At 73.1% G+C, this 57,671-nt stretch carries 44 protein-coding genes (2 of these 44 cut by a window edge); 15 read left to right on the top strand and 29 right to left on the bottom strand.

The features are described 5' to 3' along the window. Window positions 1–833: the 5' portion of a glucokinase gene (locus WMF27_RS21845; RefSeq protein ID WP_437766954.1), read on the bottom strand. 211 nt of this gene lie to the left of the window's left edge; only the first 833 of its 1,044 coding nucleotides appear in the window; its start codon is at window positions 831–833; its stop codon lies off the left edge, out of view. A gap of 775 nt (window positions 834–1,608) precedes the next feature. On the opposite strand from WMF27_RS21845, the gene WMF27_RS21840 reads away from it, so the two are divergent. Genes WMF27_RS21840 through WMF27_RS21830 form a run of 3 tightly spaced genes read left to right on the top strand, consistent with a single transcriptional unit; the run spans window position 1,609 to window position 5,934 of the window. Beyond that, window positions 1,609–3,096 carry a mechanosensitive ion channel domain-containing protein gene (locus WMF27_RS21840; protein WP_437766955.1) on the top strand — a complete coding sequence of 496 codons (1,488 nt, stop codon included), beginning with the start codon at window positions 1,609–1,611 and terminating at the stop codon, window positions 3,094–3,096. After that, entirely contained in the window at window positions 3,093–4,406 is a 1,314-nt protein-coding gene (locus WMF27_RS21835; protein WP_437766956.1) for a cation:proton antiporter, read from the top strand. Before WMF27_RS21840 ends, WMF27_RS21835 begins: the two co-directional genes overlap by 4 nt. Before the next feature lie 19 nt (window positions 4,407–4,425). After that, entirely contained in the window at window positions 4,426–5,934 is a 1,509-nt protein-coding gene (locus tag WMF27_RS21830) for a cation:proton antiporter domain-containing protein (RefSeq protein ID WP_437766957.1), read from the top strand. 12 nt (window positions 5,935–5,946) lie between these two features. Here the strand turns inward: WMF27_RS21830 and WMF27_RS21825 are convergent, their stop codons facing one another. From WMF27_RS21825 to WMF27_RS21795, 7 genes are all read right to left on the bottom strand, one after another. Next, a complete protein-coding gene (locus WMF27_RS21825) occupies window positions 5,947–6,531 on the bottom strand; it encodes a hypothetical protein (protein ID WP_437766958.1) in 585 nt (194 codons plus the stop codon). 350 nt (window positions 6,532–6,881) lie between these two features. Next, on the bottom strand, window positions 6,882–8,174 hold the full coding sequence (mltG, locus tag WMF27_RS21820; protein ID WP_437766959.1) for an endolytic transglycosylase MltG: 1,293 nt from the start codon (window positions 8,172–8,174) through the stop codon (window positions 6,882–6,884). A 97-nt stretch (window positions 8,175–8,271) separates the two neighbouring features. Further along, a complete protein-coding gene (locus tag WMF27_RS21815; protein WP_437766960.1) occupies window positions 8,272–9,840 on the bottom strand; it encodes a vWA domain-containing protein in 1,569 nt (522 codons plus the stop codon). Window positions 9,841–9,874: 34 nt separating this feature from the next. Further along, on the bottom strand, window positions 9,875–12,361 hold the full coding sequence (locus WMF27_RS21810; RefSeq protein WP_437766961.1) for an NAD(P)-binding domain-containing protein: 2,487 nt from the start codon (window positions 12,359–12,361) through the stop codon (window positions 9,875–9,877). After that, complete coding sequence (locus WMF27_RS21805; protein WP_437766962.1) at window positions 12,345–14,075, bottom strand: DUF4215 domain-containing protein; 1,731 nt, start codon at window positions 14,073–14,075, stop codon at window positions 12,345–12,347. The genes WMF27_RS21810 and WMF27_RS21805 overlap by 17 nt, the downstream gene beginning before the upstream one ends. Next, the gene (locus WMF27_RS21800; protein ID WP_437766963.1) at window positions 14,057–17,149 is read right to left on the bottom strand and encodes a vWA domain-containing protein; all 3,093 of its coding nucleotides are present in this window, start codon (window positions 17,147–17,149) and stop codon (window positions 14,057–14,059) included. Before WMF27_RS21800 ends, WMF27_RS21805 begins: the two co-directional genes overlap by 19 nt. Before the next feature lie 247 nt (window positions 17,150–17,396). Next, window positions 17,397–19,754, bottom strand: a complete 2,358-nt coding sequence (locus WMF27_RS21795) for a cyclic nucleotide-binding domain-containing protein (protein WP_437766964.1) — start codon at window positions 19,752–19,754, stop codon at window positions 17,397–17,399. 512 nt (window positions 19,755–20,266) lie between these two features. Between WMF27_RS21795 and WMF27_RS21790 the strand changes: the two genes are divergently transcribed. Beyond that, entirely contained in the window at window positions 20,267–21,067 is an 801-nt protein-coding gene (locus WMF27_RS21790; RefSeq protein WP_437766965.1) for a hypothetical protein, read from the top strand. Between the two features lie 195 nt (window positions 21,068–21,262). Here the strand turns inward: WMF27_RS21790 and WMF27_RS21785 are convergent, their stop codons facing one another. Both WMF27_RS21785 and WMF27_RS21780 read right to left on the bottom strand, forming a co-directional pair. Further along, complete coding sequence (locus WMF27_RS21785; protein WP_437944492.1) at window positions 21,263–24,487, bottom strand: serine/threonine protein kinase; 3,225 nt, start codon at window positions 24,485–24,487, stop codon at window positions 21,263–21,265. Continuing rightward, complete coding sequence (locus WMF27_RS21780) at window positions 24,484–25,746, bottom strand: serine/threonine-protein kinase (protein ID WP_437944491.1); 1,263 nt, start codon at window positions 25,744–25,746, stop codon at window positions 24,484–24,486. Before WMF27_RS21780 ends, WMF27_RS21785 begins: the two co-directional genes overlap by 4 nt. A 230-nt stretch (window positions 25,747–25,976) precedes the next feature. Between WMF27_RS21780 and WMF27_RS21775 the strand changes: the two genes are divergently transcribed. The 4 genes from WMF27_RS21775 to WMF27_RS21760 all read left to right on the top strand — a co-directional run bounded on the left by WMF27_RS21775 (window position 25,977) and on the right by WMF27_RS21760 (window position 29,193). Beyond that, a complete protein-coding gene (locus WMF27_RS21775) occupies window positions 25,977–26,570 on the top strand; it encodes a hypothetical protein (RefSeq protein ID WP_437944490.1) in 594 nt (197 codons plus the stop codon). Window positions 26,571–26,642: 72 nt separating this feature from the next. Beyond that, window positions 26,643–26,876, top strand: a complete 234-nt coding sequence (locus tag WMF27_RS21770; RefSeq protein WP_437555038.1) for a hypothetical protein — start codon at window positions 26,643–26,645, stop codon at window positions 26,874–26,876. 796 nt (window positions 26,877–27,672) lie between these two features. Beyond that, window positions 27,673–28,386: a DUF2914 domain-containing protein gene (locus tag WMF27_RS21765; protein ID WP_437944489.1), complete on the top strand. Its 714-nt coding sequence runs from the start codon at window positions 27,673–27,675 to the stop codon at window positions 28,384–28,386. Between the two features lie 18 nt (window positions 28,387–28,404). Continuing rightward, window positions 28,405–29,193 (top strand): hypothetical protein, encoded by a 789-nt coding sequence (locus tag WMF27_RS21760; protein WP_437944538.1) that lies wholly within the window; start codon window positions 28,405–28,407, stop codon window positions 29,191–29,193. Window positions 29,194–29,248: 55 nt separating this feature from the next. Here the strand turns inward: WMF27_RS21760 and WMF27_RS21755 are convergent, their stop codons facing one another. The 6 genes from WMF27_RS21755 to WMF27_RS21730 all read right to left on the bottom strand — a co-directional run bounded on the left by WMF27_RS21755 (window position 29,249) and on the right by WMF27_RS21730 (window position 36,733). Beyond that, the gene (locus tag WMF27_RS21755; RefSeq protein ID WP_437944488.1) at window positions 29,249–30,286 is read right to left on the bottom strand and encodes a hypothetical protein; all 1,038 of its coding nucleotides are present in this window, start codon (window positions 30,284–30,286) and stop codon (window positions 29,249–29,251) included. Then, entirely contained in the window at window positions 30,286–31,326 is a 1,041-nt protein-coding gene (locus WMF27_RS21750) for a hypothetical protein (RefSeq protein ID WP_437766971.1), read from the bottom strand. The genes WMF27_RS21755 and WMF27_RS21750 overlap by 1 nt, the downstream gene beginning before the upstream one ends. Further along, the gene (locus WMF27_RS21745) at window positions 31,323–32,750 is read right to left on the bottom strand and encodes a serine/threonine-protein kinase (protein WP_437766972.1); all 1,428 of its coding nucleotides are present in this window, start codon (window positions 32,748–32,750) and stop codon (window positions 31,323–31,325) included. The genes WMF27_RS21750 and WMF27_RS21745 overlap by 4 nt, the downstream gene beginning before the upstream one ends. 256 nt (window positions 32,751–33,006) lie before the next feature. Then, complete coding sequence (locus WMF27_RS21740; protein WP_437766973.1) at window positions 33,007–33,906, bottom strand: 1-acyl-sn-glycerol-3-phosphate acyltransferase; 900 nt, start codon at window positions 33,904–33,906, stop codon at window positions 33,007–33,009. Between the two features lie 182 nt (window positions 33,907–34,088). Next, on the bottom strand, window positions 34,089–34,943 hold the full coding sequence (locus tag WMF27_RS21735) for a formylglycine-generating enzyme family protein (RefSeq protein WP_437944487.1): 855 nt from the start codon (window positions 34,941–34,943) through the stop codon (window positions 34,089–34,091). Between the two features lie 374 nt (window positions 34,944–35,317). Further along, window positions 35,318–36,733: a hypothetical protein gene (locus tag WMF27_RS21730; RefSeq protein WP_437944486.1), complete on the bottom strand. Its 1,416-nt coding sequence runs from the start codon at window positions 36,731–36,733 to the stop codon at window positions 35,318–35,320. Between the two features lie 131 nt (window positions 36,734–36,864). Between WMF27_RS21730 and WMF27_RS21725 the strand changes: the two genes are divergently transcribed. Next, window positions 36,865–37,716, top strand: a complete 852-nt coding sequence (locus WMF27_RS21725; RefSeq protein ID WP_437944485.1) for an MBL fold metallo-hydrolase — start codon at window positions 36,865–36,867, stop codon at window positions 37,714–37,716. Between the two features lie 39 nt (window positions 37,717–37,755). On the opposite strand, the gene WMF27_RS21720 is transcribed toward WMF27_RS21725, so the two are convergent. After that, a complete protein-coding gene (locus WMF27_RS21720) occupies window positions 37,756–38,475 on the bottom strand; it encodes a DUF192 domain-containing protein (protein ID WP_437944484.1) in 720 nt (239 codons plus the stop codon). 66 nt (window positions 38,476–38,541) lie between these two features. Here WMF27_RS21720 and WMF27_RS21715 point away from each other — a divergent pair, with 66 nt between their 5' ends. After that, on the top strand, window positions 38,542–39,339 hold the full coding sequence (locus WMF27_RS21715; protein ID WP_437766978.1) for a peptidylprolyl isomerase: 798 nt from the start codon (window positions 38,542–38,544) through the stop codon (window positions 39,337–39,339). Between the two features lie 76 nt (window positions 39,340–39,415). On the opposite strand, the gene WMF27_RS21710 is transcribed toward WMF27_RS21715, so the two are convergent. After that, window positions 39,416–40,393 carry a lamin tail domain-containing protein gene (locus WMF27_RS21710; protein WP_437766979.1) on the bottom strand — a complete coding sequence of 326 codons (978 nt, stop codon included), beginning with the start codon at window positions 40,391–40,393 and terminating at the stop codon, window positions 39,416–39,418. A gap of 145 nt (window positions 40,394–40,538) precedes the next feature. On the opposite strand from WMF27_RS21710, the gene WMF27_RS21705 reads away from it, so the two are divergent. Beyond that, on the top strand, window positions 40,539–41,087 hold the full coding sequence (locus WMF27_RS21705; RefSeq protein ID WP_437766980.1) for a hypothetical protein: 549 nt from the start codon (window positions 40,539–40,541) through the stop codon (window positions 41,085–41,087). Continuing rightward, complete coding sequence (locus WMF27_RS21700) at window positions 41,078–42,745, top strand: putative metal-binding motif-containing protein (RefSeq protein WP_437944483.1); 1,668 nt, start codon at window positions 41,078–41,080, stop codon at window positions 42,743–42,745. Before WMF27_RS21705 ends, WMF27_RS21700 begins: the two co-directional genes overlap by 10 nt. Window positions 42,746–42,919: 174 nt before the next feature. Here the strand turns inward: WMF27_RS21700 and WMF27_RS21695 are convergent, their stop codons facing one another. The 8 genes from WMF27_RS21695 to truD all read right to left on the bottom strand — a co-directional run bounded on the left by WMF27_RS21695 (window position 42,920) and on the right by truD (window position 50,592). Then, entirely contained in the window at window positions 42,920–43,906 is a 987-nt protein-coding gene (locus WMF27_RS21695; RefSeq protein WP_437769822.1) for a hydroxymethylglutaryl-CoA lyase, read from the bottom strand. A 32-nt stretch (window positions 43,907–43,938) separates the two neighbouring features. After that, a complete protein-coding gene (gene purF, locus WMF27_RS21690) occupies window positions 43,939–45,378 on the bottom strand; it encodes an amidophosphoribosyltransferase (RefSeq protein WP_437766982.1) in 1,440 nt (479 codons plus the stop codon). A 257-nt stretch (window positions 45,379–45,635) separates the two neighbouring features. After that, window positions 45,636–46,316 carry a hypothetical protein gene (locus WMF27_RS21685; RefSeq protein WP_437766983.1) on the bottom strand — a complete coding sequence of 227 codons (681 nt, stop codon included), beginning with the start codon at window positions 46,314–46,316 and terminating at the stop codon, window positions 45,636–45,638. A gap of 116 nt (window positions 46,317–46,432) precedes the next feature. After that, window positions 46,433–46,906 carry a cyclic nucleotide-binding domain-containing protein gene (locus tag WMF27_RS21680; protein ID WP_012236950.1) on the bottom strand — a complete coding sequence of 158 codons (474 nt, stop codon included), beginning with the start codon at window positions 46,904–46,906 and terminating at the stop codon, window positions 46,433–46,435. A gap of 68 nt (window positions 46,907–46,974) precedes the next feature. Further along, a complete protein-coding gene (locus WMF27_RS21675; RefSeq protein ID WP_437766984.1) occupies window positions 46,975–47,994 on the bottom strand; it encodes an energy transducer TonB in 1,020 nt (339 codons plus the stop codon). Between the two features lie 19 nt (window positions 47,995–48,013). Further along, a complete protein-coding gene (locus tag WMF27_RS21670; protein ID WP_437766985.1) occupies window positions 48,014–48,517 on the bottom strand; it encodes an ExbD/TolR family protein in 504 nt (167 codons plus the stop codon). Beyond that, window positions 48,517–49,287, bottom strand: coding sequence for a MotA/TolQ/ExbB proton channel family protein (locus tag WMF27_RS21665; protein WP_437766986.1), 771 nt, complete (start codon window positions 49,285–49,287; stop codon window positions 48,517–48,519). Before WMF27_RS21665 ends, WMF27_RS21670 begins: the two co-directional genes overlap by 1 nt. A gap of 57 nt (window positions 49,288–49,344) precedes the next feature. Further along, window positions 49,345–50,592, bottom strand: a complete 1,248-nt coding sequence (gene truD, locus WMF27_RS21660; protein ID WP_437766987.1) for a tRNA pseudouridine(13) synthase TruD — start codon at window positions 50,590–50,592, stop codon at window positions 49,345–49,347. 152 nt (window positions 50,593–50,744) lie between these two features. Here truD and WMF27_RS21655 point away from each other — a divergent pair, with 152 nt between their 5' ends. Then, the gene (locus WMF27_RS21655; RefSeq protein ID WP_437766988.1) at window positions 50,745–51,536 is read left to right on the top strand and encodes an SUMF1/EgtB/PvdO family nonheme iron enzyme; all 792 of its coding nucleotides are present in this window, start codon (window positions 50,745–50,747) and stop codon (window positions 51,534–51,536) included. 30 nt (window positions 51,537–51,566) lie between these two features. Here WMF27_RS21655 and WMF27_RS21650 read toward each other — a convergent pair whose 3' ends face one another. Both WMF27_RS21650 and WMF27_RS21645 read right to left on the bottom strand, forming a co-directional pair. Then, window positions 51,567–51,893, bottom strand: coding sequence for a hypothetical protein (locus tag WMF27_RS21650; RefSeq protein ID WP_437766989.1), 327 nt, complete (start codon window positions 51,891–51,893; stop codon window positions 51,567–51,569). Between the two features lie 49 nt (window positions 51,894–51,942). Next, entirely contained in the window at window positions 51,943–53,502 is a 1,560-nt protein-coding gene (locus WMF27_RS21645) for an HAD-IG family 5'-nucleotidase (protein ID WP_437944482.1), read from the bottom strand. 393 nt (window positions 53,503–53,895) lie between these two features. Between WMF27_RS21645 and WMF27_RS21640 the strand changes: the two genes are divergently transcribed. Both WMF27_RS21640 and WMF27_RS21635 read left to right on the top strand, forming a co-directional pair. Continuing rightward, complete coding sequence (locus WMF27_RS21640) at window positions 53,896–54,894, top strand: ferritin-like domain-containing protein (protein WP_437944481.1); 999 nt, start codon at window positions 53,896–53,898, stop codon at window positions 54,892–54,894. Window positions 54,895–55,076: 182 nt separating this feature from the next. Continuing rightward, window positions 55,077–56,936: a response regulator gene (locus WMF27_RS21635; RefSeq protein WP_437944480.1), complete on the top strand. Its 1,860-nt coding sequence runs from the start codon at window positions 55,077–55,079 to the stop codon at window positions 56,934–56,936. 18 nt (window positions 56,937–56,954) lie between these two features. Here the strand turns inward: WMF27_RS21635 and WMF27_RS21630 are convergent, their stop codons facing one another. Then, window positions 56,955–57,671, bottom strand: partial view of an SDR family NAD(P)-dependent oxidoreductase gene (locus tag WMF27_RS21630; RefSeq protein WP_437766993.1) — the 3' portion only. It continues 102 nt past the right edge of the window; the window shows 717 of its 819 coding nt (coding positions 103–819); the start codon falls outside the window, past its right edge — the gene reads right to left on this strand; its stop codon occupies window positions 56,955–56,957.

The following is a 57,671-nucleotide window of genomic DNA, read 5'->3' as shown; positions in this document are numbered from 1 at the left end:
AGGACGTAGACCCCGCCGAGCGCGAGCTCGCGCAGGGCGAGGTTGCCGGCCTCGGCGCCGTAGATCTCGACGAACAGGTCGACCGCGCGCGCGGCGGGCCGGAACGCGCGGGCGAGCCCGAGCTCGGCGATCGCCGCGTTGCGGTCGCCCTCGGCGAGGCGGCGCTCGATCGCGCGCGGCACGCGGGCGGCGCGGGCGAAGAAGTCGAAGACGGCGCCGAGCCCGTCGCCCGAGAGGACCCGCTCGTAGCTCACGTGGTCCGGGTGGCGCTCGGCGAGGAACTGCCACAGCTCGGCCTCGACCGCGGAGCGCGCGGCAAAGTCGGCGTGACCTCCCTCGGTCGGGAGCGTGACGTGGCGGGCGCCGTTCCAGAGGAGCCGGGCCTCGCCGAGCCCCGTGCCGGCGGCGATGACGGCCACGTGGTTCCCCTTCGGCCGCGGCCTGAGCTCCGTGAGCGGCTCGATGGACGCGCGGGCGACGTGCAGGCAGCCCGTGGCGCCGACGGCGAGGTCGTTCACCAGGAGCACGCGGGCGATCTTGAGCCGGCGCGACAGCTCGCGCTCCGCGAGGCGCCAGGGCAGGTTCGTGACCGTGGCGACCTGGTCCTTGATGGGGCCCGCGACGCCGAGCACGGCGACGGCGGGGTGGGGGGCGTCGCTGCGCACGAGGAACGGGAGGGCGATCTCCTCGAAGCTCGCGTGCTCGCGGCTGCGGAAGACGGCCTCGGAGAGGGGCCGGCCGCCGGAGGCGCCGTAGAGCGCGAGCCGGGTGTTGGTACCTCCGATGTCGCCGACGAGCAGCGACAGGGCCACCGATCTGTTGGTCCTTGCCACGCGGGCGCCCTGCCAGCGCCGTGCCTCGGCGGCAAGGCGATCCATCATCGAGCGAGCGCGGGGATCGAGGATTCCGGGCGGACTCGAGCGGGCGTGATCGCCTGGAGGCGACGACGCGCGGCTCGCCGGCTGCCTGCCGAGGCCGTTTCACGTCCTGCGCCGCTTGACCGGCGGCCTGCCTCCGGCCGAGAGTGCCTGCGTGCAGCGGCAGTTCTCCGCGCTCCTGGTCGCGCTTGCCGGCCTCCTCGCTCCCGCTGGCGCTGTTTTCGCCGGGCCGGCGCCGGCCGCGCCATCGCAGGCCGCGTTCGCGCCCTTGCAGGCGGCGTCCGCGCCCTTGCACGCGGCGTCCGCGCCCTTGCACGCGGCGTCCGCGCCATCGCCGGCCGCGTCTGCGCCGTCGCCGGCCGCGTCCGTGCCATCGCCGGCCGCGTCCGTGCCATCGCCGGCCGCGTCCGTGCCCTCGCCGGCCGCGTCTGCGCCGTCGCCGGCCGCGTCTGCGCCGTCGCCGGCCGCGTCTGTGCCGTCGCCGTCGCCGGCCGCGTCTGTGCCGTCGTCGGCCGCGTCCGCGCCCCCGCTGGCCGCGTCCGCGCCGGATTCGGTCCAGCCGCCGCTCGTACAGGTCTTGCCATCGCCCGCGGAGGCTCCTCCGGCGTCTGCGCAGGTCGTGCTGGCGCCCGCTCCGGTCCCGCGGCCTCCCGCGCCGCGGCCTGCGCCGGTCGCGCCGGCATCCGCGTTGGTCGGGCCGCCGGCCCCCGCCCCGGACCAGGGCGAGCCTGTGGCTCCCGACCCTCCGCCGCCCCCCGTGGTCGAGCAGCCCGAGGCGCGCGTCGAGCTGCTCGGCAGGACGGTCTTCGCCGTCCGCGTGCACCGGGGCAGCCTCTCTCCTCCGGAGCGCGCCCGTGAGGCGGCGCGCGTGCTGGAGCGCGCCGCCCAGGAGAAGGCGGTCCCCGAGGTCCGCGTCGACGAGCACGACGGCGTGGCGGTCGTCTACGTCGGCGACCGCCCGCTCGTCTACCTCGGCTCCGAGGACGCGGCGGCGGCGGGCCACACCACGGTCGCGGCCCACGCCGCCGCGGTCGCCGGCACGGTGCGCGACGTCCTCGCCAAGGAGCACAGCCGGAGCCGCCTCGCGACGAGCGTCTTCTCGTTCTCGCTGCTCGTCTTCTCGGGCCTGATCGCGCTGCTCCTGCTCCGCAAGGTCGGCGAGCTCGTCGAGCGAGGGCGCGCCTGGGTCGCCGAGCACCCGGAGAGGCTCCCGGCGCTGCGCGTCCGCGGCATCGAGATGCTCCGGCCCGCCGCGTCGCAGGGAGCGCTCTCGGTCGCGCTCGGCGCCGCCGGCGTCCTCGTCCGGCTGGGCATCGCCTACATCTGGATCCTCTTCGCGCTCTCCCTGTTCGCCTCCACGCGCGGCACCAGCGAGAAGCTCACCGGCTTCGTGCTCGCGCCCATGTCGGATCTCATGGGGCGCATCGCGCGGAGCGTCCCGGTGCTCGTGCTCGCGATCCTCGCGACGCTCGCGGTCATCGTCGTCATCCGCTTCGTGGGGCTGTTCTTCGGGAGCGTGGGCCGGGGTGAGACATCGCTCGGGTGGCTCCCGTCCGATCTCGCGGTCGCAACGGGCGTCCTTGTCCGCTTCGGCATCCTCGTGGCCGCGCTGCTCCTCGCGGCCCCGCTCATCACCGGCACCGACGAGGGGGCGCTCACGCGGATCGGCTTCGTCGTGCTCGCAACGGCCGGGCTCGCCAGCACGCCGCTCATCGCGTCGGCGGCCGTCGGCCTCTCGGTCATCTACGGCCGGCGCCTGCGCGTCGGCGACATCGCCGAGGTCGGCGGCCGCGCCGGGCGGGTCCGCGAGCTGACGCTGTTCGAGGCGCGCCTCGAGGACGAGGACGGCTGCGTCGTGCGCGTGCCGCACCTGCTCAGCCTGTTCCACCCGACGCGCATCCGCGGCCGCCCTCCGGTCGTGGCCGTCGAGATCAGCGTCGACCCCGCCGCCGATCTCGATCGGGTGCGCGAGCTGCTCCTGAAGACGGGCTCGGGCCTCGGCAGCCGCGCCCGCGCCGCGCTCGTCGCGATCGACGAGGGGGGCGCCCATTTCCGGGCCACGATGGCCTGCGACGGCGACGACGTGCGCAGCCGATGGCTCACCGCGGTCGCGCAGGCCCTCGTCGCCGCGGACATCCAGCTCGGGCGCGCGCCGGCGTCCTCCGGCGGCGCGCGGCGCGCCGCGCCCGCGCCGGTCGATCGGAGCACCGCTTCGTGAACGCCGTCTGGCTCCTGATGGGGCTCCTCGTGCTGTCGTACCTCGGCAGCTCGCTCGTCAGCGGCCGCGTGCTCCGGGGAATCGGCCTCCCTTCCGGCGCCGAGTACGTCGTGCTCGGCTTCGTGCTCGGGCCCTCGGCGCTCGGGCTGCTCGAGCCCTCGTCGCTCGCCGCGTTCGAGCCCGTGGCGGGCGTCGCGCTCGGCTGGCTCGCGGTGGTCGTCGGCCTCGACTTCGGCTTCGTCGGCAGCCGCCGCGTGCGGCCGTCCCGGATGGCGCTCTGCGTGCTCATGAGCCTCCTGACCGGCGGCGCGGTGGCCGCCGCCGTCTGGTTCGCGGCGGCCCACGGCGCTCCCTCGCTCGATCGCGGCGACCGCGTGCTGCTCGCGGCGGGCGTGGGCGCCGTCTCCGCCGAGACGACGCGGCACGCGGTGCTGTGGGTCACGCAGCGCTACAGCGCGAGCGGCAAGCTCTCGGACCTCATCGCCGACATCGCCGACTGCGACGATCTCGGCCCGCTGCTCATGATGGGCGGCGCGTTCGCGCTCGTCCCGCAGGCGACGGTCCAGTGGCCGATCCCGTTCTGGGGGTGGACGGTCGTGACGGCGCTCATCGGCGTGGTGCTCGGGCTCATCGCGGTCGTGCTCCTCGGGAGCGATTTCCGCCTGATCCAGAGCTGGGGCGTGCTGCTCGGGGCCTCGCTGCTGACGATGGGCACGAGCGCCCGGGTCGGCCTGTCGCCGCTGTTCGCGGCGTTCGCGATGGGCGTGACGATCGCCGCCTTGTCGCGGCACCGCGACGAGATCGTCGCCATGGTCGCGCCGACCGAGCGGCCGGTCATCCTGCCGGCGCTCCTGCTCGCGGGCGCGCACGTGAACCCGAAGGCGGCGCCGTTCCTGCCCTGGATCGTGGCGATCGCGCTCGGGGCGAGGCTCGCGGGCAAGCTCGCGACCGGGCTCGTCTTCCGCGTCGTGTCGCCCGAGGCGCGCGAGACGTCGCCGTGGCTCGGCCTCGGGCTGCTCTCGTCCGGCGCGGTGGCGATGAGCGTCGGTCTCGCCTTCGCGCTGCGCTTTCCGGGCCCCGTCGGGCACACCGTCCTCTTCGCCGCGGCGGCCGCGGCCGTGTTCGGCGAGCTCGTCGGGCCGCAGTCGCTGCGCGCCACGCTTCGCAAGGCCGGCGAGCTCGCCACGCCGGATCGGGCGTCGCTCTACTTCGGCCGCAGCCCGGCTCGCGCCGGGGGCGACGCGGCGCCGGGCGAGGGAGGAGACAGGGGCGGCCCGCCGTCGCCCGCGGCGAATCGGGGCGACGGATGAGGAAAGGCGAGGGGTCACCGTGAGCGCCGCAGCACTCCCTGACGTTGGGCCTGCCGGTCCGGTCGCGCCGGTCGAGCCGGCCACGCCGGTCGAGTCGGCCACGCCGGTCGAGCCGGTCACGCCGGTCGAGCCGGTCACGCCCGCCGGGCAGCACGGCGCGTCCTCCGCGCGCCACCACGGGTCGGCTCCCAAGGGGCCGCTGAACCACCTCACGCACGCGGTCGCGCTCGTGATCCTGTTCGGGGTGCTCTACGCCACGACGCGCGCGGTCCCTCACGCGCACGGGCCCGCGGCGACGATCGCCTCGATCGGCTTCCTCCTGCTCGCGGGCACGCTCGCGAGCGAGCTCGTCGAGCCGCTCCGCCTGCCGCACCTGTCGGGCTACATCCTCGCGGGCATCGTCGCCGGCCCGCACGTCCTCAAGCTCGTCGACCACCACGCCGTGGAGGAGATCTCGCGGGTCAACACGCTTGCGCTGGCGCTCATCGCGCTCGCGGGCGGCGCCGAGCTGCGGATCGAGATCGTCAAGAAGAGCCTGAAGAGCCTCCTGCTGCACAACCTCGTCCAGACGGCGCTCGTCTTCGTGGTGATGACGGGCGTCTTCTACGCGGCGCGCTCGCTGGTGCCGTTCGCGGCCGAGCTCTCGACCACGGCGGCGTTCGGCGTGGCCATCCTGTGGGGCGTCATCGCGGTCACCCGCAGCCCCTCGGCCGTGCTCGGGATCCTCTCCCAGACGCGCGCGACCGGCCCCGTCGCGATGCACACGCTCGCGTTCGTGATGACGTCGGACATCATCGTCATCGTCGTGACGGCGGTCGCGCTCTCCACGGTGCGGCCGCTCATCGAGCCGGGCGCGACGATGTCGATGCACGAGATGGAGGTGCTCGGCCGCGAGATCCTGGGGAGCATCTCGATCGGCACGACGCTCGGCCTCGCGCTCGCGGCCTACATGCGGCTGATCGGCCGCCAGCTCATCCTGGTGTTCGTGGCGCTCGGCTTCGGCGCGACGGAGGTGCTGCGGTACCTCCGCTTCGACGCGCTGCTCGTGTTCGTGGTGGCCGGCTTCGTCGTCGCGAACCTGTCGAAGCAGGGCGAGAAGCTGGTGCACGCGGTCGAGGACGCCGCGAGCGTGGTGTTCGTGCTGTTCTTCGCGACGGCCGGCGCGCACCTCGACCTGCCCCTCTTGCGGCAGATGTGGCCTGTCGCGCTGCTCTTCGGCGCGTCGCGCGCCCTGGCGACGTGGGTCGCGAACCGCATCGGCAACCGGCTGGCGGACGATCCGCCGCTCCTGCGGCGGTGGTCGTGGTGCGGGCTGGTCTCGCAGGCCGGGCTGACGCTGGGGATCAGCGTGGCCATCGAGCGCGCGTTCCCGTCGATCGGCGCCGGTTTCGGCGCGCTCGTCATCGGTTGCGTCGCGCTGAACGAGGTGTTCGGCCCGATCCTCTTCAAGTACGCGCTCGACCGCGCCGGCGAGACGGCGGTCGAGGCCTCGCGCGGGTCGCTGCCGAACCTCGAGCGCCACGGGTGAGCCGCGGCCCTGTCACGGGGTGAACCGGAGCGAGTAGCTCACCACGGTGGCGCCTCGCCTCGGCTTCAGGAAGTCGATCTGCTCGAAGACGCCGACCACGCACTTCGTGAACGCCTGGCCCTTGAGCGCCGTCCGCGGCTTGCGCACCTCGGCCTTGCCGCCGTCCTTCTCGATGCGGAGATCGATGCCGAAGTCGCCGCCCTTGGTCGGGTCCTCGGCGAGCGCGAAGCAGCGGCGGAGCTCGTCGAAGTGGGGCGCGACGGAGCGCTTGATCGGCTCCTTGGTGAAGTCGTCGTGCGGGCCGCCGCCGATGTGCATGCCGATGTTGGCGACCTTGACCTTCGGGAGCGGCCCGGCGTCGGCCGGCGCCGCGGCGCTCGCCGCCGGATCGGCCGCGGCGCTGGCGGCGGGCGCGGCGCTGTCGGTGAGCGCGGCGCTGGCGGCGGGCGCGGCGCTGGCGGTGAGCGCGGCGCTGGCGGCGGGCGCGGCGCTGGCGGCAGAGGCCGTGGCATCGGCGGCGGGGGCAGCGCTCGCGGCCGAGGCGGGCGGATCGGGGGGAGCTGACGGCGCGGCGGTCGTGGAAGGGGCCTGTGTCACTTCGACCGGGGGCGCGGTGCGGGGCGAGCAGCTGGCCAGGGCGGCAGCGAAGGCGAGGGGAGCGGAGAGCGTGAGTAGGGAGGGAGCGGGGCGGCGCATGATGGCGCGCGAATCTACACGGCGGTGCGCGCAGATCCAGGAAGCGGGGACGGCGCGAGCGCGGCCGAGGCAACGCGAGGAGCGACGAACCGATCGCTGCGCGCGGAGAGCCGCCGTGATGCGCGCGAGGGGCTCCGTTGCCGGAGGGAAGGGTCCGTCGCGCGCGCGAAGGCATCCGGCGCCGGTCGGAAGGCTTCCGACGCGCTCCGGAAGCCGTGGTCTGTGTGCTGGATTGCGTTCGCGTCCCGCGCCTACGGCGCCGTCGCGTCCCGGCGCTTCTGCACGGCGTCGTTGTGGTCGTCCAGGCTCTCGCTGAACCGGTGACGGCCGCCGCCCGCGGCCACGAAATAGAGGTACTTCGTCGCCGCGGGCGCCAGCACGGCCGCGATCGACGGCGCACCGGGGTTGGCGATTGGCCCGGGCGGCAGCCCCGGGTGCGCGTAGGTGCTGTAGCGGTTCTTCGGATCCCGCACCACGGCGGGCGTGGCCTTGCCGCTCCACCCGGCGCACGACGGCGCCTCCTCGGGCCAGGCGACGCAGCCGTAGAGCGCCGTCGCGTCGGACTGCAGCCTGCGAGAGCGGAAGCTCGGATCGAGGAGCCGGTTCAGGAACACGCTCGCGATGAGCGGCCGCTCCTCCTCGACGACCGCCTCCTTCTCGATGATGGAGGCCAGCGTGAGCACCTCGCGGCGACCCCAGCCGAGCGTCGCCCGGAGCGCCGCGAGCCCGTCCTTGCTCTGCGCCGCGAGCGCGCTCCACCGCCGGTCCGACTCGGCGACGAGGCGCCGCGCCACGTCGCGCGCGTCGGAGTCCAGCGCGAGCTCGTACGTCGCCGGGAAGAGGTACCCCTCCGCGCTCTCCGCGCCCACGGCGCCGCCGCGCTCGATGCCGAGCGCGTCCAGGAACGCGCCGTCGGCCGTGGCCGCGAGGAACGTCTTCCGGCCGGCGATGCGCAGCTTCTCCAGCCGGGCGGCGATGTCGAAGCGGCTGAAGCCCTCGGGGATCGTGAGCTTCGCCGTGGGGCGCCCCTCCGCGCGCGCGAGCAGCTGCCGCAGCTCCCGCGGCGTCGCGCCCTCGAAGAGCAGGTGAGGGCCCGGCACGAACGCCTCGGTGCCGCCGGTCGCGCCGAGGTAGAGCGCCATGGCGCGCTCGCTCTCGACGAGCCCCTCGGCCGCGAGCAGCGCGGCCGCCTCGCCCGCGTCGAGCCCGTCCGGCCAGTTGAGCTCCACGACCCGGCCCCGGTCCGGCGCCCTCGCGCGCCCGAAGCCGAACACCAGCGCGAGGAGCGCGGCGCACCCCGCCGCGATCACGCCCGCGAGCCCGAGGAGCAGCGCGCGCCCGCGCCTGGCCCGGGGCTGGGCAGGGCGCCGCGACGCCGGCGAGCGCTGCCCCGCGCCGCGCGCGCGCCGCGCGGGGGTCGCCTTCCGGGTCGACGGCGGCTCGCGCGGCGGCGAGCCCTGCGCGCCGTCGCCACCCGTCCGGCGGTTGCCGTCGCCACCCGTCCGGCGGTTTCCCGGCCGGCTCGCCCTAGGTCGAACGCCCACCGCCCGAAGTCAAAACCCGAAAGCCCGACGCGTGTCAACGCCCCGCGTCGCCGCGGGGCAGGGGCCCGAGCGCGCCGTCCGCGCCGGGCGCCGCGCGTCACCGCGCGAGATCGAAGGCCTCCGCCTCGTTGCGGCGGACGGCGCTCTTGCCCTGGCGGGACTGCGCCGGGGCGGGCCGCGGCGGCGCCGCCGCCGGGGCCTGCGCGAAGCCGCCCGGCTCCGCGGCGGTGGCGGGCGGCGGCGTGGCGAACGCCGGCGGCGTGGCGAAGTCCGTGCCCGCGCGCTCCAGCGCGGCGAGCTGGCCCTCGAAATCGGACGCCACGTCCTTCGCGCGGTTCGCCGGGGCGACGGCCTTCGCCTTGTCGGCCGCCTTCTTGAGCGACGCCTGCTGCGCGTTCAGCTTGCTGCGCGCCTCGTCGAGCCGCCCCTGCTCGAACAGGAAGTTGGCCTGCTTCAGCGCCGCCGCCGTCTCGCTGCGCTGCACGCGCCCCGCGACGAGCGCGTCAAGCTCGCTCGCGTCGGCGTCGCTGCCCGCGATCGCGACGCCGAGCTTGCCCGCGCACCGCGCGTCGGTCCTGGCGACGAGGTCCCGGTAGGTGAGGCCCACGTCGGCGAGGGGGGAGTCGCCGCGCGCGTCGCCGCCGAGGCCGCCGAGGCGCACCTTGAGCAGGACCGTCTTCACCTCACCCGCCGCGAACGCGCCGAGCGGCACGATGACCTGATCGCCGGCCCGCCGGAACGAGCGATCGAAGACCCGGTCGAGCTCCACGCCGGGCGCGAGGTCGATCGCGAGCTCCGCGCCGCTCGCGACCGACGCCGTGAGCTGCTCGGCCTCCGCCTCGAAGATGCGCGCGAGCGCGGCGTCGTTCTCGACGAAGTAGTGCCGGCCGTTCGAGTCGAGCGCGATCGCCGACAGGATCTTCTCGTTGTAGTCGACGTCGACCCCGATGGTCGTGATGGCGATGCCGCGATCGCGCGCCCGCTGCGCCATCGCGCGGAAGCCGGGGACGTCGCGGACCCCGTGGTTGGCGTCGCCGTCGCTGAGGACGAGCATCCGGCTCACGCCGCCGCTCGTCTGACCGAGCAGCGAGAGGCCCTCCTCGATGCCGCACGAGATGCACGTGTCGCCGCCGAGCGAGATGCCGCGGACGCTCGCGAGGATGCGGCCGCGCGTGTCCGGCCCGACGGTGGTGGGCGGCACGACCACGCTGGTCCTCGTGTCGAAGGTGACCACCGACACGACGTCGCCGTCGTTCAGGCGGCTCACGGCGGTCGTCGCCGCCTGCACGGCGTTGGTGAGGCGGGTGCCCTTCATCGAGCCGGAGCGATCGATGACGAGCGAGAGGTTCGCCTGCGCCTGCGACCTCGCGGGCGCCCCGTCGCCGCGGACCTCGAACATCAGGAACGTCTCCTGCGCCGAGCGAGGCAGGCGGGCGTGACCGACGCGCCCCTCCAGCATCAGCCTCGACCCGGTCGTGAAGCGGCTCGGATCGATCGCCGCGACGGCGCCGCCCGTCACCTCGGGGACCTGGCGGGGCGGCTCGGTGATCACCTCCGGGACCGCCGTGACGGAGCTCCCGCCCCCGGACGGGGCCAGGGAGTAGACGGAGAGGCTCGTGAACATCATGCCGAGGGCGGAGAACAGGGCGACGTGGGTCGGCTTCATGGCTCCTCCAGAGAACGGCCTGGGCCCCCCGAGCTTACGATGGACTCACGGCGCGGGGACCGCGGGCGTGGTCCCCTTGTACGTCGCCGAGCTCGGAACGATCTGACGGCTCCACGGTCGGCCGGACACCGGCGGCGCGGAGGGCGCTCCACGGCGGGATGCTCCCGATCAGGACGAGCACGGCGTCGCAGGGGTGCGCCCGGTCCCCCGAAGGCGACGCGAGGGTCGCCACGAGCGCGCCGCCCCGATCTGCGGCGAGGGCGGAGACGTCGGTCTCGAACAGGAGCGAGAGGCGAGACGCCGCTGCAAGCCTGCGTAACTCCTCGATGTTTCGGGTCTTCCCGCGGCGGAACCCGGCGCCCCGGTAGACGACGGTGACGTCGGTGGCCGGCTGGCGCGACAGCGCGATCGCGGCTTCCATGGCGACGTCGCCGAGGCCGACGATCAGCACGCGGCTGCCGGCGAGGCTCCGGGCGTCGGCGAGGTGGTAGTACACCCGACCTTCCACCTCGGCGGGTAGGTCGAACGGAAGCCGGCGCGGCGAGCCGCGCTGGCCGATGGCGAGCAGCACGCGCCGCGCATGGCGCTCGGTGCGCGGTCCGCCCTCGCGCGGCTCGGTGACGACGACGAAGCCGGCCGTGGCCTGCGCCTCGGCGGGCGCGCCTCTGCCGGCCGTCGCGCCGGCAGAGGCCGCGCGGGCGACCGACACCATGCGCGTGTCCTGCAGGATCGGGAGCCGCTCCTTGCGCACGATGCGGAGCCAGTGGGAGAGTAGCTCCTCCTTGGTCGACTCCTTCAGCCACAGCTTCCCGGTCATCGGCAGGTCGAGCGGCTGATCGAAGACCAGCTTGCCGCGCGGGAAGCTCTGGATGCTCTGCGCCACGCTGCCCTGCTCGATCACCTCGAACGAGAGCCCGAGCTCCCTGGCGCGCAGCGCGGCGCTGATCCCGGCGGGCCCTGCGCCCACGATGATCAGATCGAGCTCCTGACCGCTCGCGCCGCGCGGGCCGGCCTGCCGCAGGTCCTCCGCGATGCGCGTCGCGGCGTGAGCGCCCTGGTGGATGGCGTTCTTGATGAGCGGGAGCCCGGTGACGTCGCCTGCGAGGTGCAGGCCCGGCACGTCGAGGCTGCCGAGGTCGTCGCCGAGGCGCGGTCGATCGGCGATCGGGGCGCCGCCCTCGATGGTGAGCGACCCGTTGGGGCAGCGCTGCTCGCACAGGGTGAGGCCGCAGCACGCCTCGGGGCGGGCCACGACCGCGACGTACTTCTCGACGGCGAGCACGTCGTACGGGCACGCGTCGACGCACGCGTAGCAGCCGAGGCAGGTGGTCGTGTCGATCCGGGGCAGGCGCACGCGCGCCGCGGGGCGGAGCATCGCGTCCTCGCCCCCGGCGTCGCGCGCCGCTCGCCGCGCGCGGCGCGCGCGCAGCGCGTGGCCGCCGCGGGCGCCCGCGAACGCGAGGGCGGCGGCGGCGAGGCCCGCGCCCATCCAGAGCAGGGCGGGCGCGCCGGGCGCGGCGCCGGCCTTCACGACGGGCAAGGCCGCGGCGGCGTCGCGCGCCGCGTCCCAGGCGAGGGCGCGGTCCTCGGTGTGCTGGCCGCCGCAGACGCCGGCGGGGCTCGTGCCGCCGCCTGCGCGGCCGGCGTTGCGGCCGGCGGGGCGTGGGTCGCCGCCTGCGCGGCCGGTCGCTGCGTCCTCGGGGAGGGCAGGGCGGTGCTCGTCGAAGCAGGTGATCGGACGGGCGTCGCCGAGCGGCGCCTGCGCCGCGACGAGGCAGCGCGCGACGGGATCCCGCGGCGCGGCGAGGTCGTGGCACGGCGCGCAGCTCCCCGCCGTGACGATCGCGACGGTGGCCGGCTGGCCCGGGCGGAAGGCCGACCTCGGGAGCTCGACCTCGGCGCCCGGCGCGAAGCGCACAGGTGGCCTCGCTGGATCGAACACGACGCCCTGATCGCCGCGGTGGATGGGGTGGCAGGTGGCGCAGCTCAGCGCGCCGCTCGCGAGCAGCTGCCCGTGGCTCCTGCGGGTGGAGCCGTGGGCGCCGTGGCACCCCACGCAGGCCTGATCGATGCGGGCCCCTGCCGCGGCGCCGCGCGAGGGCGCGGCTTCCCGGGCTTCCCGGGCCGCGGCGGCCTCCCGCGGCGCGGAGGGGGCCTGCTCGGCGTGGCACGACGCGCACGCGAGCTGCGCGCGCGCGTGGGGCAGCGAGAGCGGCCCCGGCGCCGCGTGTCCCCCCGGCGGCGGGAAGAGCAGCGCCGCCGCGCCCGTCGCGACGGCGCCCGCGAGCGTGGCCGGCAGCACGCCCCGGAAGCGGGTGACGTCGGAGGTCGCCTCGGCGCGGCGCGCGGCGCGCCCCCGCACGACCTCCCGCGGCTGGGCGGCGCGCTGGCGCGGATCGGAGAGATCGGCGCGGTAGAGCGTCCTCGAGGGATCGGGCGGGCGCGCCGCGTCGTCCGCGTCGCCGGATGGCGGCGCCGCCGGACGGCGGCCTCCGCCGGTCGGGCTAGAGGAGCGTGACATTCAATCGATAGAAGAAGGTCGCGTCGGGGACGAGGGGCGCGGCGCGGAGCCTCACATAGTACGTGCCCGCGGCGAGGTCGGTGAGCGAGGCGTAGGAGCAATAGCCGACCCCTCCATCGTCGTCGGACGCGAGCACGGTGGTCCTGTCGTCGCCGAGGACCTCGATATAGCTGTCGATCTGCCCCCTCAGACAAGCCTCGGTATTGTTATCGCCGACGTTCACGTACAGCGTCGAGCGAGGCCCCGGCACGCTCACGGCGATCACGTCGACGTCGCCTGCCGGCGAGATCTCCGCGAGCCATGAGGCGGCGTACGCGTCGGCCTGCGCGGGGGTGCCGTTCGGCTCCGTCTCGTCGAGCTCGAAGCGGCAGCCGGGGCTGCACCCGTCGAGAGCGTCCGTATTGCCGTCGTCGCACTGCTCCCCGGCGCTGATCGTGCCGTCCCCGCAGACCTCGGAGACGAGCGTCACGTCGAGGCGGTACGGGAACGTCTCCGACACGGCGCCGAGCACGGACGAGACGCGAACATAGTAATCGCCCGCGGCGAGCGACGGCGCGACGGCACGGGCGCAAAGGCCGTTTTCCCCGCGGTCGCGCCGCACGATCACCTCGCCGCTCTCATCGAGGATCTCGATGACGCTGTCGAGCCGGCCGGTCAGGCAGTCGGAGCTCGTGACGGCCGCGGTCTCTGCGATGAGGTCCGTCGGCCCGCTCGGCACGGTGACGCGCACGACATCGACGTCCGGGTCATCATTGATCGGGGGACCGATCGCGGCGAAGAACGGAATCTCATAGGTGTTGGCGGAGGCGATGTTGTTGTTGGGCTCCACCTCGGTCGCCTCGAGCTGGCAGCTATTGCTGCAGCCGTCGCCCGGCTCGTCGAGGGCGTTGTCGCACTGCTCCGTCGGATCCTGGATGCCGTCCCCGCAGGCGGTCTGTCGGCTCCGCACGCCGAGTTCGAACGCCCCTGCCTGGCTCGCGTTCGCTCCGGTGACGACCACATAGAACGCCTCGCCCTCGCGGACCGGCACGGTCAGCCGGTTGTCGATCCCCGCGCCGACGCTGGGCCTGCCGCATTCGACCCGGGTCGCGGGCTCGGCGCAGGCGCCGCGCAGCTCGGCGACGAGCGGCGCGTCCGTGTGTGGGGTCAGCACCACGTCGAGGAACCCGGTCGTCGTCGCAGTGAACGTGTAGGCGATGCCCGGGCTTTCCAGCGAGCAGCTGCTGTGGACGGCCGCGTGGCCGCTTGTGTCGCCGGTCGCGGCCCCGGGATCCGGGAGCGCCACGGGCGCGGCGCACATGTCCGCGCAGGCCTCGTCGCACTCCGGATCGTCGCAGTCGACGGCGCCGTCGCCGTCGTTGTCCCGCCCGTCCTGGCACACCTCGACGCCCGAGCAGCCCGAGGCGTCGGGGGTGCACTCGGGGCTGCACCGGACCTCGCCGCCATCGAAGCCGAGGCTCTGGCAGGTCGCGCCCCCGAGATCGGGTCCGTCGCACGCCTCGCCCTGTTCGGCGACGTCGTTCCCGCAGTCGCCCGGGGGGCCGCCCCCGCTGCCCCCGCCTCCGTCGCCGCCTCCGCTTGCGCCGGCGCCGCTCGAGGCCGACGGGGGCCTCGGCCGCGCCGCCTCGTCGTCTCCGCCGCACGCCGCGACCGCCCCCGCAGCGCAGAGGAGCGCGGCCACCATGGTGCTTCGGCTCACTCGGTATCTGGACATGAATACGTGATCTCCCAGTCCTGCACCTGAACGCCGCCCCCTCCGCTGCTCGTCGGATTGAGCCTCATCCGGACCTCCAGGTACTCCGTTCGAGCGTCCGGCAACTCTTGCAGCACGTCGAAGAGATCGACCGCGCACGGCGGCGCCGAGGTCTCATCGCAGATCCGGGTGTCGGTCGGCGTGGCGTGGGCGGTCGCGGCGGTCCTGACCGTCGCCGACGCGAGGCCGGCGGGGGCATCCGCCGCTCTCACGAAGAACTCGACGCTCGAGTCGCCCGGCGTCGTCGTCCTGTACCTGAGGTATCCCCACTGGGTCTTGGTCCCCGGCGGACAGACACCGCGGTACTGCTCCCAGTTCGTGGTGATGGCCGTGACGCTCGTCGTCACGCACGGCACGACGGCACGGACCTTCCCGCCCGGGTTCTCGCGGATGTCGGTGCAGGTCTGCGGGCAGAGCTTCACGTTCGTGTTCCCGGACTCGAAGTACCAGCCCGTGCCGCAGCTGCCGATCCCGGCCCGGGGCGTGAGCGTCGTCTCCACGCCGGCGGCGGTCTCGTAGACGACGGACACCGACGCGGGATCCGAGACGCCCGCGGTGGGGACGGTGACGTCGCAGGGCAGCGCCTCGCCGCGGATCGAGACGAGCGCATTGAGGAGGTTGCCTTGCAAGGCCGTTCCGGCGCTGAGGTTGAACGCTTGTCCACCGCCTTGATCCGCGATGAGGTTGATGATCTCCGCGTTCGAGTTGCCGAAGCCCACGGCGTGCACGCGAACGCCGTGGTTCACGAAGGCGTTTCGCGCCAGGTTTCCGATCGCGTTGGGGACGGTGTTGCAGTCCGACGGGATGCCGTCGGTGACGAGCACGACCGCGACTTCCTCCTCGGGATGGGCGTTCTTGTAGGTGATCGCCCAGGACGTCGCGCCGTCGAGCGCCACGGACATCGGCGTTTCGCCGTTGGGCAGAACGACGCTGTTGATCGCGTTGACGAGCGCGTTCTCTTGCTGATCCCACGGCGCGGGGTCCTCGGTCAGCCGCCGGGCCGCCGTGCCATCGAACGGGACGAGCGGGTTCGCGCAGTCGCCTCCGCCGGCGGGGCAGGAGGAGCCGTCGCAGGTGCCCGGATTGTTGTGCGGCCAGAACCGGAACGCGACGCCTAGCCCGGCCGACGCCGGATCCTGGAAGAAGGCCTTGAGCGCGTCCGTAGCTGGATACCATCGATCGTCGATGGTGTCGTCGTACGTCGCGATGGTTGACCGCCGCATCGAAGTGGATCGATCGAGCGCCACGAACAGGGTGACCGGCCTGACCAGCGATACGCTCGCCGTCGCGATGCAGGCGGGCGACTCACACATGGCCGATTGATAGATGCTCCCGTTGTTGCCGCACCGGCACTCGGGGATGTGCATAGCGCCAGGGGGATTGACGATGAGCTCCACGCCGTCGGCGACACCGACGCAGTCCGCCACGCTGATGCACTCACCCGGGGCGATCGGCTCCGTCGTCGCGCAGGCGAGGGTGCCACCCGTCGGGTTGCACGCGTTCAGGACCCGGTTCGGGGCGGAGGACGGCAGCTGGTTTGCAGTGGAATCATACCGGTGGATGGCGATTCCCGCCGGGGCCGGCGTGGTGCCGCGGTTGCAGACCGGGATCGTCCCGCCGCAGGGCACGCCGATCGTGAGGTCCGGCAGGGAGCACGTCGGGTCCGTCTCGTTCGGCTGGTACGACTTGCAGAGGCCTTTTTGCGGGCAGGTCTCGCCGCAGACGCTCTCTACGAGGTCGACGCAGCTCTGTGTCCATTTGCCTCCCGGCGCGCAGCAGCTCGATCCCTCCGGCGTCGCGCAGATGCTCTGCACGCACGAATTGCAGGACGCAACGAGCCGTTCGCCGGTGTAACACTTGTCGTGCGCGCAGCCGGGATCGGTGTCGCAGGTGGAGCCGCACAACGACCCGGCCAGGGCAACGCAGCTCGCGTCCCATTGCGGCACGGTCGCGCTGCACGTCTTGCCACCGCACTCCGTGGCAACATAGCCCGCGCAGGTCGCGCTCCAGACCCCGGTGCAGCGGCCATCCGACAGCACGGTTCCCGTCGGACACATGCCGTTGCTGGGCCCCATGTTGGGCGGGTTGCAGCGGCCTGGGTAGACGCAATTGCTGTACGGTCCGATGATGGCAGTGCACTCCATCGTCGAGGCGCACGTGATATCGCAACAGCGCGGATGGTTCGCGCAGATGGTCGCGATGCAGGCGTCGCCGCAGGTCGTGGTCATGTTGGTCGCGGCGCCGGGAGCCGCCACGCAGGCGTCGTGACCGCAGTCGGCGGGGACGGTCGTATAGGTGCAGCAGTTCGGGTTCGCGTCGCAGACCTTCGCGGCGCAGCCGCTGCAGTTCGACAGCAGCGACACGCCGGTCGCGCACGGGTCGTGAACGCACGCGCCCCGCGCGGGGTCGTCGCAGTACTGGTCGAACTGGCAGTCCTCGGTGGTCGTGCACGGCTGGTGCGTGCCCTTCCTCGCGACGTCCTCGGGCAGCTCGTTGATGTCGCCGACCGACCACGTGTACGTCGGGCCGGTCCCCGCGAGGCTGATGGGCCCCCCGTCCGGCGTCTCCTCGAACGACTGGCACGTCGGGTCGCACGGGTTGGTCGCGCACAGGCCGCCGTCGGAGGCATCGGAGTTGGCGAGCGGGCGCGGATACCCGCCCTCACCGCTCCCCCGCGGCGCCGAGCCGAACGGCGACCTCCGCATCGTCATCGTCCCGTCGCAGCTGCCGTAGCGCCCGTCCTCGCAGCGCCGGATCCCGTCGAGGCACGTCAGCACACCTTCGTGCTCCCCGACGGTGACGTGACACTCCACCTCTTCGCCGTCGACGCACGGGTCGCCCGTTCCCGGCCCAGCGTCGGGCCAGTCCGTCCCCGGCTGCGGCGGCTCACCGGCGTTGTTGCCTCCACGGCACGATCCGGCGATGAGGGCCGACGCGGTGAGCAGCGTCACGAGCAGCAGCGCTCTCGGCGCCCACGCGCTGGGGGAGCCTGATCGGGAGAGCGCTCCCATCCACTTGGTCGAAGGACCAGCCATCGGCTTCTCTACCTTCCACTAGGGTGCTGTCGGGAAAATTGTACCTGGGTGCAGAAGGCAAAGTCCAGGCCTCTCGGCTGCGCGTTGCGTGATGCGCGAAAAGCGGTCGCGGCGCACACGCGCGGCGCACAAAGAAATGCCATGCCTCGCAACCATTTCATAGCGAGTCCGGGCCATCTCGGTGCGCCGTCGCGCCTCGCGGCGGCGATGTGGGGCGGCGTGCGCGCGCTCCCGGGCCGGCGCCCGCTCATCGAGGCACGCTCGCCGCCGTCATCGCGTGGAGCACGAGCAGCGCCGCGGCGACGCCGAAGGTGATGATGTGCGCCGGCAGCCCTCCGCGGAGCGCGGCGAGGAGCGCGCGCTGGGCCGGGAGCGCGCGCAGCTCCACGGCGAGGCGGATGAGCTCCGCCAGGCCGGCGAGCCGCTCGGCCCCGCGCCCTTCGAGGACCGCGTCGATGCGGGCGCGCAGCGCGCGCTCCTCCTCGCGAAGTCCGCGCCCCGACGCGAGCAGCGCGAGCGGGCCGAGGGGGCTCTGCAGGTAGGGCACAAGGATCTTCTCGACGATCTTCTTGACCAGGTCGCTGCGCCCGCTCACCTCGCGGTAGAAGCGGTCGAGCAGCTCGCGCCGGGCGGCGCTGAAATCCTCGGGGAGCGCCGCGGTGCGCTCGATCCGGGCGAGGCGCCGCGGCGCGAGCCGGTACGCGATCGCCGTGAAGGCGCCGGCCGCCGCGGTGGCCCAGAACACGAGGTGAAGCGCCGCGCCCAGCGTCGGGCGCCCGGACCGGGGCCACGGCGCGTGCGCGAGCGCGAGGCCGGCCGTGACGAGGCCGATCGCGAGGTGCCCGGCCAGCTGCGGGCGGAGCCGGCTCTTCACGGGCGCGGCATCGCCGCCCTCCGCGGCCGTGTCGCCGCGCCGCCTGGGCCGCATCCACGCCCATCGCCCCGCGCGCTTGGGGACCGCGTAGAGCAGCAGCAGCGCCATGCCGACCGCGGCGGCGACGCCCGCCGAGAAGGCGGCGCCCTCGCCCGGGCGCGCGCCGCCGCGCGCGTGCGCCGAGAGCCCCGCCGCGCCGAGCCCGGCCGCCGCGAGCGCGCTGCCCGCGACGAGCGCCGCGCCGCTCCGTGGCGCGGAGGCGCGCTCCTGCTCGCGCCGCGCCCCGCCGAGCAGGTCGCGCACGTCGGCGATCTCCTCCGCCGGGTTGACGCGGAAGATCGAGCCCGTGGGGCAGGCCTTCACGCACGCGGGGCCGTCGTAGTCGCGGCAGAGATCGCACTTCACGGCGATGTCCGCGAAGCCCGCGCCTCCCGGGCGCGGCGCGGCCGCGGGGCGCGGCGCCATCGCGATGTTCTCCCACGGGCACGCCTTCGCGCAGGCGCCGCAGCCGGTGCAGAGCGCGTCCCGGATGAACACCTCTCCCCCGGTGTCCTTGCCGATGGCGCCGGTGGGGCACTCGATCATGCACGCGGGGCTCTCGCAGTGCTGGCAGGAGTTCGGCAAGAGCAGGCTGCGCGGCGCCTCCTTCTGCGCGGCCTGCTCCGCGTCGTCCACCCGCGCGCGCACCTTGTCGCCGCGGCGCACGAGCCGTGAGACCCCGTGCACGTCGGCGCACGACCACGCGCAGTGTCCGCAGCGCGCGCACGTCTCGAGATCGATGACCAGGAGCGACCGCGCGACCTGGAGCCGATAGAGGTCCCTGAAGAGGTGCGCCGTGTGATTGCGCGCTTGGCCGGCGATGACCGCCTCCTGCCTTTCGTGGTGCTCGCCGGTGATGCGCCGGAGTCGGGGGATCAGATCAGGGTGCTTCCGCGCGAGCGCGGCGAACGTCTTCGACGGCACGGCCAGGAGCGCCGTGGCGCCGCTGGCCACGGCGCTCGCCGCCCGGCAGCGGCCGCCGTCGAGCTCGACGTCTCCAAAGAAATCACCTCGGGTGAGGTACGCGCGCACATGAATCCGATCTCCGTCCTCGGTTTGAATTTGCACCATCCCCTCGGCGATGAGCCAGAGCTCGGCGGCCGGATCGCCTGTGCGATAGATGGCCTGACCGCGCTCGAAGCGCCGATGACTCGTTGCGTCAAGCAGAATTTCGACGTCGTCGGAGTCCAGGTCACGTGTGAAGGCGAGGGTGCCGAGGAGGTCGCGTGTCGCGCTCCTCCGCAGCGCGCGCTCGAGCCTCTCGGCGATCTCGGCCTTGCCGGAGCGACCGGCGGCGCGCCGGAACAGGTGGACCGGGATCTCGGCGAGCACGCTGGGGGCGAGCGCGACTGCGGTGGTCCTGCGCGACATCCCCACGACCGCCTCCTCGCCGACGACGTCGCCCGTGGCGGCGGTGCGCACCTCGGTATCGCGATCGTCTCCGCGGCGCGTCGCGCGCAGGGCGACGCGCCCGGACGCGACCACGAAGAAGGCGTCGCCGGCGTCGCCCGCGCGATAGGCGACCTCGTCCGGCGAGAGGGAGCGGAGCCGCCCCGCCCCGGCGATCTCACGCCGGGCGCGCTCGTCGAGCCCTCGCAGCAAGGGGGCGTCGAACACCGCCGGCGGCCACGCCTCGGGGCGGTCAGACCCTGCGTCGCGCGCGCCGCCGTGGGTGTGGTCCGATGAGGGCATCAGCAGGTCTCCTGGTCGAAGGACGCAGACCGCCGCTCCTCCCAACCAGCCCTCGCCGCGCGATCACGGCCCGAGCCGCCCCCCGGAGCGAGGTCGACAGGAGCGGGGCAAGCGCGGCAGGCGCGGCAAGGGACGCAAGGAGCGCAAGGAGCGCAAGGAGCAGAACCGGCGCGAAGAACGCGGACGTGGACGTGGACGTGGACGCGGAGCAGACGGGGCCGCCGTGTCATGGCGTCGGATACCGTCGCTCCACACCGTCGCGCATCCGCTGTCGTAAGGGACGACATGGTCTTACTTCACGTTCAAGAAGGTGCAGAAAAAGGACGAGCGTCCCGAAAATGCCTTGACACCCAGGCCGATTACAGTGAATATCCATCCTGCTAGACTCGGCATCTTCGGCGCCAGGGTTCGTTTGATGGTTCGGCATGAAATGACTAGCATCTGTTCTTGAGTGCACATGCAATGTCATTCGAAATCAACGAGGTAGAAGTATGAGTAGGCGCACGACGAGTTTGGCTGTTGCTTCCCTGGCTGCCGCGTCTTTCATCACGCTTGCTTCGGCTTCCGCGAGCGCGAAGGGGGCAGAGGACTGGGCGCTCGAGTTCATCGAGAACGCCGAAAGCAACGAGTGGGGCACTGAACCCGAGTGCTTCATGAACTGGGACGACCCTGACCAGTCGAAGGCGTGGACTGGCATGACCAAGGCCGCGTGCTTCTTCACGCTGTCGCTGCAGAAGGCGATGGGGTACTCCAGCCTGGACATGTATTCGATGTGGGGCAAGAACAGCCCGACGTCCGATTATTATTTCGATATCATCAACGTGAGCCCGAAGGTCGGCGCGAACCCTTCCGGGTTCGAGACGTACTTCCGCCTTGTCGAACGTGCGGCCGACATCCAGAAGGGTGATGTCTTCAGCATCGGCGCCACGGGCACCTTCGCCGGCCACACGATGATCGTCACCGGCGCGCCGGAGAAGATTACCCCGCAGATCAACCCCCGCTACTCGAGGACGGAGCAGTTCGCGGTGCCGATCGCGGACTCGACCAGCTCGTCGCACGGGTGCTCCGAGGGCCAGTACAAGGACAGCCGGTGGAGCGGGCCGTGCACCGGCGGCTACATGACGCCGGGCGCCGGGACGGGCTACGTGCGTGTGTACGCCGACTCGTTCTCGGGCGTCCTGCTCGGCTTCACGTGGAGCGTCACGTCGTCGCAGAGTAGCTACTACTCCCCCACCACGCGCCCCTACCGGATCGGCAGGCTGGCCAAGCTGCCCGATCCGCTCCCGACCGAGCCGCCCCCGCCCCCTCCCTGATCGACGGCGACACGCTTCATGACCACGGCGCGCTGAGCTCGTCAGCGCCTGACCAGCGAAGCCCTTACCCCGCAGGCCGGGGTAGGGGCTCGTCCCTTTTTGTCGGCCGGCGCGTCGAGGTCCCTGCCTCGTCCGTCGCGTCGTTGGCGTCCGTTGCGTCCGTTGCGTCCGTTGCTCCATCTCGGCGACCTCGGTTCAGGGGATCTCGACATCGGCCCGCGCGAGCTCGACGATCTCGAGGCGTTGGAGCATCGCGTCGGTGACCAGCGGGCCGGTCGGCCGCAGGCCGCGCCGCGCCTGCTCCCGCTCGTACGCGGCGAAGGCGCGGATCAGGAACGGGGGAAACGCCCGGAAGAGCAGCCTCGCCTCGGCCCGGAGCGGGCGGCGCCGCTGGCCCGTGCGGAGATCGTAGGTGTACCGGATCGGCACGCCGGGCGGCACGGAGCGCGTATCGATGATCGCGTCCGGCCCTTTCACGGCGCCACGGCTCGCGTCCAGCGCGCCGACAGGAAAATAGGTCTCTAGAAAGGCGTTCTGCCCCGACAGGTTCGAGCCGCAAGCGCCGGTGTCCAGGTCGTACTCGCCGTCCGTGAACCGATCGGCGTGGTGCAGCCCCTGGCCGGGCCCGGCCTGGCAGGTGCCGTCTGCGGCCACGACGCCGACGCATCGGACACAGCGCAGAAAGCCGTTCTGAAAGTTGATGAGCCCCCGCCCCCGGAACGAGGTGCCGCCGAGCCGCGGGGGTGGGGTCCAGAGGGGGATATCAGGCCCGTCGCGCACGTCGGCGCCGAACAGCCCGCCTCGAGCGCCCGGCGGCGCGAAGGGGCTGTTCGCGTCTGGATCGGTGGTCACCCGGGTGAACACCTTGTCTCTCAGATCCTCGTCGGCGCGGTCGATCCGGCCGACCTCGTAGACCACACGCCCCTCTCCATCCCTCACCACGAGGTGAACCCAGAACTCGCGCTCCTGGCTGAAGCCGGCCGGCACCTTGTGCCCGGCGCCGGTGTTCTCGATCTCGATCGGGATCTCGACGCGATCCCCGGCCGCGCCGGCGCGGCGCGCGGCGCCGAGCTCGAAGCGGAACGTGTGCCGGAGCAAGAGATCGCGGCGGCGGCGCGCGCCCGCCGGAATGCCGTGCGCGTCGAGCGACGGCTCATCGATGAGCGCGTCGGGGAACTCGTCCGACAGCGGCACATCCACGCCGGAGAAGTAATGGGTCGCGACGTCCGCCGGAGCGGTGGAGTGATCCGCGATCCGGCCGCGCGGGCGCGCGCCCGGCCGCCGCGGGGCGAAGCGCGTGCCGGGCGGGCACTCGGGATCTCCCGGCGACGCCTGGGCGGCGCCCGCCGCCGGGGCCGCCTCGCAGACGCCCGGATAGGTGCTCATGTGGCAGTCCTGGCAGGTCGCCGCCGGGCGGCCCGCGCGCTCCTCGGACCTCGCCCAGTCCGACCACTCGGTGTAGGCGTTGCGCAGCCGCTTGAAGTGCTCGCCCCGCGCCGCGGCGAGGGCGTCGCTGCCGAAGAGGCGCACGTCGTGGCAAGCCCCGCAGAACTCGCTGGAGCGCAGGTACGCCCTCGCGCTCGCCGACGGGCGACCGTGCACCACGGGCTCGACCGCGCCCGCCGATCCCGCCGGCGGGAGCCCGGCGCGCGCGGCCGCGCCCTGACCCGAGGGGAGCAGCAGCTCCTCGGGACGGAGGTCGTAGCCGCTGTTCGCGATCCCGAACAGGCCGCGGCCGTCCTCGGGACGCGCAGGGAAGACGGCGCCCGTCACGAAGGACGTCCACGTGGGGTTGCCCTGGTACCCGGCGCGCCCGCGCGGGCCGACCGGGCCGTGCACCTGATGGCAGAAGCCGCAGGAGATCCCCTCCAGGCCGCGCCGGGTGAGCAGGTCGCGCACGGGGAGGCGCGCGCGGGGATCGCCGCCGGCGCGGCCGTCCCACGCGGGCATCACGGCGTCGAGGTTCTCCGCCGGGCTGTGGCAGTTCACGCACCAGTGCTCGCCGCCCGAGCCGGTGACGGCGACGCCGCTCCGCCCGTCGCGGCAGGCGCGCGCGGGATCGGCCTTGCGCAGGATGCCCGCGCCGTTCGGGCAGTCGGCGGTGCGCCCGACCTGCTCCTCGATGAGGCTCTCCAGCGCGTTGAAGAGCGGGCTCTTCACCGAGTGCGCCATCACCGAGCGGCGCCACTCCGCGGCCTGGCGGCCGTGGCACGCGGCGCAGTCCTCCGCCGCCGTCCGCGCCTGCGCGAGCGGCGTGACCGGCGCGACGGCGACCGCGCGCGGCGCCGCTGGACCGGGCTCACCCCGCGAGAGCGCGAGCGCGGCCGACGCGATCAGCGCGCCGGCGCCGAGCGGCGCGATCCGCCACAGCCGCGCCGCGGCGCCGGCGGGGCCGCGCGGCGGGCGGCGATCGCCCGCGTCGCCCGCGTCGCCCGGGCGCGCGCGCTCGCGCGGCGCGGGGCCGGTCCTCGCCGAGGTGGCCGCGCCAGCGCGACGGGAGGTCCGGGCGGCGTGCACCGGAAGCGCCGGGGGGCGCTCGTCGAGGAACCCGCTCAGGGCATCGGCGATCTCCTCGGCGCGCGGCGGCCGCTCCGACGGGTCCGGATGGAGCAGCCGCAGCGCGTAGCCCTGCAGGCCCGCGGGGAGCGAGGCCGCGACGCCCTCGATGAACGGCGGCGGCTCCGCGCGAGCGGCCTCGCCGAGCGCGTGCCGCAGGCCAGCGCCCGCGAACGGGTGCTCTCCCGCGAGCAGGCGGTAGAGCACGAGCCCGAGCGCGTACCGGTTCGCGGCGCTGTCCCAGATCGCGCCGTCGGCCTGCGCGGGCGGCGTCCAGAGCGGCGGGATCTCCGAGGACACCCGCGCGCCCTCGGCGCGGGGCGCCGTGGCCGCGCCGCGGCTCGCCGACGCGCCGACGAGGGCGGCGACGAGCGCGCTCGCGGGCAGCGTCACGCGGCCCGCGTCGTCCACGAGGACCGCGTCGGGCGAGAGCGGACCCGGGAACAGGCTGGCGCGCTCGCACGCGGCGAGCGCGCGGGCGACCTGGATGGCGAGCCCGAGCGCCTCCTGGAAGGGGACGGGCCCGCGCCGCGCGCGCATCCAGTCCGAGAGGGGCGCGCCCGCGAGCCGCCGCGCGAGCCAGACGCGCGCGCCGTCCGGGCTCGCCGCGGCGGCGCGCTCGCCCTCGGCCGGCGAGGCGACGCCGCCGTCGATGAAGCCGCCGACGCCGGCGCTCCCGAGCGACAGGAGGCGCGCCGCGACGGCCTGGGGCTCGGGCCCTGCCGGCGCGTCCTGGTCCGCCGCGCCGAGCCGCCACAGCTCTTCTCCTGCGCCCGCGCCGCAGCGCCACCGCGCGGCGCCGCCCACGGCCGGGAGGGGCGCGCCTTCCGTGTAGCCTGCCTGCTCCGGCGACGCTCGCCTCACCGCGCCCCCTCCGCGGCGGCCGGCGTCGCGGTGCTGGCGGGCGGCTCCGGCGCGCCGTTCGTCGAGCGCAGCGCGCAGGTCCCGAGGCCCGCGAGCGCCGACAGCGTCGCGATGATCGCGATCGCGAGCCGGGTCGGGACGTCGCGCGGCCGGTCGATCTGCTCGACGAGCGCGATCGTGTCGGCGCGAGGCGCGTCCGCTCCGCCGGCGACGCGCGCGGCGCCCGGCGCGCTCGCGCGGTCGTGGTCGTCGGCGCGGTGCGGCACGCTCGCGCGGTCGCGGTCGCCGGTGCGCTGCGGCGAGCTCGCGCGGTCGTGGTCGCCGGCGCGGAGCGGCGCGCTCGCGCGGTCGCCGGTGCGCTGCGGCGAGCTCGCGCGGTCGTGGTCGCCGGCGCGGAGCGGCGCGCTCGCGCGGTCGCGGTCTCCGGCGCGGAGCGGCGCGCTCACCGCGGTCTGGAACGGCTCCAGCCGATCCACGATGTCCTGAGCGAGAAACGGCCGATCCTCGGGCGCCTTCTCGAGCAGCTGGAAGAGCAGCTGCTCGACGCCGCGGGGCAGCCCGCTCCGCACGTCGTCGCCGAGCGGCGGCGGCTCTGCCGTGCATTGCAGGTTGAGCAGCTCCCGCGGCGACGCCGACTGGAACGGCGGGCTGCCGGCGAGCGCCTCGTACAGGATGAGCCCCAGGCAGTAGAGATCCGAGCGGTGATCGATGGATCGCGCGTCGATCTGCTCCGGGCTCATGTACTGCAGGGTGCCGACGCTCTGCGTGTTGGTCTGGTTCATCGCCTCCACGACCTTGGCGATGCCGAAGTCCATCACCTTCACGCCGCCATCCCGCTGCACCATGATGTTCTCGGGCTTGAGATCGCGGTGGATCACGGGCGGCTGCTGCCCGTGGGCCGCCGCGAGGGCGCTCGCCACGCTGGCCGTGATCCGCACCGCTTCCGGCCAGGGGAGGCGGCCCGCGGCGCCAAGGACGGAGCGCAGCGTCTGGCCGTCCAGGTACTCGAGCACCATCACGAGCTCGCCGGAGGCCTCGATGCTGGCGAGGCTCCGGACGATGTTCGGGTGCTCGAGGTGCGCGAGGATCTGCATCTCGTTCAGGAAGAGCCGGCGTCCCTGCTCGCTCCGGGCGAGCTCGGGGCGGAGCACCTTCAGCGCGACGCGCCGGCGCGACAGGCGCTCCTCGCCCTCGTAGACCTTGCCCATCCCGCCCTCGCCGACGAGGCGTCGAACGAGGTACTCGCCGATCTGATCCATGCGCGCCGTCTCCTCTCCCTCTCCCTGGCCGGAGCGTCTCTTCTACGTGCGAGCAGGGCCGATGGCTTACACCCGAGCCCGCGCCCGGATCGCGGCCGGGCCCCTCCAGCGAGCGCGACGTCCCCCCCGCTCGGGCGGCTCGTCGCACGAGGAGAGGATCGCGGTTCCCTGCCGCGCGGGGTATCGAAATCCTGCGCCTCGGTGGAGGGCGCGGTGGTAGAAGCGCCCTCATGCTCCCACGCCGGGTGTCGTTCGCTCGAGCGGCGGTGATGGCGCTCGCGGTCTCGGCCTGCTCGAGGACCCCGGCGGAGCCGGAGCCGCCGCCGGCCGTCTCCAGCGCGCCATCGGCCGCGCGGCTCGAGTGGGACGTTCCGGGGAGCTGGGCTGCGCTCGACGTGCCGCGCGCCGGCCCGCGCAAGGCCCTCTACAAGGCGCCGAGGGCGGCGAACGACAAGGAGGACGCCGAGGTGCAGGTCCTCTCGTTCGGTCCGGGGAGCAAGGGAGACGTCGACGCGCGCTTCGACGAGTGGTTCGCGCAGTTCGACGGCGACGTCGGGGCGAAGGCCAGGCGCGCGTCGTTCGAGGTGCGCGGCATGCCGGTCGAGCTGGTCGAGGTGGCCGGCACCTACACGATCGCGCTCGGGCCGCAGTCCGGCGCCCGCAAGCGATCGCCCGTGGAGATGGTGAAGGACAAAACCCGGCTCGTCGGCGCGGCGGTGAGGACGCCGGATCGCGGAAACTGGTTCTTCAGGATCGTCGGGCCCGACGAGACCGTGCAGTCGGCGCGGTCGGCGTTCCGGAGCATGATCGAGTCCGCGCGGTGAGCGAGCGAGAGGCCGAGCGGCTGCGAGCGCGGCGCTCGCTGCGCGCGCCGAGCACATGATACGTTGCGCGCCATGGACGACCGAAAGCGAGAGGCGCGCACGCCGGCCGAGATCTTCCGTGTCGAGGCGGAGGCCGAGGCGGAGCAGAGCCGGCTCTGCGAGGAGAGCAAGCACCAGCTCGCCAACCGCTGCCCGGAGTGCGGCAGCCTCGGTAGCATGGAACTGGTCGACGGGCTCATGCGCTGTATCGATTGCGACGAGGTGGTGGCCGCAACCCGCCAGCTCTCCGGCTTCGGCCGCCGCTGAATCCCTGTCGCGCTGCCGCGCGACCTCCCCCTGTCGCGCTGCCGCGCGACCTTCGATGAAATCCCGATGAAATCCCGATGGATCCCAGCTGAAACGGAAACATGCGCATGAGCGACACATGAGCGACACCTGAGCCTCTGCCGGAACGAACTCACCGGGCGCGGCGCTTTCCAGGTGATTTTCGGTCGGATCCGTGACTACTCTGCGAACATTGGCGTTCTCGCGCCCGGTTCAGTTTTCGCCCCAGACGCGGTGCACGGAAGTCCACGCAGGCCAGCCGGCCGGGGCGTGAACAGCAGGACTGAAGTCTTGAAGGAGTTGGAGATGAAGCGGATCGCAGCGGAGAGCTCGGACCACCCGTCGCGGGAGACAAGCCAGGGATCCCGGGCGAGGACGGCACGAGGCGCGAGCGGGGGCCTGCTCATCCTGATGATCGAAGACAGCGCGATCACCAGCTTCGCTACGACGCCAGAGGGCGAGTCGACCAACGGTCCGCGCCGGTCCCGTCCGAAGCACTGACCCGGAGCGCCGCGAGGCGCCTTGCGGACGTGCGCTCCCACCGGAGCGCCGGCACATCGCGACGCGGTGCTGCCACACATCAGGGATTCCATGACGCGATCTCGGAGCCTCGGGATGGCTGCGTCCCGGACCCCACGTCCAGCGTGCGGCGACGATCGCTCGTGGGTCCGGCGCGAGCCGCCGGGGTCGATGGCGGTCGGGTTGCCGTTTTTTCGCCCCCTCTGCTGAATCGTGGCACCTCGTCGGTGTGGACACCCGGGGAACGACACGGAAAACCATGGTCCTGGCGCTCGTCGCCGCCGTTCTCGGCGGGGCGGGGCTCGGTTGCAGCGATCCGAGCGAGGCGATCGCGCGGATCTCCCGCGAAGACCTTCCCGCGCTGAGCCGCGCGGCGGAGGGGAGGCCGGGCGGCGGGGCCGAGGGGCAGGCGAGCGCGGCCGCGGCGCGATCGGACGCGGCGGGGCCGCTCCGGGCCGCCGCGAGCGGCGCTGCCGCGGAGGAGGGCCGCAGCGACGCAGACCGCCTCGGCGCGGCGGACGCGTCGCCCGCCCGCGGCCCGGCGCGGGAGCGTCGCCGCAGGTCGGGGTCGGCTCAGGAGGCGCGCACCGCCGCGGGCGCGGCGCAGGGCGGCGTGGGAGAGGGCGCCGCCCGGGCGCCCGAGCTCCAGGTGACGCGGCTCGTCGTCTCGAAGGGCATCGCCGGCCGCGAGCCGATCGAGCCGGCGACCTCGTTCGCGAGCGCGGAGATCGACCGCCTCTACGCCTTCGTCGAGCTCTCGAACAAGGGCCAGGCCACCTCGGAGATCAGCGTCGCCTTCACGCCGCCCGATGGCGGCCCGCCGCTGCGCATCCCCCTCGCGGTCGGCGCGCAGCGGCGCTTCCGTACGTGGGCTGCCACGCGGAAGGCGCGCGCGGCGGGGCTCTGGTCGGTGACGGTCAGCGACGCGGCGGGCAAGGAGCTCGCGCGCGCCTCGTTCACGATCACGAAGTAGGAGGCGCTCGTGACTCGCATGTTGTGCTCGCGCTCCTCCGCTCTCCAGGGCGCTCGCCGCGCCGCCCTCATCGCCCTCGCGCTCGCCGCGGGAGGCTGCGTCTCCCGGGCCGCGCCGGCGCCCGAGCCTGTCGGGACGCCGCGCCCGCCTGCGACCGCCACCGCCCTCGGCGCGCGGGTAGGGTGGTTCGGCTTCTGGGTCCCCGACGGTCCCGCGGCCCGGGCGCTGTCGCTGCAAGTCCAGGAGAGCGACGAGGTCGAGCCCCCGGACGCCGAGCCGCCCGCGCGCGCTCCGGCGCCCGGCGCGACGCCGGCGGAGGCCGACGAGGAGCTCCGCTACGTGGTCCTGCCTGGCGTCGAGCTCCCGCCCGCCGTGGAGCAGAAGGTCGCGGAGCTCGCGTCCGCCTACTTCCGGCGAACCGGAAAGGAGCTCGTGGTCACGAGCGGCACGCGGGATCCCGCGCGGCAGGCCGAGGCGATGCACGAGCTCTTCCGGCACGGCGCCGATGTCCTCGGCCTCTACAAGGACAAGACGGCGGCGCGCGAGATCAAGAGCGCCTACGAGGAGGGGCGCTCGGCCGAGCACCCGCCGGAGGCCATGATCGCGGCCCTCGAGCGGGTGATCCGCGCCCAGATCGATCGCGGCGTGTTCATCTCGGCGCACCTCCGGGAGGGCGCCGTCGACATCCGGAACCGGGACATGACACCCGCGGAGAAGCGCGCCTTCCTCGAGGGCGTCGACGAGGTCGGGGGCGTGTTCGCGCTCGAGGAGTCGCGGCCGCCCCACTACCACCTGCAGATCGACTGAGCCCAGGAGGGCCCAGCGGTCCGCGCAAGGCGGCCGCCAGGCTGGTGGCTGCGCGTCACTCGTCGTTGAAGCGGACGATCTGCCCCGACCCGGAGTTCGTCCAGTAGACGCCCGTCCCGTCCGCGGCGATGCCCGTCGGGCCCTCTTGATTCGCCGCGATCTCCTGCGGACCGCCGGCGCCGTCCTTGCGGAGCCGGTAGACGCTCTTCGCCTCCCTGGCGGTGATGTAAAGGTAGTCCCCATACGTCGCGATCCCGGCGGGAGGGCTCGGCAGATCTTCGTCGAGGAGGAGCACCGCGGCGTCTCCGCCCGCTCCGCTCCGCGGATACCGCATGACGTTGTTGCCGTGCAGCCAGTAGAGGTTGGCCTCATCCAGCACGAGCAGCCCCGGCGGTTCGAGCTCCGAGAAGAGCTCCTTCTTGGGGGCATCACCGCTGATATCGATGACCGAGAGCGTCTTGTTCTTGGGATCGGTCCAGTAGACGAGGGAGCCGTCGATCACGACGTACGCCGGCTCGCCGCCCTCCGTCAGGTTCGTTCGACTGCCGCCCTGCTTGGACACCGAGGTGATGCGGTTGGCGTTCGGCCGAGCGCTGTAGGTGTTGTCGGCGCTCAGCGCGATCGCGCTTGCGGCGCCGCAGCTACCCCACAGCATCTCCCCGCCAGCGGCGGGGATCGGCGCTGCCTTCGGTAGCTTCAGCAGCTTGTCTCGGGTGTCCCCCTCGTCGGGGTCGCATTCGCCTTTGAAGGCGGCGTCGGTGCTCGACCAGTAGACGTGAGTCGCGTCCAGCGCGATCGCGTCGGGCACCTCGTTGGAAGGCTCGAGCAGATCGATGACCGCCCAGTCGTCCTTGATCTGCCTCCGGAGCGCGCCGCCCGTGAAGCTCCCCTGACTCCCGTCACTCCCCTTGTTGATCCAGTAGATCGCCTCCTCGTCGAGCGCGATGGCGCGAGGGTCCGCCTGGTTTTCGGCGATCGTCATCAGCTGGATCACCTGGCGATCCTCGAGCCCCGCGATCTCGGCGCAGCCGTTGAGGCCCGGCGCGAGCGCGGCCAGCGCCAGCGTCACGGCAGAGCACTTCGAGCTTCGCATCACCAATGGCCTCCGAGCACCAAGCGCCCCCCGTCCGAAGCGACGCTGGGCGCGACCCACACGCGCTCGACCGTGGCAGCCTGCTCCGGCGAACGCGGGGACATCAGCACCATCGCGACGCCGGCCCCGAGGCACACCAGCCCGGCGCCGACCGCGATGTTCGAGACCATCGCGGTCGTCCGGGCGCTCTCGTTCGCCTCGACGTCCGCGTGGCTGCAGCGGAAGCTGCCGCTGCACCCCTCCTCGACATCCCCCGCTTTCTGCATCGTCAGCACCCCGAACACCGCCCCCACGCCGATCCCGGCGATCCCGACGCCGCCAGCGACGAAGCCGAGCGCGCGCATCGGGTTGCCGGTCGCCTCGGGCTTCGCGGCCGCCGGGCGGGCAGACGGCGGGCGCGGCGGGGCAGGGGGAGCCGCCTTCGCCTCCTGAACGGCGACGTCCGCGAGCGGCGGGATGGTCACCCGCGTCGTGCTGGGCCCGGCGTCGAGCGTCACCCGCTGCGACCAGGGCTGCTTGCCCGGCGCCTTGGCCTCGATCGCCGCCGTGCCCGGATCCACGGGGATGCCCGAGCCCGTGGCCGCGGTGGCGCTCAGCTCCTTGCCGTTCAGCGTGATCGTCATCGCAGGAGCCGCCTGCGTCGCCTGCGCCGCGTCCAGGACGAGGCGCGTCAGCCTGGCCTCCAGCTCGGACGCGCGCTTGGCCGCGAACTGGGCGCGATCCTGCTGCCCGGCGCTCGCGGCGAGCGAGGACGCCTCCGTGAACTCGGCCCATGCGCTGGCCGTCTTGCCCTCTTTCTCGTGGCAGACCGCCAGGTTCAGCAGCGTCCCGACCGTGGGATCCACGCGCTGGCTCTCCGCGAGCTTCGGGCAGGCCTCCTGGAGCTTGCCCTCGTCCATGAGCTTCTTGCCGTCCTGGAACAGCCCCTCGGCCAGCGCCTTGTCCGCCGCGGTCGGCTGCGCCAGGAGCGGTGAGGTCAGGCTGGTCCCACAAAGCAGCGCGAGCCATGCGCCCGCGTGTCGCGCTCGTAACGATCTCAATGGCGGCTCCTCAGCATCTCGTCCTCGCTGGTCGACCTCGGCGGTCTCGGCGGGCGGCCCGGCTTGAGCGGCGCGCCGGAGGCGGTCGCCTTCGGGCGCGCGTCGGCTGCAGCGCTGCCCGTGGGAGCCGCGCTCGGCGCAGGAACCGGCGGCGCCGCCGGGCTCGACGCCTCGGTCGTGGCGCTGGCGGTCGCGGCCGGAGCGCCCGGCGCTGCAGCGGGGGGCTCGGGCCCGAGCGCGTCGACCGCGGCGCGCTCGGGCTGGCGTGGCACGGCGGCGCTCGGCGCCTGCGGCGCCACGCGCACGCTCGCGACCAGCCACACGCCCGCCCCGGCCGCGCTGGTCAGCAACGCGGCCACGCCGGCGGCGACGAGCAGCCTGCGCCGCGAGCGGCGCCGGTTGCTCGTGTGCGACCATGACGCGCCGGACAGCCTGTCGCTGTCCTCGGCCGCCCTCGAGTTGAGCAACGTCTGTCCGGCCGGCGACGCCGCGCCGATCGCGCTCTGGATGCGCGAGGTCGAGAGCTTCGCGAAGCTCGACCCGAGCGGCTCGAGGGCCTGCGCGAGCTTGCCGACGTTGGCGTACCGCTCGCTCACGTCGCGCTCCAGGCAGCGCGAGACGATCCGCTCCAGCGTGGCCGGCGCGTCGCTGCGCTTGTCGCGGAGCCGCGGCACGGGCTGGTGCAGGATGTTCGCCATCACCGCGGCGACCGTCTCGCCCTGGAAAGGCGGCTCGCCCGTTACCAGCGTGTAGAGCAGCACACCGAACGACCAGACGTCGGCGCGCCCGTCGACGGTCCTCGGCGCCATCATCTGCTCGGGCGACATGTACCCGGGCGAGCCCATCACCTGCTTCGTCGACGTGAGCCCCGGCTCCGCGGGCGAGTCGAGGCCTTGCCCCTTCGAGATGCCGAAATCGAGGACCTTGATGTGCCGTGTGCCGTCCGCGTGCTCGGCGAGGAACAGATTCGAAGGCTTGATGTCCCGGTGGACGACGCCGGCCGCGTGCGCCTCGGCCACGGCCTCGAGCGCCTGCAGCACGTAATCGACAGCGTCCTGGATCGACAGCGGACCGTGGGTATCGATGACCTGCTGGAGATCGAGCCCGGTCAAGAACTCCATCACCATGAAGGGCACGCCGGTCTCGGTCGTGCCGACGTCGAACACGCGCGCGACGTGCTCGCCCGACAGGCGTGCCGCCGTCCGCGCCTCCCGCAGGAAGCGCGTGACGGCCTCCTGGTTCGCGAGGGCGTCCTGGCGCAGGATCTTGATGGCGACCTTCTGGTCGAGATCCTCGTTGCGCGCCGCCAGCACGACGCCCATTCCGCCGATGGCCACGACCCGCTCGACGCGGTACTTGGCTGCGATGAGCTCTCCCGGCTGGGCCAGCGGTGCGAGGAGCTGCGCGGTGCGGTCGGGGGTCACGGCTGGCGTTCAAGCCTACATGAACGGACTCGGTTTTCCGAGCGCCGCGCGAGGCCCAGCGCCCTTTGTCGCGCGCCCGCTGGTTTTGGAGCGCCGCGCGCCGCCCGCTCGGGCCATGGGCGCTCTCCGGACGCCACCGCATGCCACGGCGCCGCCATTCTCCTGCGGTTCGCCCGTCAACCACGCGGCCCGTCAACCACGCGGCCCGTCAACCACGCGGCCCGTCAACCACGCGGCCCGTCAACCACGCGGCCCATCAACCACGTGGGAAGAGACCGTGCCTGCCCGCCGCGCGGAGCTCGTCCAGCCCGGCCTCCATGCGCCCGACGATCCGCGCGAATGCGCGCTCGACCTCGTCCGGGTCGCTCGCGGCCTCTCTCGGGAGCCCGAGGTGCAGCGGGCGGAGCACCCTCGTGTGGATCTTCACCGGCAGGGGCACATGGGGGATCGGGATGCCGGCGATGAGCCCCCACGGCAAGGCGAGGCCGAGCGGCGCGACGTTCGAGCGCGCGAGCTCGGGCAGGCGGAGCCACCTGGCCAGCCTGCTCCCATCCGTGGCGATGTAGAGGGACTGGTGCGCCCCCACGCTCACGATCGGCACGATCGGCACGCCCTCGCGGATGGCGAGCCGGACGAAGCCGCGGCGCCGGCCGAAGCGGATCGTGTACTGCGCCGAGGTGGGCTTGCACGCGTCGAGATCGCCGCCGGGGAAGACCAGGACCGCCGCGCCGCGGGCGAGCGCTCGCCGCCCGTTCTCCGGGCTCGCGGCGATGGCGCCGCAGGCGTTGAGCCAGGCGCCGGCCTTCGGGACGTTGAACGGGAGATCGTGCATCAGCCCGTAGGAGAGCCGCGAGGGCCCATAAAGGCGCCAGAACGCCGTCATGTGGCAGTACATATCGGGCATTCCCGTCATCGCGTTGTGGTTGCTCACGGCGAGGAAGGGGCCGTCGGGCAGCTGCTCTTCGAGCTCGGTCTCGCAGCGGAAGTAGTCGTCGTAGAGGAAGCCGAGCAGCGGGAGCACCCGGGCGATGAACGCCGGGTCGCGCGCGTCGAGATCGTCCGGGCGGGCGCGCCCGCGGCCCTTGAGCGCGAACGCCGCGATCGCGTCCTTCACGAGGTCGAGGCTGGGGCGAGGCTCTCTCGGTAAGGTCAGCACCGTTCACGGTGCCCTAGCGTGCGGCCGAACCGAGGGGAAGCGCTTCGTTCAGGACCCCTGTCGCGAGGCCTCGGCGCGGGATCGCGTCCGTCCTCCGCGCCGCCTGCGGTCGCGCCGAACGCCCGCTGCGCGCCGCGCCTCGAGCCGCGCCCGTGTGGGCCGGATCGTCGCCGCCGGCTCGCTCACTCGACGTCACGGCAGCACCGGAAGCCGGTCTCGTAGTAGCGGAACCCGTCCCCGTGCGCCGGGTTCGTGGAGCCGCACCGCGGCTTCGCGCCGCCGAAGCAGCCGGACCAGTAACAGCCCTTGAGGACGTGAGGATACTCGTTGACGTGGTATCGGGTGCGCACCACCCACTCCTCGACGTTCCCCGCCATGTCGTGGACGCCGAACGCGCTCGCGCACCCGGGTCGCGCGCCGCTCGGCTCGGCCTGGTACAGCGCCTGGACCTCGGCCAGCGCCTCGCTGGAAGGCCAGGAGCCGAGCGCGCCCTCGTCGGGCGCTCTCCACGTCTTGCTGTCGTTGCAGCGCTCCGCTTCGTGGGTGTTCCCGTACGGATAGACGAACGCCTCGGGGCCCTGGCACGCCGTGTCCCACTCGTCCTCGGTGCAGAGGCGCTTTCCGCGCTCCTCGCACCAGGCGCGCGCCGAGACGGCGCTCTCCATGACGAGCGGCAGGGCGCCTTCCACGTTCGGCGCCTCGAAGCGATCGATGCAGTATCCCTCGACCTCCGCCATGTCGGGCGGGCAGGGCGCCGGGGGCGTCGTGTCGAGGGGGAAGTCCTGCTCGTCGGTTCCGCCGCTGCCTCCCCCGAAGCCGCCTTCTCCAGCGCCCCCGCCGTCTCCCGCGCTGCTGCCTCCGCCCGATGTCACGGAGACCGACGAGGACGACGAGGACGCCGCCGCCGCCGCGCCCCCGCCGCCCAGGGCGTCGTCCATGCCGGCGCCGAGACCGCCGTCGCAGGCAGCGCTGAAGATCGCCACGAGCCCCAGCAGCGAGGTGAGCCGAGCGGCGAGGGGGAGAGCTCCAGAGCGCATCGCGGGCTCCTCGTCGAACAACGTGTCAGCGCGGCCGTCGCGCGTCGAGCGTGCGCCGCGCTTCCCGTGCTCCGCGCCGTGGTTCATCGCGTCAGATCGTCCTCGACATGCGTCCTCCGCCTTCCTCCCTCATCGATCCTCGCGGCGCTCGGACGGAGTCCACCCGCAAAGGGCGGCAACGCGCGACAGCGGTGCTCGGAAGCGAAAGCGCCGGGAAAAGCATATCAACCGTCGAGCCACGACGGGGCACCTTGAACGCCAGGATGGGAAAATTCCATGGCCTGTGCGCTTCGTTGGTGAGGTGCCAGCGCTCTTCTCCCGGGATTCGGGTCCTCGGTTCCGGGGCGCGGGACCCGGCGCGGCCGAGCGATCCGCTAGAAGCGGAGCTTACATCGGAGGATCGCGCTCGGCGTGACACGCGCGGCGGTCAGCCGGCTCGCGCGCGCGTCGACGCGGACCTGGACCGCCACCGAGCCCGCGAGCGCGCGGCTCACCAGGTCGCGCGCGAGCAGCCCCACGGCGCCGGTCAGGTGCGACATCGCGGCAGAGCCAGCCAGGAGCGAGCATGGGATGGATCCAGATAGATCCATCGCGATCGCGGCGTCCGCGCCGTTGCGCTCGACGGTGCCCGTTCCTTTGAGCGTCAGCGCGCCGGCGGCGACCTCCACGCCGCTCAGCGCGACGCGCTGGCGGTCCGCAGAGAGGCGCGCGTCCGCCTTGACGGTCGTGGTGTTGCCGAAGAGGAGCCCGTCGAGCTCCTTGGGGTGGGGCAGGGTGAAGCCCTTCACCGTGAGCGCGATCGGCCCTTCGAGCGGCGCCTTGGACAGGGCGGTCCTGTCCGCCCCATCCGCGAGCCGCAGCTCGAGCGTTCCGGCGACGACCATCGTCGAGGCGCCGACGTCGACGCCGAGGAGCGCGCCCACGGCGGAGAGCGGCGTCGGCGCGAGCTCGATCGAGGCGCTCGGCGAGGGGCGCGGCCGGAGCTCGGCCCTGAGCGGCGCGGAGACGAGGTCCTCGCCGCCGAGGCCAAGGGAGATCGACGCTGCGCCGATGGACCAGGCGATGTCGGTGCGCGCGATCTCCTTGCCGGCGACGAGCACGCGAGCCTGCTTCAGGACGCCGATCTCCGGCCGCGGCGCGCCGGGCGGCGCGGCGGCGCCCTCGACCGGGGCGGCCGCGCGCCGCTCGAGGGCGCCGTCGGCCAGCGCGAGCACCTCCGGTCCGCCTCCGTGATCCCGGAGACCCAGGCGGACGCGGCCCGTGGTGAGCGGCAGCGCCGCCGCGCGCGGGCCGTACTGGGCGACCCACGCCGGCAGATCCTCCAGGGCGTCGATCCCTACGAGGGTGAGCTCGACGCCTTCCGTCGCGATCCGCGCGGGCGAGAGCCCGCGCAGCTCGATGGTGGTGCGCGCGACCGTGCCCGAGATCCCGCGCACCCCGAGGAGAGAGAAGCGGCCGTCGCGCAGGCGGATCGAGCGGAGATCGACGTCGATCTTCCCGGGATCGAGCGCGACGCCGCGCGCGCGGGCCTCGGCGATGATGCGCCGGCGGAGCGCGGGGGGACCGAGCACGACGAGCGCGGCGACGGCGGCCGCGACGACGGCGACGACCACGAGCGCCGCGATCAGGGCGCGGCGGCGCCGCTTGCCGCGCGCGCCTCGCGGCGCGCCGTCGTTCTCGCCGGGGGCGAGCGGCGCGCCGTTCTCGCCAGGGGCGCGCGGCGCGGCGAGCGGCACCTCCGCGTCGGTGTCGGGGGAAGAGGCAGAAGCGGGGCGAGGGGAGGGCGCCACGAAGTGAGATCTCTGTAGCGTCGTTCGAGCGCCGTCGCGAGCGCTTCGCGCAGCTCAGCGCGCTTGCAGCCGAGCCCTCGCCTGCGCTACGGGTCACAGAGCCGCCTGTCGCCCGGTCCCCGGAGCCCGGTATGAAGATCACCATCATCGCGAGCGGGAGCGGAGGCAACGCCACGCTGTTCGCTTCCCGCGGCACGCGGGTCCTCGTGGACGCGGGCGTCGGGCCGCGGGTGCTCGAGAAGTGCATCTCGGCGGCGGCCGCGGGCGGCGCGGACGGCAGGCTGCTGCCCGACGCGATCGTCATCACGCACGCGCACGCCGACCACGTCGGCGTGGCCGCCAGGTACAACAAGAAGCACAAGATCCCGATCTACGCCTCGGAGGCGACCGCGCGCGCGGCGGAGCTCGGCGATCCAGAGCGCGTCCGGGGCTTCTCGTCGCGCGAGCCGTTCGCGGTTGGCGCGCTCACCTTCTCGCCGAGGCCGCTGCCGCACGACGCGGCGCAGGTCGCGCTCGTCGTCGACGACGGCGCGCGGCGGGCCGCGCTCGTGACGGATCTCGGCGAGGTCCCTCCGGGGCTCCTGGAGCACGTCGCCGGCTGCGACGTGCTGATGCTCGAGTCGAACTACGACGCGGGGCTGCTCGAGGCCGGCCCGTACCCGCAGCACCTCAAGCGCAGGATCCGCTCGGCGCGGGGCCACCTGTCGAACGCGCAGGCGTGCGAGCTGCTCGCGGCGCTGCCCGGCGGCACGCACACGGTCGCGCTGATGCACCTCTCCGAGGTCAACAACCGCCCGGAGCTCGCGCTCGACGCCGCCCGTGACGCGCTCGTCGGCCGGCGCACGCGCCTCGTCGCCGCGCCGCCTCGGGGGCCGCTCGTCCTCGACGCGGCGGCGCCGCCGGCCCCTCCGCCCGGCGCGGCGCGCTCGTCGCTCGGGCCGCCGGCTCCCCCGCGCCAGCTCGGTCTGTTCACGGGGATATAAAACGACGCTCCGGCCGAGGAGCCGCCGCTCGGGCGCGCGTCAGATCCCCTCGAGCCGCACCTTCTGGCCCGCGACGACGCCGTGGCGCCGCGCCCAGCCGGCGTTCAGCTCGAGGACGTACGTCGACGGACATCCGACGTCGAAGGTCGAGTCGTTGAGCGTCGGGGTGTTCTCCTCGATACCGACGATCGTACCGTCGCTGTCGATGAACAGCATGTCGAGCGGGATGCACGTGTTGTGCATCCAGAACGAGTGATTGTTCCGCTGCTGGAAGACGAAGATCATCCCGCGGTTCTCCGCCATGCTCGTCCTGTACATGAGGCCGCGGGCGCGCTCTTGCTCTCTCCTGGCGATCTCGACGGTGACATCGGGGGCCTTGGCCTCGAGGAAGGTCACCTTGCCGGTCGCGAGCTGGAACGGGCCGGTCGGGTCCTCGGGGCACGCCGGATCCGGGCCGGTGAGCCTTGGAGACGGCCGCTCCGGCGCCGACGGCGTCGGCTGGATGCAGCGGCCGGCGTCCCGCCCCACGGTCGAGGCGGGCGGCGTCCCGGTCGAGGCGGGCGGCGTAACGTCGCCCACGTCGCTGCTGGGCGTGAGCGGGAGCGGCTCGTCGACGCGGCGCTCGCACGCGCCAAGGGCGATCCCGAGCAGCAGCGCGCCCAGGGCGGGAACGAGCGAGGCGAGCGCGGCGGGAATGGCCAGCGAGGCGGACGTGGTGGACGTGAACGGACGGGTCGCGAGGGCGCAGCGCGAGCTCATGCCGCTTCCTACCACGGCGACGCTCGTCCTTGACCGCTGGACCGCGACGCGGGAAATCGTCGCACGATGAACGCTCGAACCCTCGCCATTCAGTCCATCGCCACCCTCGCCACGCTCTCGGCCCTCGCGGGATGTTCGAAGACCCCCGAGCCCACGGCCGAAGAAGCGCCGAAGTCGAAGACCACGCCTGCGTCGACGGGGCTGGCCGGAGGCAAGGCGGATACGGCGGAGAAGGCGCGCCCTCAGCCGCAGAAGCGCAAGGTCACCGCGAAGCCGGTCGCCGAGGTCAAGCCCAGCGAGGACGACCCGGTCAAGGGCAAGTGGACGCTCGACGACGCCACCAAGGGGCTCCCGCCGGGCAAGACGTTGACCGCGTCGATCGAGACCGATCTCGGCACGCTGTCCTGCAAGCTGCTGGACGACAAGGCCCCGATCACCGTCGCGAATTTCGTCGGCCTGGCGCGGGGGATCAGGCCCTGGAAGACGCCGGAGGGGACATGGGAGAAGAAGCCCGCTTACGACGGGACCATCTTCCACCGCATCATCAAGGGATTCATGATCCAGGGCGGCGACGCGAAGAAGAACGGCACCGGCGAGGCCGGTTACGTCATCCCCGACGAGGTGTGGGAGGACGGCAGCCACGATCGCGCGGGGCTCCTGTGCATGGCGAACCGCGGCAAGAACACGAACTCCGCGCAGTTCTTCATCACCGACGCGGCGGCGTTCCACCTCGACAACGGCTACACCATCTTCGGTGAGTGCGGGCCCGAGGAGCTCGTCCACAAGCTGGCCGGCGTCGAGGTCAAGGGCGAACGCCCGGTCACCCCGCCGGTCATCAAGAAGGTGACGATCACCCGGCAGTGATCGGTTCGAGGCACCCCGCGCCGAGCCCGGGCTCCCGCCGCCCCGCGGCGAGGAGCCGAGCTCGGAGCGGGCGCGCTCACGGGCAGTCGTTCTCTTCGCCGGGCGTCGGCGTGGACGTCACCGTGAAGCTGACGTCGAGCCACTCGCTCGTCTCGTCGTGCCCGCTGATGCCGTTGCCTTCGGTCGAGAGCTCGCCGAACTCGAGATCGCTACAGCGGACCATGCTCGCCCCGCTGCCGGCGGCCGCGGCCGGCCGCTGGCTGCCGCGCGCGGTGTCATCGGCATAACCGGTCTTGCCTGTCTTGTACACCATCGCCGAGTTCCCCAGCTCCTGGCCCCAGATGACGTAATCGACGTCCTGGAGCGGGCTGCCCTCCGTGCCGTCCCACTTGAAGAGAACCACCATCTCTCCGCCGTCGGTGAGCAGCGCGCCGGATTGCGCCCCGAGGGCGCCGTTCGTGGGCGCGATCATGGGCGGCACGTCCTCCCCCCCGCAGGGGATGGGCGTCTCGTCCAGGGCGAAGTCGGCGCACCGCTGGTACTCGAGCTCGAAGCCGTCATCGCTCGCCAGCACGAGGCGTCCGCCCGCAGGAATCATGGTCCCGGGGGGGAACTGGACGAGGAAGTCCGTCCCTGCGCTGCCGGTCGGCGCGAAGGCGGTACCCGTGGTGATGGCATAATAAACGCTGTTGTCCGAAAGGTAGTAGTCGGTGAGGTCGAGCTCGGCCTCGGTCGGGTTCCAGAGCTCGATGAACTCGCCCGCTCCAGGTTTGACGGCGATCTCCGAGATCAGCAGGTGGCCGGCGGGCTCACCGGGGACCACGCCGCCGCCGCTGCCGCCGTCTCCACCGCCAGCGCCGCCAGCGCCGCCAGCGCCGCCTTCACCGCCGCCGCCTTCACCGCCGCCGCCTTCGCCGGAGCTGCTCGAGGTGGTGCTGGAGGAGCTCGCTCCACCTCCCCCCGTCCCGTCATCGCCGCCGCACGCCATGAGGGGGGCGAGCGCCAGAGGGGGAGCTGCGAGGAGTGCGATGGTGAGCAGGTTGCGCGTGTGCATTGTTGAGAGATACATCAGAGCGCCGGCCAACAGGCAAGTGGGATTGCAGCCTGGGGGAAACGATCCACCGCTCGTCGTGGCGTCAGGACACTGCCATCGCTGCCAAATGCATGGCGGGCGCGCGAGGAATCGATAGCATGGCGACATGCGACGCCGCTTCTCGCTCCTCCTGACACTCCTCTGCGTACCGCTCCCTGGGCTCGGTCTCGCTGTCGGTTGCGGCCAGACAGTGATCGTGGACGATCCGTCCGCAGGCGGCGGGGGCCGCGGCGAAGCCGGCGCTCCGCCGTCTGCGGACGGCGGGGGCGGCTCGGACCCGGGCAGGGATCCGCTCGAAGAGTACGAAGACCCCGGCTGCCCCGACACCGGGCCGCCGATCACCGATTTCGCGTGCGATCCGTACGATCAGTCGAGCGGCTTTTGCGCCCCGGGAGAGGGGTGCTTCATCTACGTGCAGTATCCGGACGAGCCGTGCGGGCAGGAGATCTACGGCGCGTACTGCGCGCCGGCCGGTCCAGGCCGTCAGGGCGATCCGTGCAGCGGCGGCAGCCAGTGCGGCGCCGGGTTCGCCTGCGTGGTGACCGGCTCGGGCACCCAGTGCGTCGAGCTCTGCGCGCTCAGCGGCGACCACAGCTGTGATCCGGGGTTCGTGTGCGAGCCGATCGACGTCGCGGGGATGGGCGGATGTCTGTGACGACGTTCGCCCTGGGTCGGCGCGCGCGCCGGAAGGCGGCGCTGGCGGCGGCCCTGTTCGGGGCGGTTCTTGGCGGCGGGTCGCTCTCAGGAGGGTGCGGGGCGCGGACGGGGCTGAACATCCCGCCGCCCGCGCCGGAGTGCGAGGTGGACGCCGACTGCCCCGGCATCGAGGATCTCTGCGAGCCTGTGTTCTGCCAGCTCTTCGAGGCGGGGCAGCCCGACGGCGGCGCGGCGCCCTCGTCCGAGGGCGCGGCCCCGCGGCGCGGCGGGGAGTGCGTCGCGCTGGAGCCGGTGGATTGTGACGACAGCGATCCCTGCACCAAGGACACGTGCGAGAGCGCGACCGGAGCGTGCGTCTACGGGCCGTCGACGCTCGACAGCGACGGCGACGGCTTCCGCGCGGCGCTGCCCGGCACGATCCCTGGCGAGCCGCTCGCGTGCGGCGACGACTGCGACGACGCGAGCGCCGCGGCCTTCCCTGGGGGGATCGAGATCTGCGACGGCGTCGACAACGACTGCGACGGCACGGTCGACAACGGGGCGCGCTTCGTGCCGCTCGACACCGACGCGACCCGCATCTCGGGCGACATCGCGCCGGCCGGCGCTGGCGGGCTCGCCTGGAGCGGGGCGTCGTACGCGTCGCTCTACACCGGGACCGCGCAGGGCTTCAACGTGTACCGCTCGATGATCAGCGTCGACGGGCAGCCGCTCGCGCCGGGCGAGGAGATCATCACGCCGAAGAACGGCGACGCCTCCGGCGGGCCGATCGTGTGGGTCGGCGATCGGTACGGCGCCGCCTGGCAGGACCGGCGCGACGGCGACTACGAGGTGTACTTCTCCCTGCTCGACGAGAAGGGCCAGAAGGTGGAGGGCGGCGATCGGCGGATCTCGAAGGCGCCCGGCTTCTCCGTCAACGTGACGCTCACCTGGAACGACGCGGAGTTCATCCCCGTCTGGCAGGACGAGCGCGACGGCCTCTTCGATCTGTTCGCGCAGCGCATCGACATCGACGGCAACCTGATCGGCGACAACGTCCAGCTCACGGAGGCGTCGAACGGCTTCGGCAACGAGGCGCCCTCCGCGGCGGCCGGCCTGGGCGGCATCGGGGTCGCGTGGTCCACGGGCGACGCGGCCACGCACTTCATCCAGTTCCGGACGTTCACCGCCGAGCTCGATCCGCGCTCGGAGGTCGTCACGCTGACGACCGGCGAGACCGACGCGGTCTACCCGACGGTGGTCTGGAACCGCGATCGCTACGTCATCGCGTGGTTCGACAAGTCGGCGAGCCTCAAGGCCATCTACGCGGCGGCGGTCTCGGAGGACGGCGAGCTCCTCACGCCGCCCACGCCCATCTCGGACCCTGGGCCCTTCCGCTCCAGGTACCCGTTCCTGCGCCCGCTCGGCGATCGGCTGCTCGCGATCTACTCGGACGACCGCGATCAGAACGACGGCTACGAGCTCTACGCGGTCACGGTCAACGCGGATCTCGCGCCGATCAGCGCGGAGCAGCGGCTCACCTTCGCGCCCCGCGACAGCATCGGCCCGGTCGCGACGTTCGGGCCGGAGGGCGACGTGGGCATCCTCTTCCGCGACGATCGCGAGGGCGGCGAGCACCACGTCTTCTTCACGCGCCTCGGGTGCATCGCGGGCGATTGACGGCGGCCTCGCGGGGCCTGGCGCGGCGCGGGTACCCCTCCAGCGGGGTGCAGATTCGTGGGATACGGGCTCAGCCGCTAGGCAGGCGAGTGAGGCGTACGAAAGTACGCCGCAGCGAGCCGAACGACGCGGATGAGCCCGTAGCGCACGAAGATGCGCCCCGCTGGGCCGCGCTCAGCCCCGGGTCGGCTGGCGGCGGAGCCGGAACGGGCCGGCGCGGTGGACCTTGCCCGGGAGCGGGCGGCCGATGACCTGCTCGGCGACGTTCCCCGCCTCGATCACCTTGTCGAGATCGACGCCGGTCCGGACGCCCATCCCGTGGAGCATGAACACGAGGTCCTCCGTCGCCATGTTGCCCGCCGCGCCCGGCGCGTAGGGACAGCCGCCGACGCCCGCCACCGACGCGTCGAAGTCGCGCACCCCGAGCTCCAGGCCGACCAGGATGTTCGCGAGCGCCGTGCCGCGCGTGTCGTGCAGGTGCAGCGCGAACCGCTCGGGCGGCATCGCGTCGAGGAAGCGGCGGACGATGTCGTGCGTCTGCCGCGGGGTGCCGACGCCGATCGTGTCGCCGAGGGACACCTGGTAGCAGCCGAGGTCGATGAGCCGCTCCGCGATGCGCACGACCCGGGCAGGGTCGACGTCGCCCTCGTACGGGCAGCCCCACACGGTCGAGACGTAGGCGCGCACGGCGAGGCCCGCCTCGCGCGCCGGAGGGACGATCTCCGAGAACACCGAGAGCGTGTCGTCGATCGACTTGTTGATGTTGGCGCGGTTGTGCGCCTCGCTCGCGCTCAGGAAGACGGCGATCTCGCGCAGGCCCACCGCGAGCGCGCGCTCGAGGCCGCGCGCGTTCGGGCACAGGGCGCTGAAGGTCACGCCCTGCTCCGGCGGGAGCGTCCGCGCGAGCTCCTCGGCGTCGGCGAGCTGCGGCACCCACTTCGGCGACACGAAGCTCGTGATCTCGATCCTGCGGAGACCGGCGCTGACGAGCGCCGCGATGAGCCGCCGCTTGCCCTCGATCGGGATCATCGCCGCCTCGTTCTGGAGCCCGTCCCGCGGGCTCACCTCGTAGATCGAGACCTCGTCGGCGACGCGGGCGAAGAGCGGCGCCGAGGCGGCGGCGCGATCCGCGCTCTCGTGATCGGCGGTCCCCTCGGTCATCGGAGGCCCCTCGGCGCCGGAGCGGGGCAGCGTCAACCGCTCACCATCCGTAGCTGCCGGTTCGGCGCGGCCGGCGTGAAGGGGATCGGGTAGCTCCCGGAGAAGCACGCGTGGCAGTAGCTCTCCGCCGACGGCCGCGCGCCCGCGGCGTCCCCGGCGCGCGCCTCGAGAGACCGCACGCTCTCGACCAGGCCCTCCAGCGAGAGGTACCCGACGCTGTCGGCCGTCAGGTAGCTGGTGATCTCGTCCACCGAGTGGCTCGAGGCGATGAGCTCCGACCGCGTCGGCGTGTCGATCCCGTAGTAGCAGGGCCAGCGCGTGGGCGGGCTCGAGATGCGGACGTGCACCTCGCGCGCGCCGGCGTCGCGGATCATCTTGACGATCTTCCGGCTCGTCGTCCCGCGGACGATCGAGTCGTCGATGACGACGACCCGCTTGCCCTCGATCACCGCCCGGTTCGGGTTGAGCTTGAGCCGGACGCCGAAGTGCCGGATCGACTGCTGCGGCTCGATGAACGTGCGGCCGACGTAGTGGCTGCGGATGAGCCCCATCTCGAAGGGGGCGCGCGCGCGGTCGGCGAAGCCGATCGCCGCTGGCACGCCCGAGTCGGGCACGGGGATCACGACGAGATCGTCGCCGGGCTCGATCGGCTGCTCGGCGGCGAGGCGCCGGCCGAACGCCTTGCGGACCTCGTAGACGCTCACGCCCTGGATGGTCGAGTCGGGCCGGGCGAAGTAGACGTGCTCGAAGATGCAGAGCTTTCGCTGCTCCTGCGCGAAGGGGAACTCGGAGCGCACGCCGTCGGCGCTGACGATCAGCATCTCGCCCGGCGCGAGGTCGCGCACCTTGCGCGCGCCGATGAGGTCGAACGCCGTCGACTCGCTCGCGACCACGTGGGTGACGCCGCTCCCGCTCTCCATCTCGCCCAGGCAGAGCGGCCGGATCGCGCGCGGATCGCGCACGGCGATGAGCTCGCGCTCGGTCAGGAAGAGCAGAGAGTACGCGCCCTCCACCTGCGTGAGCGCCTCCGCGATGCGGTCGCGCAGCGCTTCCTTCCTGCTCATCGCGATGAGGTGGACGATCGACTCGGTGTCGCTCGCGGTCTGGTAGATCGAGCCGCGCGCCTCGAGCCGATCGCGCAGGGCCTCATGGTTCGTGAGGTTGCCGTTGTGCGCGACCGCCAGCGAGCCGCGCGCGTAGTCGACCCCGAGCGGCTGCGCGTTCTTCAGGTGCGAGCCGCCCGCGGTGGAGTAGCGGACGTGGCCGATGGCGCGATCGCCGGGCAGCGTCGCGAGATCGGTCGGAGAGAAGCCGGACTGCACCCGCCCCATGGATCGGTGACCGAAGAGGCGCTCCCCGTCGCTGCTGACGATCCCCGCGGATTCCTGCCCTCGATGCTGGAGCGCGTGCAACCCGAGGTAGGCCATGTTGGCCGCCTCGGGGTGGCCAAAGATTCCGAACACACCGCACATGCCGCTTATCTAGTACGAAAACGGTGCATGACCCACCGTCATGGCGATCTGTCGTCAATGATGAGGCGGCCGAGCGCCGGCGCAGGCTGGAAGGGGACGCTGGTGCGAGATCGGAGCGCAGGCAGGCCCCGAGGCCGCTCCTGCCGAAAAGTAAGACGGCTAACGACCGGCCGGCGGGCACGGCGAGGGGGCTTCGCCGGATTCCGTCGTGCCCCGCGGCTGGACCGGCGCCTCGCGCGTCGTCCAGGCGGCTGCCGTCATTTCGGGATGTTCCAGAGCTTCTCGATGATCTTGGTTTCCATGGCGTCGCCGTGGCACGTGCCGCACTCCATGTCCTCCTTGTTCGCTCGAGAGAGCTTGTGTTCGTACTCCTCCTCCATGAACGCCTGCAGGGCCTTCTTGTCCTTGCGGTTCAGGACGTGCTCGTTCCCGGCGTGGCAGCTGTCGCAGAAGAGGGTTCCGCCGCTCTCGCTGCGGAGCGGCACCACGAAGTTGCGCCACATCTCGCGGGCGATCTTCATGTCCCGCGTCTCTTTCTTGAAGTCGCCCTCGACGTGGCAGCCCTCGCAGGTGTCGTAGCCGAGCGCCTTCTGGAGCAGCGGCATCACCTTCTTCTTCTGCCCCGCCGGGAGCTTCTCGAGCGCGGGGATCTTCTTGAGGTTGATCCCGATCTTCTTCAGATCCGCCTCGAACTTGGTCGCCTGGATCGGCGTCGACTTGGCGGGAGCCTTTTGCTCCTCCTCGTGCGCCTCCGCGGTCGTCTCCGGCTTCGCGGGCTTCGCGCCCTCGGCGTCGGCGGTCGCCTTGCCCTCGTCCGGGCTCGACTCGCCGTCGAAGTCGTTCTTGTCGGCCGCCGTCTCGGGCGGCGGCGTGCTGGAGCCACAGGCTCCTGCGAAGGCGCCCATCCAGAGCGCGAGGGCGAGCGCTGCGTGCTTCATTCTGGCTGCCATGATCCTCCAAGGAACGTTGAGTTCGAGCCGAACGCCGCCCCCCGTGCGGCAGGCCGCGCCGCGCTGGCGCGCGCCCACGGTCGCCGGGCGATCTGGCCGGCACTCTACTCGAATTTGCCTGAGACGGAGAGGAACGTGAGCTTGTTGTTCGTCTCGCGGAGCCGCTGGACGAGCATCCGGACGACGTTCCAGAGGACCTCGTAGGCGAGCTCCTTGTGCAGGAAGAGCAGGTCCTCGAACGCGTCCTTGGACACGGTGAGCAACCGGCAGCGCTCGTGGACGCGCGCGTCGGCGGAGCGGGGGGCCTCGTCGAGCAGCGCCATCTCGCCGAACACGGCGCCCGGGCCGAGCACCGCGAGCGCCTCCTCGCCGATCCCGGCGATCTCCCGGCTGATCCGGACCTTGCCTTCGAGCAGGATGTAGAGCTTGTCGCCCGGATCCCCGTGCTGAAAGATCTTGGTGCCGAGGGCGTGCGTCTCTTCGCTCGCGACGCGCGAGATGAGCTCCAGCGCGGCCGGGGTGAGGCCCTTGAAGAGGGGGACCTTCGAGAGCTGCTCGATCCGTTCGGGGACGATCACAAGCCGCCGACGAGGATAACCGAGGCGAAGGGCGCGGAGCGAATTTAAAGGGAGCTCGCGGCGAGCAGCTAGCGCGTGAACGTCACCGTGATGGGCGGCGTCGTGGCGGCGATCGAGGCGCCCGAGCGATCTTTGCCGGGGTTGTAGCGACGGCCGAGCGCACACATGCGCGCGGAGCGACCGAAGCCGTGTCCAGGATCACTGACGACCTTGACCGAGAGCGGGCTGCCGTCGGGGCGCACGGTGACCATGAGGACGACCTTCGCCTGGTCGATCTGGTCGACGTCGGCCTCCGGAGGGAAAGGACAGTTCCAGTTGCTGCTGCCGATCAGCCCGGGCGGCGCGGAGCGATCCGGCCCTGCGGGGGGCGGGGGCGGGACGGGGGCGCCCGTGCCCTTGCCGCCGACGACGCCTCCGACCTTCGCGTTCGGGTTGAACGTCGGGGTCTTCGCCGTGCCCGCGCCGGCCACCTGGCCGTAGCCGACGCCCTGCCCCTCGCCGCTCGCGATCCCCTGATCGGTCATGTCGAGGACCTCCTCCGGATCCGGCTCCTTCGTCAGGACCTTCGCGGCCTCGGCGGCGGCCGGGGGCGGCTCGTACGGGTCGTCCTTGGGCGGCGGGGTGTTCGCCTGGGGAGGCGGCGCGACCTTGGGGACGGGCTCGGGCTCGGGCGCCGGCGGCGGCGGCTCGGGCTCCGGCGGCTTGGGCGCCTCGACCTTCGGCGGCGGGATGTCGATCTCGTAGATCGCCCAGAGGTAGTCGTGGATGCCGGTGCGCATCTCCTCGACCACGTGCCGCATGTCGCGCAGCGACCCCGAGACGATGGCCCGGGCCGAGGCCGCGCCGTGGCTCGTGAGCGCCAGCGTGACCCCGAGGAAGGCGCCCACGCGCGACGCGCGGTCGCCGAGGGCGAGCACCGCGGCGAGCGGGTCCGCGCCGCGCCGGCGATCGCCGGCGCGGGCAGGCGCCGGCGAGGCGAGGGGGGTCGAGGGATCGAGGGCGCCCCCGGGCTCAGCGTCGCCGCGCTCGCCTCGGCGGCGCCCGTCGTGGACCGCCCCCGCGGCGCGATCGCTCGTGACCTGGCTCATAAGCTCTCGCTCGGCGCGCTCACGGCGCGGGGCTCGGGGTTGCGGGCGCGGGGGCTGCCGGGGGAGGCGCGGCGGGGGATCCCGGCGCCGTACCCGGGGCCGCGCCGGCCTCGGGCGCGATCGGCGTCACGCCGAACGCGATCTTGGAGACGCCGGCCTGCTTCAGCAGATCGAGCGCGCGGATCACCCGGCCGTGCGGGACCGTCGTGTCGGCGCGGATCACGGCGCGGAGCTCCGGGTTCTTCGCCTGGGCCTCGCGCGCGATCGGCAGGATGGCGTCCTCGCTCGCGAGCCTCTTGCCGTCGGCGAGCGTGTCGCCGTTCGCGTGCAGCTCGAGCCCGAAGATGAGCTGCACCTCCTGCCCCTGCGCCGCCTTCGGCAGGTCGAGGGGGAGCGACTGCGAGACGATGATCTTCGCCGTCACCATGAAGATGATGAGGAGGACGAGGGTGATGTCGACGAGCGGCGTGACGTTGATGCCGCTGATCATCTCGTCATCATCGTTGCGGCTCATGCCGGCCATCAGCGCTCCTCCTCGCCGCCCGCGCCGCCCTTCTTGTGCTCTTCCTGCCGCGACGCCCTCGCGGCCTTGCCGCGCGGCTGCTCGACGGCGGCGGCGGGCGCGGCCCCGGCGAACGCCGGATCGATCTTGAGGTGCGCGAGCAGGACGCGCGTCAGCGCCTCGGTGTTGGCGAGCGTCGACTTGATCATGCGCTGGAAGAAGTTGTTCGCGGCGACCGCCGGGATGGCGACCGCGAGGCCGACCGCGGTCGCGACGAGCGCCTCGGCGATGCTCGACATGACCGCCTGCGGCGCCATCGCCTGCGACGTGGCCTGCGCCACCGGCGTCTTCGCCGCCTGGCCGAGCGCGTCGAAGGCGCCGACGACGCCGATGACGGTGCCGAACAGCCCGATGAACGGCGCGTTGTTGCCGAGCGTGCCCAGGTAGGCGAGGCGCCGCTCGAGCTTCATGCGCTGGAGCGCCGCGGCGCCGGCCATGGCCTCCTCGGCCGCCTCGGGCCCCTGGTGCGCCACCGCGAGGCCGGCCGCGACGACCGCCGCCTCGGCCGAGGGCGAGGCGTCCATCCGCCGACGCGCCGCCTCGATCGAGTCGTCGAGGGACGTCTTGAGGTCCCGCGCGAGGACGGTGAGATCGTCGCGGAGCGACCAGAAGAACCAGGCGCGCTCCAGGATGATGGCGACCGAGACGACGCTGAGCGCGATCATCAGCCACATGACCCAGGCGGCCCCGAATCCGACCATGATGCGCTGCAGCCACTCGACGAGGTTCATCTTGTTCCTTGGTGCCTTTCCGATGGGGGGTGGGGGGAGCCGCGCTTCGAAGAGCCTCTACGGGTCGACGGTGGGCTGCCCTTCCTCGACTTCGTCCTCCTCCGGAGGAGGGGCGCTGCCCGCCCCCGGCCTGCCGATGGAGGGCCGGGGGGCGGAGGCGTCGACGAGTCGGAAGACTCGCCCAAGGACGGTCGTCGCGTAGCCGCCCTTCGGTAGCACAAACGAGACGACGATTCCGTGCCGTACATCCGGATCGTCCGCTGTTCCCGGCGAGGCGGCGCTCACCGCCGCCTCCCCGGCGGCCGCCCCCCCGGCGGCCGCCTCCGGGGTGGATACCTCGAGGCCGTCCACCTCCAGGCGCAGCGGACGCCGCGTACCTTCTCCGGCGTGGGCGAACGCGTCGAGCCTGCGGGGGTCGCCGATCGCCGCGGTGAGCACCTCGCGCTCCAGCGCGCCCGGGGCGCCCTCGGGCCAGCGCATCTTCCGGCCGAACATCGGGCCGGTCGCCGAGATCGCGAGCGCGGCGGCGCGCGCCTCGGCGTCCGCGAGCTCCGGGCCCTCGAGCGGCACGAGGAACAGCCCGCCGCTGTCGCGCTTCTTGGCGAGATCGCCGGGGAGCACGGCGCTCCAGGTGCCGTCCGCCTCGCGGCGCGCGAGCACCTCGTTGAACCAGAGCGACTGGAGCGCCGAGAAGAGCAGCCGCTGCTCGCGCTTGTCGCGGGGCCCGCGCTCCCGGCCCGCGATCCACGCGAGCGCGCGCTCGGGGTTGTCGCCGTTCCTCCCGAACCGCTGGGGCCCGAACGCGTTCGGCACGCCGGCGCGGCCGATCTCGGCGAGGCGGCGCTCGGCGAGCGGGAGCGCCGCGGGAGCGATGCCCCGGAGCGCGATCCGGAACCGGTTGCCGAGGAGGTGCCCCGGCTTGAGCTTGTTGTCGTGCCGGGCGACCGCGAGGACCTCGATCCCGGGCAGCTCGGCCTTCTCGAGCAGGGGCGCCGGATCCTGCGCGAGGGGGAGCTGGAACGATGCGGTCTGCGTCGTGATCGCGTGCCGGTCCTTCATGCCGGCGAAGCCGGCGCCGCCCGGGTCGGCCCCGAGCGCGAGCGCGATGGCCCGGACCGCGTCGAGCGTGGTGCGCCCCGTCTTGCGGAAGGTCACGAACACGTGCTCGCCGCGGCCGCTCGGCGCGTAGGCGGGGAGCTCCTCGACGATGAAGTCGGCGGGGGAGCTCCGGAGCAGGGCCGTGGGAAGATCGCCTGGCGAGCCCGCGGCGGTGGCGCCGGCGGCGGGCGGGGCGGTGGCTGTCATGGGAGCGCCAGCGTGACCGAAATCGCCCGCTCGTCCAGCGCCAGCAGCGCGCGTCCGGGCCCGCCTCCGCCAGCTGCAGCGAATTGCCCGCCGCGCCGGGGATCGGCTATGGCCAGAGGCTCACCCCGGCCCCGGGCCCGGGCCTCTCCGCGATGCGACCCCCTTCCTCGTCTCACCCCCTCGCGCGCCGGCCCGCCCTGTCCTTCGCGCGCTCGCCGGCCTTCGCCGCGGGCGTCGCGGCGCTCGGCCTCGCGGTCCTCGGGCTACCGAGCCCCCGGGCGGCCGCCGCCGCGCGCGCCGCGTGCCCCGCGGGAATGGCCTCGGTGCGTGGGACGTTCTGCATCGACCGCTTCGAGGCGAGCACCGTCGAGCTGCTCTCCGGCGGCGGAAAGCGCCGGCACTCGCCGTTCGAGCCGGTCGGCAAGCTGAAGGTGAAGGCGGTGAGCCGGCGCGGCGTGAAGCCGCAGGCGTACATCAGCCGGGATCAGGCCGAGGCGGCCTGCAAGCACGCCGGCAAGCGGCTCTGCACGGACGACGAGTGGGTCACCGCGTGCAGGGGCAAGCGCGCCACGGTGTTCCCTTACGGACGCGAGCGGGAGCGCGGCGCCTGCAACGACAGCGGCGTCTCGTCGTTCAACCGCTACTTCGGCCAGGGGGGCGAGGCCCCGCAGTCGGCGTTCACGTGGGCCAACATGAACGACGCCCGCCTGAACCAGCTCCCGGGCACGCTGGCGTCCTCGGGCGCGTTCCGCCGCTGCAAGAGCAGCTTCGGCGTCCACGACATGGTGGGCAACCTGCACGAGTGGACGAGCGCGCCGCGCGGGACCTTCCGCGGCGGCTACTACCTCGACAGCGCCAAGCACGGCGACGGCTGCGAGTACAAGACCACCGCGCACGCGCGCGGGTACCACGACTACTCGACCGGCTTCCGCTGCTGCAAGTGACGCGGCGCGGGCCGCGCGCTGCGCCCCAGGCTACTTGGGGATGGGGGGGCGTCCGCCGCCCGCGCTGCCGGACATGGGCCCCTGCACCGTCGTGCACTCCTCGTCGCCGGTGTCGACCGTGGTGACGTCGTAGCAGCAGAGCTCGCCGTCGAAATCCGCCTCGCTGTCGATGGACTCGATGGCGCTCACGCAGCCTGGGTTCTCGAAGAACACGCGCGCCTCGTGGCTCGACGGGCACGCCCCTTCGAGCGCGGTCCAGTGAAAGCAGGCCCGCTTGCCGCAGCCGGCGGAGCCGGCGACGAGGAGGGCGGGGGCGACGAGCGCGACGAACAGCGGGCGAGGGCGGGCGATGCTCATGGCGATCTCCTCATGCGGCGCCCGCGCACCGGCGCGGAGGCCTCGGCGATCAGAGCTCGTGCGGCATCAGATCGCGCGGGCTCCGGAAGTACTGCAGCGGCGAGTAGGCGAGCAGGTTCGAGACGCGGGACGTGTAGATGCAGGCGTACTCCTCGACCTGATCGCCGAAGCTGGACGTCTCGTTCGCCTCCTTGAGCAGCGAGCCCCAGTAGGGGTGGAAGCGGCGGGCGATCTCGCGCTCCAGCTTGCCGACCTCCGCGTCGACGGCCCGGAGCTGGCCGCGGATGCGCTCGACCGCGCGCTTGGTGCGGCCCCGCTCGGCCTCGTAGAACGACGTCGCGTAGTCGATCTGGACGTGCTCGCCGTTCGCCTCCGCGAGCAGCGGCGCTCCGCCCCCGTTGGTCGCGCCGTTCCTCTTCTGCTGCTCCTCTTCGATCTTGCGGGTGAGGTCCTTGTAGCGCTGCTGGTAGAAGCGCAGCTGGTCCTCGAGCTCCTCGCGGCGCCCCTCGAGCAGGGCGCTCTCCATGTGCTCGCGGCGGCAGGACTCGTGGGCGGCGACCTCCGCCTCCATCTCCTGGATGATCATCGCCGTGCGCCACGCGCTCTCCTTCTTGGAGCGGAGGATGTCGCCGTAGATGTGATCGCCGACGTAGAGGACCCGGTCGCCGGAGATGTTCAGGAACTTCTCGAAGTCGTTGAGGTTGCCGCCCTCGTAGATGGCGCCGCGCTCGAGCGGGGCCGTGGCGGGGCGGGGCTCGGCGCCGTCGCGGATGAGGAGCGGGCGGCGCTCCTGGAAGAACGCCGGCTTCTGCGCGGCGACGACGATGACGTCGAAGTAGTGCCGGAAGCTCGGGTACTCCGGCATCGCGTCCCCGAGCAGGTACGTCATCATCTTCTCGGTGAACGGCCAGCGGGAGTTCGTGAGCAAGAAGAGCTTCTTGCCCGCCGAGCGGAACTTGTGGAGCGTCTGCGCCAGGCACGGGTCGCGCTCGACGAAGCGCGGCAGGTCGGACAGGACGACGTCGAGGATCGTGCCGTCCCGGTGCGCCTCGTCGATGCACTCGCGGATGTCGGTGAACAGCCGCGCGTAGTCGAGCGCGACGCCGCGCTCCTCGAGGGCATCGACGATGCCGGCGTAGAGCGTGGCCTCGCTCAGCGCGTAGAGCGTGTCGATCCAGTGGTAGCGGGCGGTGTTCGGCCGGATCTTGCGGTGCTGGTAGAGCGATCGGAGCTCGTCCTTCGTGAGCTCCCGGAGGCCGTGGTACCCGCGCTGGACCACCTTGAACCGGTCCATCTTGAGCACGTGGCCGAAGCGCTTGTCGATCAGCAAGCCGCGGATCGGGAAGTGGATCGGGTAGCGGAGGCGCCGCAGGATCTCCTCGGGGTAGCCTCGCGCGGCGAGCTTCGTGACGGTCCCCTGGATCGAGAGGTTGTCCATCTCGGTCTGGTTGTAGATCGCCAGGGTGTAGTCCATGTCGAAGCCGACCCAGTCGATCCCCGCAAGCTTGAGGTTGCGGTTGACGAAGACGCGCCGGGTCCGTGGGATGCGCGTGGGCTCGGTCTGGGGATAGAGCCCTCCGAGGGGGAGCTCGAGCTGCTCGAAGAACACAGTGGGTCGACTATGGTATCCCACCCGGAGGGGCGTACAAAGCGCGCCTCGGCGACGAACGCGCGCCTCGGCCTGCGCGGGGGTCTCGCGCGGCGCTGCGTAGCGTCACGTACGGCTACGTACGGTTACGTACGGTTACGTACGGTTACGTACGGTTGCGCGGCGCGCGTGTGACCCGAGCGACATGCCCCCCGGGCCGTCCGCCCCGCCGCCGTCGGCCCGTCGATCGAGCGCGCAGGGAGCCGTCGCCCCCGAGCAGCCTTCCGCCCGCGGCGCGCGCCGCGCTCCCGGGTGCGCCGCGCCGAGCAACTGCGCTATGGTGCCGCCCGTCCGTCCCGTCGTGTGCGATCGAGGAGACGGCTCCTCCTCCGTCACCGACGGGGTCCTTGCCCGATGCTTTTTGCAGCGTCCCAGCCGATCTCCCGCAAGCCCCCCGTCCAGCGCGCCACCTCGTGGTGGCTCAGCATGCTGCGCCGCCGCGCGGAGCGGATGTACGACGAAGAGCTCGACCTCTCCCGGCCGATCCCGTGGGAGAGCGAGGGAGAGCGCCAGGCCGCGATCGCCTTCTTCAACGCCGCGTTCCGCGCCGAGGAGTCCGGCCTCATGCAGGCGCATGCGCTGGCCGACGAGGTGAGCGGCTGGGACCCCGAGCTCGGCGAGTGCCTGCGGCTCTACGGCGACGAGGAGGGGTGGCACCGCGAGCTGCTCACGAAGTTCCTCGCGTACATCGGCGGCGAGGTCCGGCCCATGGGCCGCGTCACCGGCACCTTTTATCGCCTGTACGGCCGCGCGAAGCGGGTGGAGACGATCGTGCTCACGAACCTCATGTTCGAGACCATCGGCTCGACGACCTACCGCCTCGCGCTGCGGGAAGCCCGGTACCCGGCGGTGCGCCAGATGCTGACGATCCTGACGCGCGACGAGTCGTTCCACGTCCCGCTCAACGTCCACTTCCTGCGCGAGGCCCTGAAGCGCAGCCCGGCCTCGATGCGGATCAGGCTCCGCGCCATCTACACGACCCTCTTCGCGGCGCTGCTCGGGTCGGCGGCCGCGAGCCGCCGGCGCGCGCTCGCCTTCGACAGGATCCCTTTCCAAGTGCTCGCCAGCGCCTACGCCGAGCACCTCGGGCGGCTCTTCGTCCACGAGAGCGACCTCGACTTCGCCCCGCCGGAGCTGCTCCTGCGCCTGTTCGGGCACAGCCGGCGCGCGCTCGCGTCGTCCGAGGACCCGTCGGCCGTCAGCGTGCTCTCGGCCGAAGCGGCGGTCGATCGCGAGCGCGTCGTCGTGACGGCGCTCGGGGACGCGTGTCGCCCCCGTGGGCCTCGCGAGCCGTGGGAGGCGCCGCCGAGCGCCCCCGCCGTGGCGCGGGGCGCGGGAGCTGACATGGCGTGAATATCGCGCAAACCCCGCACAAAACCCGCGCAAAACCCGCGTGCTTGGCGCGCGCACGGCGCGGAGCGGTCGTCGCGGCGCGCACGGCGAGCTTCTCTCCGGGGCATTGTAAGCAGTACACTTGAAGCTCCGGCGTCGTGGGGTCCGCGTGGGGCGGGCGACCACGGCGTGGCGGGGCGTCGATGGCAGGCAAAGAGCAGCGCCGGAGCGGCCCAGAGAGCAGCCCCGGCACGAGGAGCAGCGAGTCCGCGGAGCGCGCGCTCCCGCCGCAGGCGCCGGTCGCGCGGCCATGGGCGCCCGCCCATCAGGAGGGGGAGGCGGGCGCGGTCGCGCAGATGCGGCACGAGATCCGGGCGTTGCTCGGCGGGATCGTCGGGTTCAGCAGCCTCTTGCTCGACAGCGAGCTCGACCCGGAGCAGCGCGCCTGGGCGCGGCGCATCCGGAGCAGCGGCGACGCGGTGCTCTCGATGGTCGACGATCTCATCTCGCTCGGCCAGCCGGACGGCCGCGGGCTGCCCGTCGATCACGCCGACTTCGATCTGCGCCGGGTGATCGAGGACGCCGCGGAGCTGCTCGGCGATCGCGCGCATGACGAGGGGACCGAGCTCGTGCTCGACGTCGAGCCGGACGTGCCGGCGGCGGTGCGCGGCGACGCCGCGCGGCTGCGGCAGATCCTGCTGAACGTCGTGGCGACCGCGATCGGCGCGGCGCCCCGAGGCGAGGTGCTGGTGCGCGCCGCGCTGGACGCGGCCCGCAACGACGAGGCGAAGGGCAGGCTCGACGGCGCGCCCGAGCGAGCGCGCGCGCGGGTGCGCTTCGACGTGCGCCTCGCGGGCGGCGCAGGGCGCGCGGACGGCGCGGCGGCGCCGGGGGCAGCGGGCGCGCCGGGCGCGGGAGCGCGGCCTGCGTCCGGGCGGGACCTCGGCGTGGCGTCCAGCATGGCCGTCGCGAAGCGCCTGGTCGTCGCGATGGGCGGCGAGCTCTGCGAGCCCGCGGACATCGATGCGCGCCGGCATGGGATCTCGTTCGCGCTGCCGTTCGAGCGGCGCGCGCGCGGCGCGGAGCGCGCGCTCATCCCGCGCATCGACCTGCCCGGAAAGCGGGTGCTCGTGGTCGACGACAGCGGCTCGGTGCGTCAGGTGGTGCGAAAGCTGAGCGAGGAGCTCGGGCTCGCGTGCCGCACCTCGGGCAGCGGCGCCGCCGCCCTGGCAGCGCTGCGCGAGGCGGCGGACGCCGGCGCCGCCTACGACATGGTGCTGATCGACCTCGAGCTGGCCGATCTCGACGGCCTGATGCTGCTCCAGCGCATCAGGGCGGACCCCGCGATCGCGCCCGTTCGCGTCGGCCTCATGACCTACGTCGGCAGGGAGGCGCCCAGCCGCGCCGAGGTCGACTCCGTGCTCATCAAGCCGATCCGGCGCGCGCAGCTGCACTCGAGCCTGCGGCTGCTCGCAGGGCTGCCGCCGGAGCACATGTCCGCCGGGGCGCGCGCGCACCCGCCGAGGTCGGCGCGAGCGACGGCCTCATCGAAGCCGCCGAGGCAGGACGAGGCGGACCGCGGGCGCCGGCCCCCCGGCGCGGCGTCGCGGTCCGGCGCGTACGAGGCCGCCCGTCCGGACGGCGCGCCGCCGAGCGTGGAGCTCGCTCCGCCGACCCTGGTCACGCCCTCGCCCCCGTCGACGTCGAAGCGCGGCCAGCCCGCCTCCTCGCTGCCGCGGGGCGGGCTGCGCGCCGTCGAGCCCGACGTCGTCACCGAGATGATCGAGCTCTTCCTCACGGAGGCCCCGACCCGGGTGGCCTCGATGCGCGAGGCCGCGGCGCAGGGCGCGCTCGGCGAGCTCGAGCGGCTCGCCTGGGCGCTCTACGAGAGCGCCGACGCGCTCGCGGCCTCCAGCCTGAAGGAGCTCTGCGCCCGGCTCGATCGCGAGGCGCGCGCGGGGACGCTCGAGAGCGCGACGGAGGCGGTCCGGGCCATCGGCCGGGAGGTCGAGCGCGTGCAGTCGTCGCTCGCCGCGGAGCTCAAGAAGCGGGGGTTCCGGTGAGCCGGGGGGCCCTTCCGTTCAGGTGAAGCCGACGAGCCTCGAGCTCATCTCCCAGAGCCGCGAGGCCGCCTCCGCGTCGGTCGCCATTCCCTTGAGAGGCCTCGCCCTGGTCCGCTCGAAGAAGGCGGGGCTCCCGGCGGGCGCCGTGTCGGCCAGGATCGCGAGCAGGTTCGCGGCCGCCTGCGCCGGCGTCGCGCCCACGACGTCGATCAGCGCCTTGAGGACGCGCGAGGTCCCCTCGAACAGCCCTGAGCGCACGAGGCCAGGGTAGTAGCAGAGCACCTGGGCTCCTGTGCCCGAGAGCCGCTCCGCGAGGCGGCGCGCCGCGAGTACGAGCGCGAGCTTCGACCGCGCGGAGGCGGAGAGGAACGAATACGAGCGCTTCGACATGAGATCATCGAAGTCGAGCCGGATGCTGTCCACCGGCGCGACCATGTTGACAACGCGCGCGTCGCGCGCGGCCTTGAGCCGGTCGAGCAGCAGGTTCGACAGCAGGAAATGCGACAGGTAGTTCACCTGGAACGTCATCTCGAGGCCGTCGGCCGACTCCGCGCGTTCGCGCAGGAACACGCCCGCGTTGTTCACGAGCAGGTGAACGACCCCGCACCGGTCGGCCACCTGGCGGGCCGCCGCGCGCACGGACGCGAGCCGGCCGAGGTCACACTCGATGAGGTGGACCTCGCCGAGCACCTTCAGCGCGGCGAGCTTCCTCGCGCCGTCGGAGCCGGTCCGGCG

It is taken from the genome of Sorangium sp. So ce281 (assembly GCF_051527395.1).
In the GTDB taxonomy this organism is placed as follows: domain Bacteria; phylum Myxococcota_A; class Polyangia; order Polyangiales; family Polyangiaceae; genus Sorangium; species Sorangium cellulosum_B.
This window is presented reverse-complemented; position numbering and strand designations above follow the sequence as displayed.

Coding starts and splice junctions, on each gene's coding strand:
- WMF27_RS21815 (WP_437766960.1), bottom strand. CDS start 9,840: ATGAAGCCGACCCACGTCGCCCTGTTCTCCGCCCTCGGCATGATGTTC.
- WMF27_RS21810 (WP_437766961.1), bottom strand. CDS start 12,361: ATGTCACGCTCCTCTAGCCCGACCGGCGGAGGCCGCCGTCCGGCGGCG.
- WMF27_RS21805 (WP_437766962.1), bottom strand. CDS start 14,075: ATGTCCAGATACCGAGTGAGCCGAAGCACCATGGTGGCCGCGCTCCTC.
- WMF27_RS21800 (WP_437766963.1), bottom strand. CDS start 17,149: ATGGCTGGTCCTTCGACCAAGTGGATGGGAGCGCTCTCCCGATCAGGC.
- WMF27_RS21795 (WP_437766964.1), bottom strand. CDS start 19,754: ATGCCCTCATCGGACCACACCCACGGCGGCGCGCGCGACGCAGGGTCT.
- WMF27_RS21780 (WP_437944491.1), bottom strand. CDS start 25,746: ATGGATCAGATCGGCGAGTACCTCGTTCGACGCCTCGTCGGCGAGGGC.
- WMF27_RS21775 (WP_437944490.1), top strand. CDS start 25,977: ATGCTCCCACGCCGGGTGTCGTTCGCTCGAGCGGCGGTGATGGCGCTC.
- WMF27_RS21770 (WP_437555038.1), top strand. CDS start 26,643: ATGGACGACCGAAAGCGAGAGGCGCGCACGCCGGCCGAGATCTTCCGT.
- WMF27_RS21765 (WP_437944489.1), top strand. CDS start 27,673: ATGGTCCTGGCGCTCGTCGCCGCCGTTCTCGGCGGGGCGGGGCTCGGT.
- WMF27_RS21760 (WP_437944538.1), top strand. CDS start 28,405: ATGTTGTGCTCGCGCTCCTCCGCTCTCCAGGGCGCTCGCCGCGCCGCC.
- WMF27_RS21755 (WP_437944488.1), bottom strand. CDS start 30,286: ATGCGAAGCTCGAAGTGCTCTGCCGTGACGCTGGCGCTGGCCGCGCTC.
- WMF27_RS21735 (WP_437944487.1), bottom strand. CDS start 34,943: ATGCGCTCTGGAGCTCTCCCCCTCGCCGCTCGGCTCACCTCGCTGCTG.
- WMF27_RS21725 (WP_437944485.1), top strand. CDS start 36,865: ATGAAGATCACCATCATCGCGAGCGGGAGCGGAGGCAACGCCACGCTG.
- WMF27_RS21720 (WP_437944484.1), bottom strand. CDS start 38,475: ATGAGCTCGCGCTGCGCCCTCGCGACCCGTCCGTTCACGTCCACCACG.
- WMF27_RS21715 (WP_437766978.1), top strand. CDS start 38,542: ATGAACGCTCGAACCCTCGCCATTCAGTCCATCGCCACCCTCGCCACG.
- WMF27_RS21710 (WP_437766979.1), bottom strand. CDS start 40,393: ATGCACACGCGCAACCTGCTCACCATCGCACTCCTCGCAGCTCCCCCT.
- WMF27_RS21705 (WP_437766980.1), top strand. CDS start 40,539: ATGCGACGCCGCTTCTCGCTCCTCCTGACACTCCTCTGCGTACCGCTC.
- WMF27_RS21700 (WP_437944483.1), top strand. CDS start 41,078: ATGTCTGTGACGACGTTCGCCCTGGGTCGGCGCGCGCGCCGGAAGGCG.
- WMF27_RS21695 (WP_437769822.1), bottom strand. CDS start 43,906: ATGACCGAGGGGACCGCCGATCACGAGAGCGCGGATCGCGCCGCCGCC.
- purF (WP_437766982.1), bottom strand. CDS start 45,378: ATGTGCGGTGTGTTCGGAATCTTTGGCCACCCCGAGGCGGCCAACATG.
- WMF27_RS21685 (WP_437766983.1), bottom strand. CDS start 46,316: ATGAAGCACGCAGCGCTCGCCCTCGCGCTCTGGATGGGCGCCTTCGCA.
- WMF27_RS21675 (WP_437766984.1), bottom strand. CDS start 47,994: ATGAGCCAGGTCACGAGCGATCGCGCCGCGGGGGCGGTCCACGACGGG.
- WMF27_RS21670 (WP_437766985.1), bottom strand. CDS start 48,517: ATGGCCGGCATGAGCCGCAACGATGATGACGAGATGATCAGCGGCATC.
- WMF27_RS21665 (WP_437766986.1), bottom strand. CDS start 49,287: ATGAACCTCGTCGAGTGGCTGCAGCGCATCATGGTCGGATTCGGGGCC.
- truD (WP_437766987.1), bottom strand. CDS start 50,592: ATGACAGCCACCGCCCCGCCCGCCGCCGGCGCCACCGCCGCGGGCTCG.
- WMF27_RS21655 (WP_437766988.1), top strand. CDS start 50,745: ATGCGACCCCCTTCCTCGTCTCACCCCCTCGCGCGCCGGCCCGCCCTG.
- WMF27_RS21650 (WP_437766989.1), bottom strand. CDS start 51,893: ATGAGCATCGCCCGCCCTCGCCCGCTGTTCGTCGCGCTCGTCGCCCCC.
- WMF27_RS21640 (WP_437944481.1), top strand. CDS start 53,896: ATGCTTTTTGCAGCGTCCCAGCCGATCTCCCGCAAGCCCCCCGTCCAG.
- WMF27_RS21635 (WP_437944480.1), top strand. CDS start 55,077: ATGGCAGGCAAAGAGCAGCGCCGGAGCGGCCCAGAGAGCAGCCCCGGC.